This is a genomic window from Acinetobacter seifertii (assembly GCF_000368065.1).
In the GTDB taxonomy this organism is placed as follows: Bacteria; Pseudomonadota; Gammaproteobacteria; order Pseudomonadales; family Moraxellaceae; genus Acinetobacter; species Acinetobacter seifertii.
This window is the reverse complement of record NZ_KB851200.1, coordinates 2,240,851-2,298,521: the sequence shown is the minus strand read 5'-3', so window position 1 is coordinate 2,298,521 and position 57,671 is coordinate 2,240,851. Positions and strand designations below refer to the sequence as shown.

The window sequence follows — 57,671 nt, the reverse complement described above, 5'->3', positions numbered from 1 at the left end:
GATTAATGGCCAAGCTGGTGCTGATTTGTCTTTAATGCTCAATTTAAACCAAACCAGTAACGGTATATTTGATAATGGTAGCGGTGGTGTTTGTGAAAATGTTGAGTTCTGCCATATTGGATTAGCAATTAATAAGCGTTTTGTGCAAGCGGATGCGACTAAACCAAGTGGTTGGGCCGAAAATAGTGATAGTGGTAATAAACTTTGGTTGGTGTTTAAAGGCGTACAAGGAACTTTAAATATTCAAAAAATGGGTTTGGATGGTGCCGATTTAAAGTATCTTGATAAAACCAATACCGAAATTATAAAACCTGCGATTCAACTTAGTTTTAGTGCAGCACAGCCGATTTTAATCCGTAACTTTGGTTTTAACGCGTTATCTATTGAGCAAGATAACTTTACAAGCTCAACCATGACCCAAGGCTCAAGTACCAATATGTATGATTATGCATATTTCAAAAAACCAACGTATGCGGCAACTGCAAATAGTGCAAATCAGCAAGTTGCAACGGCTACACCTTCAGCCTATGACTATGGACGTGAAACAGGCTTTATGGGCTTAATGATGAACGGAAATTTGGCAATTCAAGGAAAAGTCATGGTGTTTAGCTGTGATGGTAGCCATCCCCGTTGTTAACGCTTAATGTAGATTTCAAAGGAACTGAAGTGATGAACAAAAATAAAGAAAATCACAGCTCAAAGTTTATTTTAAATACATTAGCAACCAGCATGTTGTTAGTGAGTGGGCAAGTGTTTGCTTTAGAAGCTTTAACAGATGCTGATTTGAGTGCGGTAAACGGTCAAGATGGAATCTCGATTCAAACGACTTTTAATGAAATTAATATTGATAATGCTTATTGGGATGACCATGCGGGCACACCAACAAGTGCTGATCAGGTTTTAAGAGCGCAAGCCAGTGGCGTAAAAATACAAAAAAGTAATGCGTCCACCCAAACCTTAGGAACAAACTACCGTTTAGATGTGGGAAGTAATACAGCTACAGGTAAAGCTGGCATTGATTTTTCTATGCAAAGTAGCCCATCCCTCATTACAGTAAATAGCGTTAAAGTTTGTAATAGCTCTGCTACATGCTCACCTACGCTAGGGCAGTTGGCTATACAAACAACTTCTTCTTTAAATTTAGCACTGACTACTCAAGATGGTCTATTTAGTCCAAATAGCCAGTCAAATATGACATTAGGAATAAACAACGCAAATATTTATTTAGGCCAGTTAGATGCACGCAGTCAGCTCAATCAACTGATATTAAAGAATTTTAACTTTAATTTTGTTGGTAAAGGTGTCATGTTCATCGATCCCGTTAGGGGCATTGTTTTACAAACGAATACTGGATCAAATGTAGCTGCTGTTGGGCAAACACCAAGTACGACTTATGGTTATGTAGACTTTAATCGGGTAGCAGACTCAGCTTCGGGCTTAACAGCTGGTACTTATGTAGATAGCAATGGTAAAGCGACTAATTCGGGTCTTAACATTGAAGTAATGCTTAGCTCTAATGTTGATAAAACTAATCCTTATGGACTAGATGCGACCAATACACCGCAAAATTCAAAAGGTTTAATTCGGCTAGGTGCCAGTGGACGTATGGTAAATAGTTATTTACAAGTCCGTGGTATGGATGGTTCTTCAGACACTACAACTTTAGGTACTGCAAATACTGCTTCGGGTACGAGTTCAAGTAATAGTATTTTGGGTAATACTGTAATTGCCTTCCGAATGAAAGGTGAATTTACTAAAGATAATGATTCAATGCTGGGTTCAGATGGTAAAGCCACGACTTTAGAAATTGGTGGGGCAGGTTTAAATGCTTACGGTTTCGAGTTTGGCAATTTAACAGGTCTTAATTCAGCTACGCGCGGTTATTTTGATAGCGGAAATATTTATTTAAATCTTGCTGATACAAAAACATTATTAATGCCAAATAATGCGACTTTAAACAGTATTCGTTTAGGGGCGGGTACTTTAACAACCGCCGCCGATTATCAACATAATATTCACCGCGATACGGTGACTAATCCATTTAGTTTGATTCTTGCAATGCGTGGAGCCGAGTTTCAAGCATTTTCAAGACGAGGACGTTTTACCACAAGCGCGAATGTTGCTGCTGCCAATCAATTTGCAGATAATGGTTTAAGTAACCAATGGGGCTTGGCTTTACCTTTTTATAATTTAAATGCCAATGCTGCAGTTTACGGTTTAGATGCGCCTGCAAATAGCGCTTTTTACTATACAAAAGATGCGAACGGTAAACCCATTCAAAATGTTGTAGGTACTTCTGGAACAACTTCGCGTTTAGGATTTGGTGTCGCTGTTGGAACAACAGGTCGAGATACAGGCGGTACAAAAACAACTTCAATTTTATTAATTGATGGTTCTCCAAATGCTAATAATGCAGGCAACCCTACCGACTATTACATGGGCTTACGTAATATCGATATGTTCTTAAAAGGTAATGGCAGTATTGGTTTAGAAAATGGCAGTCTCAATATTAGTTTAAGAGAGATGCTCATTGCTTTATCAACTGAAATTGCAGCGGGCTATTTACCAGGCGCTAAATATAAAACTTGTCCGGCAACAGGATCTTGTACCTCACCCATTGATAACTTTGCCAGAAATAATGACGTTTTATTTGGTCTAAAATTACGCTTAGGCGGTGATTTAAATTTATCGATAGTACCTAACAGTTCAATCGCTGATGGTAGTGCTTTAACTGTACTCGGTGATTTCACAATGCCAGCCACAGCAACTGGAAATACAGTTCAAATTAGTGACCCAATTGATGGTTCGGCAATTGGTTTTGATAATATTACCGGAAAGCTAGCGTTTAATACTGCTTTAGTGGTGGGCAAAGATACAGCAAGTGGTTTAGGTAAAGTGGGGGTAAATACCGCAGTCTACTTTAACCCTGATAAAAGTATTGACGGTGCTTTACGTGTTAAAGATATTAATTTCTATCCACCTTCAACAGGTGCAGGCGCACGTTTAGGTGAGCTTGCTATTACGGGTGGGCGTTTAAATAGTAACTTTAGCATCGTACCGAGAAATGGTGCTTTTAACTAACTAGAATAAAGTGGCGATATCGCCACTTTTTATAAAAATTTATTTTGAATGTGATTGGATTTGCATTCGTCGGGTTATATCGATAATTGTTTTGTACCCATCTATTATTCTGATAATCTGAACAAATAATAAACGTTTGTCTCTTAAGGATTAGAGCGACATGAAAAATAAAAATATAGTGTGCTGGTTATTACTTACCGGTAGTTCAAGTGTTTTTGCGATGCAGCCTTTAGATGACCAAAGTCTTTCAGCGGCGACAGGTCAAAATGGTTTAACGCTAGGCATTCAGGCTGATAAAGTTAAATTTAATCAGGTTGCATTGATTGATACCAATGGCATCGCCTCTACGTCTTACAACAGTAAAACTGGTCTTGTCATTGCAGGGAACTCTACGAATCCTGTTCCAAGCATAGAGTTTATTAAAGCAGCTGTATCGACCAATCCTTCTTTCAATATTGCTATTGATACCGATGCAGGTGCGGGTAAGCCTTTTGTAAATTTAGCTGTCACGATGGGGAGTGATGTAAATGGGATTCGACTTACACCGTTTTCAGTTTATTTGGCACCTAACACTTCAGTATCAAGCCCTGCTGATTATGCGGTGAGTAGTTATGCGCCAAAATCCATTTTTAGTTCGGGAACCACGGTAAATACAGGAGTAAAGGAGCTTGTTCGCTCTACAGGTAATCTTGATATTAACTTTGTACAAGCCAATAAACCTCGTTTAAACATTCAGTTGGGGCATGCTGCTCAGTCTGTGATGGTTAAATTTGGTGGAGCACTTCAATCTATTTGTTCTGCCGCTGTGGGTTGTCCAATTACGTTAGTGTCCGATACTACAGGTGCTTCATTTGGATTTAAATTTGCAGGAACAAATGCAGCTACAGGTTTTCTTCTTGATGGGTTTTATGCTGGGGTCGATCCAACAGGATTAACTTTTGGTAATACAGGTGCATCTAGTAAATTTGATGCATCGCTTAACAATGTCACTTTAGGAAATTTAGCAACACAAAGTACGACAACTTTTAATAATTTACCTAACGGGTCTATGGGGAGTTTTGGAGTTGCAGGCGCTTCAGTGACTGACTTTAAAATGAAAGTAAGCGGTTTTTAAAAAATAATTACTTAACTTGAAATACCAAAAGAGGGTGGCTATATCAACAGTCACCCTCTTTTATAAATTTAAAGTAATTAGCTATGTGATGAGCTGGTTCGTTCTAACTGTTGAACAATTTCATCTAAAGCTTTAATTCGTTTAACTTGGTCCCACAGTTCTTTGGCTTGAGGGTAGGCTTTGGTCATCATGCCTAACCATTGTTTATAACGACCAACCATCCCAATTTCTGTTTTTGCCTGACCATTTAAAAAACGGATTTGTAAGTCAACCAGTTGCTCCCAACTAAATAAAGCCTCATCCATATTTTTACGAATGCATTGTGTTAAATCAGGAGTCGTTACAGCACCGCGACCAATCATTAAATCTTCACAACCAGATTGCTGTTGGCAGGCCTTTGCATCTGCATTGTTCCAGATTTCGCCGTTAGCAATGACATTAATTTTTAAAGCTTCTTTAATTGGTAGAATTTTTTCCCAATAAGCTGGTGGTGTATAGCCATCTGCTTTAGTTCGCGCATGTACTGTTAACCAGCTTGCGCCGGCATCTTCAACCGCATGCGCATTTTCCATGGTGTGGTTTTCATCGAGATAACCTAAACGCATTTTTGCTGAAACAGGAATATGTGCAGGTACAGCATCACGGACAGCTTTAATCAGCATATGTACCACGTCTGGTTCATCAAGAAGTACGGAACCACCTCGGTGTCGATTTACGGTTTTGGCAGGACAACCAAAATTAAGATCGATCGCAGGAGCACCTAGTTCAACCACTTTTGCTGCATTTGCTGCCAGCATATCTGGATTGTTTCCTAAGAACTGCACATGAACAGGTGTACCTGTTGCTGTTTTACCGTCATTTTTTAACTCAGGGCAAAAACTATAATAGATATGGTCAGGCAAAATGCTGTCTGTAACACGAATAAACTCGGTTACACACCAGTCGAAATCACCAACAGATGTGAGCGTATCCCGCATGATCGGGTCAGTTAAACCTTCCATTGGAGCGAGTATGAGTTTCACAGTCTGTGCCACCTGATTAAAACAAAAACAGCGTTATACGGGATATGTATAACGCTGTCTAGTAGTGCTGAAATTTTAATTGTTTTATCGGCCTAATATCATTTCAAGTACAAATTTACTGCCAATAAAACCAATTGCTAAAAGTGCAAAGCCAATTAGCGTAAAGCGAATTGCTTTTTGTCCTCGCCATCCAAGTTTGTAATGGCCAATCAGTAATGAGCCATAAATAATCCATGAAATAATACTAAATACGGTTTTATGAGCGAGATGCTGAGCAAAGAAACTATCAACAGTTAAAAAGCCAAATGCGAGAGCGATTGTGAGTAAAATAAAACCAGTAATAATTAAGTCAAATAACAAGGATTCCATGGCCTGAATAGGCGGGAGTAAATTGACCCAAAAGCGTTTTTTTTGTTTCTTTTTGAGTTCACGATTTTGGAACCATATCAAGATCGCATGTATGGTTGCCATGAGTAAAACTGCATAGGCGGAAAGTGAAAGAATAATATGCGTATCTAGGCCTAACGAATGCTGTTCAATAAATTGATCAGGTTTACTAAAGCCAAAACCTAAAATAAGTCCAATCGCTGCTACAGGAATACCGAGTAAGTTTAAAGGTACAATTGGACGAAAAGTACTAAAAATTAAACTTAACAACAACATAAGCCATGATGTAAAGGATACTAAATTAAAAACATCATAGTTAATTCCTAATGGTGTCAGCATGGCATTACATAAAACTGTACCGTGTAATAGCAGTGCCAAGGTTGTAACAAAAGCAAATAACCATGGATTTGGTTCACGTTTTGACATTAAACGTATGAACAGATACCAGAAAGAAGTGGTATATGCGATGAGTGCCAAAATTGTGTAAACCAAGGGGAGGCTAATCATGTCAAACCTTTTTCAGGATTAATTCATCTAGATAAGATATAAATTCGCTGCGAACTAAAGTATCCTATAGCATTCTATGCATAAATTTTCTATTTCGAGAAAGATTTTTTTGCAACTAGCCATTTTAAGCGGATTTTGCAATGTTTGATACCTTAACAGAACGACTCACACAGAGTTTAAGAAATGTTACTGGCTCAGGGCAGCTGACCGAAGACAATATTAAAGATACCTTACGTGAAGTACGTATGGCTCTTCTTGAAGCCGATGTCGCGTTACCTGTAACTCGTGAATTTATCGCGAAAGTTAAGGAAGAGGCATTGGGCCAAGAAGTGATGACTCAGTTATCTCCAGGCCAGGCATTTGTAAAAATTGTTTATGACGAACTCACCAAGATGATGGGTGAGGCGAATGAAACACTAGATTTAAGTGCGAAACCTCCAGTTGTTGTATTACTTGCCGGTTTACAAGGTGCAGGTAAAACGACAACTGCTGCCAAATTGGCACGATTTTTAAAAGAGCGCCAAAAGAAAAAAGTAATGACGGTTTCTGCCGACGTTTACCGTCCAGCAGCAATCAAACAGTTAGAAACTGTGTCAGCAGAAGTCGGTGCAGGTTTTATTCCTTCAGATCCTTCTGAAAAGCCAATTGATATCGTTAATCGTGCAATTGAACAGGCAAAAATTCAGTTTGCTGATGTGTTGATTGTCGATACAGCAGGTCGTTTACATGTCGATGAAGACATGATGGACGAAATTAAAGAATTACATGCAGCAGTTAAGCCGACTGAAACTCTGTTCGTGGTTGATGCCATGACAGGTCAGGATGCTGCAAATACTGCTAAAGCATTTAACGATGCTTTGGCACTTACAGGTGTGATTCTTACTAAAACTGATGGTGATGCGCGTGGTGGTGCGGCACTTTCTGTACGTGCGATTACTGGTAAGCCAATCAAGTTCTTGGGTATGGGCGAAAAGCTTGATGCCTTAGAGCCATTCCATCCGGACCGTGTTGCTCAACGTATTTTAGGTATGGGTGACGTACTTTCTTTAGTCGAAGAAGTTGAACGTAAAATCGACAAAGAAAAAGCCGAAAAGATGGCGAAAAAATTGCAAAAAGGCGGAAGCTTCAACTTTGAAGATATGCTAATGCAATTTGAGCAAATGAAAAAAATGGGCGGCATGATGGGCTTCTTAGACAAGTTGCCTGGCATGAGCGGTGCAGGAATTCAGCAAGCAATTGAGCAAGCGAACCCTGAAAAGCAAGTCAAAAAGATGGAAGCTATTATCCAGTCAATGACTGTTAAAGAGCGCCGTAATCCTGACCTGATGAACCCAAGTCGTAAAAAACGTATTGCAGCAGGTTGTGGTATGGATGTTGCGGAAGTGAATAAACTCATTAAGCAACAAGCGCAAATGGCTAAAATGATGAAGAAATTTGCGAATCCATCTGGTATGAGCAAAATGATGCGTTCTTTAGGCAATATGCAAAAGCAATTTGGCGGCGGCGGTGGCGGAATGGGACCACTGTTTGGTAACAACGACCAAAAGAAATAAATTCATAAAATAAAAGGCGCCTAGAGCGCCTTTTATTTTGTTCTGTGTTTTAGTCTTTAGGGTAATGAGCAATATATTGTTGTAACCCTTTAAGTAAAAGATCTGTTTCAACAGTAGGTTGGTACTTCTGTAGAAATTTAGCAAAAAGAGAGGCATCACCACCAGTCAGCAGCAGCTTTTTAGGAGATTGCTGCATAATATTTTCGATGGTACTAATCAGACCTAATAAAATACCGTGGTGTACTGCATCTACAGTGTTATTGCCCGGGTTCAGATTATCAAAAGCTGAATCTGGAATTTTAATACCTTTGGTATTTTGAATGAGTGCATCGCGCTGCAAATATAAATTAGGGAGGATGTAACCACCTAAATGTTGTTTGCCCTGCGTTAAATCAATCGTAAGCGCTGTTCCACATCCAATAATGCAATAGTTTTCTTGTTCCTCTGCAACAGCAAGTACTTGTAACCAGCGGTCAATCCCGAGCTGACTAGGAACTTCATAGCCACATTGTAGGCCTGCATATTCTGAGTGAACTTTGGCAAAAACCACTGGAGTTTCAAGCCATTTTAAAATCTGCTGAATACGTTGGTTGTTCTCAGTATCGAGTACCGAAGAAATGCCAATGCGATGTAGACCTTGATGTTTAAAGTGTTGAATTAACCCAAGTAATAAATCGGCAGGAGACTGCAAATGTAGCTCGGCTGCATGTTCAATAATTTGCTGGTTTTCAGTAATCCAGTATTTTAAACGGGTGTTTCCGATATCAAGCCATAAACTTTTCATGGGGAAATACCTGATTACTGAGTTGATTGTGGTCTTAAACGACCTTGATAAAACTGCTGTGGTTCTGGAGTTTCAAGAATTACCGCACCTTCATTAGAAATTCCAACAAAACGGCCATGTATCAGTCCTTGACTATGTTCAAACTGAACTAACTGATTTAACCAAGCTGCATGATGGTTAAAACGTCCTGCCAAGTTGTAGCAACCATGATCAAACCAGCGAGCTGCATTTTGAATTGCAATATAAAGCTCTGAAATGAGTTCAAGCCGACTCATTTGCTCTAGACCTAAATCTTCTAAAGAGGTGATTGGCTGGTCACTATCAGTCACTGTTGGTGTTTTTAAATTAATCCCTACGCCAACAATAGCCTGATGTTGGGAAAGTGGTTCGACCAAAATTCCACCCCATTTCCCATGCGCACTATACAAATCATTTGGCCATTTCACTTGTAAGCTTAAAGCTTGTAAATGCGGGATTTGCAAAATATTTAAAGCAACTTCAAGTGCTAAGCGACCATCTAAGGGTGTTCGAGTTTGCACCAATGTGCTTAAATAAATGTTTCCTTCAGGTGAAATCCACTGCCGTTGATGTTGACCTCGCCCTTGAGTTTGTTGAGCACTGCAAACCAAGCCTGTTGTAATGCCTTTTTGGGCAATTTCACGAATATCATCATTGGTCGAAGTTGTGGTTGCTTTTAATAAAACCACTTCTGGAAGCTGGTTTTTTGCGCTTAAAAGTTGTTGTAGTTGGCGAGTCTCTAAATCCATGTTGAATATGAGCAGAGTGGTAAAACATTTATGGAGTTAATCATATATTTACTCATTGGCGCAATTGCTGGTTTTACTGCCGGATTGTTTGGGGTTGGTGGTGGACTAATTATTGTACCAATCCTCTATGTCGTTTTTACCCAGTTGCACTATGACCCTGCGGTAATCATGCATATTGCAGTCGGAACATCGCTTGCCACCATTATTGTGACGTCATTTAGTTCAGTTTCTGCCCATCATAAAAAAGGTGCAGTACTTTGGCCTGTTTTTCGTAATTTGGCACCTGGGCTAGTGATTGGTTCATTCTTAGGGGCGGGTATTGCCGACCTCTTATCTGGTCAGCATTTACAGCTTCTTATTGGTGTTTTTGCTGTTGTAATGGCCTATCGTATGTTTAAAGGCGCAAATGTGGTTGTTGATCCATCACGCCAACTTCCTTCAACACCTATGCAATTTATGGCAGGTGGTGGCATTGGTATTGCCTCTGCAATTTTTGGTATTGGGGGCGGTAGCTTAACTGTTCCGTATTTAAACCGTCATGGCGTAGTCATGCAAAAAGCAGTCGCGACTTCTGCCGCTTGTGGTTTACCTATTGCTGTAGCGGGTGCAATTGGCTTTATGTGGTTTGGTGCTAAAGAGCACATTTCTGTACCTAACACGATTGGTTATGTGCACATCTATGCATTTATTGGTATTAGTGTCATGAGTTTTGTGACGGCTAAACTTGGTGCTAAGGTTGCGCATGCTTTATCGCCACAAATGCTAAAAAAATGCTTTGCTTGTTTGCTCGTGGTGGTTGGAAGTTACTTTATTTATAAAGGCATTATGAATTAAAAATCGCTTTTATTCAGAAAAATATAGAAAAGAAAGCTTAGACTCACAAAGTTTAAGCTTTTTTATTTGAAGCTTTTAAAAGCCTAAAGATAGGTTTTTTTATCCGATTTAAGTATGGATTTTGGGTGGGTTGGCTTAAAATGCAATAAAATTGTCAGACAATGACATAGTTTTTAATGGATGGGATCAGTTAAAAACAAGAATGCGAAAGAAAAGCATGGATTAATGCATATAAAAAGTAGCGGGTGATTTATGAATCTCGAAGAGACAGAAAGTCTTTCTGAGCAAATTGTCAAATATATTAGCGAACAGATTATTAGCGGCGAATTGGTCGAAGGTGAACGCATACAAGAGCTTCGTATTGCGAAAGAGCTCGATGTAAGCAGGGGATCAGTTCGTGAAGCATTATTATTACTCGAACGTACGCATTTAATTGAAATTTTTCCGCGTCGCGGTGCAATTGTCTCAGAAATGTCTGCACAACAAGTGAAAGCACTGTTTGATACAAACGTGATGCTATTAGGGCATATTGTACAACGCATCAGTGAAACATGGCGTGCGCACGAAGCTGATCAATTACAGTTTTTACAAGAACAATTACTTGAGCATGTGAAAGCAGGCGATATCGAAAAATTCTACGATGCCATTTTCCAATATCTCGCTGAACAACAAGATATGGTAGGTAATCCTTACTTAATGAAATTTTATAAAGAATTACTACCTTCACTACGTCGCAGTTATTTTTTGACCTTAAATACCTCTAAGCGGGAACTACAAGAAGCGTTTGCATTATTTAAACTCGTGACTGATGCAATTTTGATCCGAAAATCACAACAAGCCGCTTTATTTATGGAAGATTTTTGTCGACACTTACGTAACCTTGTGTTGGAATCGCTGACACGAATGAAACAGATTGAATTGGCTTGGGCGAGACGCTCACGCCGTTAGTTAGGGCATTATGCGTTTAAGCAGTTTAAAACTTTCCGGCTTTAAATCTTTTGCAGATAGTACAACTTTAAATTTTAAGGCGAACCGCACAGCAGTGGTTGGTCCAAATGGTTGTGGCAAATCCAATGTTATTGATGCAATCCGCTGGGTGATGGGTGAGTCAAACGCTCGTCAACTTCGTGGTGGTAGCATGCAAGATGTTATTTTTACCGGAACATCCAAGCGCAAGCCAGTGGGTGTTGCCAGTGTGGAACTGCGTTTTGACAATACCTACGGCAAATTGGGTGGAGCTTACAATGCGTATAACGAGCTCGCTGTTCGTCGTCAGGTGACTCGTGAAGGTAAGTCTGAATATTTCTTAAATGGTACACGTTGTCGTCGCCGTGATATTACCGACATTTTCTTGGGAACGGGTTTGGGACCACGTTCTTATGCTGTGATTGAACAGGGCATGATTAACCGTTTGGTTGATGCTAAGCCTGAAGAAATGCGTATTTTCATTGAAGAAGCAGCTGGTGTTTCTCGTTATCAAGCGCGTCGCCGTGAAACCTTACAGCATCTTGAACATACTGAGCAAAACCTTTCACGTTTAGAAGATATTGCCCTTGAGTTAAAATCACAGCTTAAAACGCTAAAACGCCAGTCAGAAGCAGCTGTTCAATATAAAAACTTAGAAAGTCAGATTCGTACCCTAAAAATTGAAATTTTGTCTTTTCAGGCAGATAAAAGTGTACGCCTACAAGAAGAATATACAGTTCAAATGAATGAACTGGGTGAAACTTTTAAGTTAGTTCGCTCTGAGTTAAGTACAATTGAACATGATTTAGAATCGACCAGTGCTTTATTTCAGCGACTTATTCAGCAATCTTCACCACTACAACAAGAGTGGCAGCAAGCTGAAAAGAAACTGTCTGAACTAAAAATGACTCTAGAACAAAAACAGAGTTTATTTCAGCAAAATAGTACGACACTGGTTCAATTAGAACAGCAAAAAGCTCAGACTAAAGAGCGTTTACAACTTTCCGAGCTACAGCTTGAAACACTGAATAATCAGCTAGAAGAACAAACTGAAGCTTTAACAACGATTGAACATACCGCAGCCGAAGCAGAACAAAACTTTGCTGGTTTACAAGCACAGCAAAAACAAGCACAGCAACAGTTTGAACAAGTAAAAGCTCAAGTTGAAAAACAACAGCAGCAAAAAATGCAAATGTCTGCTCACATTGAGCAACTAGGCAAAAATGTTCAGCGCATTGAGCAGCAAAAAGAAACGCTGCAACATCAGGCAAGTCAGATTCAATCGCAAGTACACGAAGATGAACAAGGCGAGCTTGAGCAACTACAGCAGCAGCTTTGTCGTGAAATCTCAACGCTAGAAGCTGAAATTGAGCAGTATGTGCAGCATATTGAACAGTCTCAACAAGCGCATCAGGCAAATAAAAACCAGCAGCAAACACTGAAAACAGAAATACAGGTTTTATTATCTGAGCAGAAAAACTTAAGCCAGCTTGTTGCTAAACAAAGTCCAAAGCAAAACCAAGATACGCTACGTTTAATGCAGGCTTTAGAGTTAACGGAGCAGGGTAAGCCACACGCGCAGATTATTGAAAAGTTTTTAGCAAAATGGTTGCAGGCGCATATTGTTGAAACCGAACAAGTCTTTCAGGAAGGAATTGCTCGCCAGTTAAAGCCTTCAGAACAAACAAGCAAATTTAAAGGAAATTTGGCCTGTTTAAATGACTGGATTGCGTCACCGCAGCTTTCAATATTTTCCAATGTAGCAATTGCGCAAAATTTATCTGATGCTTTAAATGAGCAAAAGCAACTACAACACGGCCAGTCTGTTTTGACTTTAGATGGCTATCATGTCGGGCAGGATTGGGTAATTGCTCTTATGTATGATGACGAAAGTCAAAGTGCGCAAGGTATGCTTAGTCATCGTATTCGTCTAGATGAAATTGAACAAGTTCTTCAAAAGCAGCAACCTGAACTACAAGCATTAGATCAAATTACAGTTCAGCAAAAAGAAAAACTTGCACAGGTACAAGCTGACTTACAGCAGAAACAACAGGTTATTAAACAAAAACAAAAAGACTTGCAGCAGCTAGACGTGCAAATTGCTAAACAGCAAACTGCGGCACAAGCATTTTTACTGCAAAAACAGCAATTGAAAGATCAGTTAGCTCAGTTAGACATGCAGCTTGAAGAAGATGCAATGCAAAAAGATGATCTTGAAATTGATTTGCATGCGCTTGCGATGAAGCTAGAAACCATTTTACCTGACTATAAAACTTTGCAATTTCAGGTAGAAGAATTAACAGAGAAGCTTGAAGAACAGCAACAAGTCTTACAACAGCAACAACAAGAGCGCGAAATTTTACGTCGGAACAGCACGCAGACGACTCAACAAATCGAGTTGCTTGAAAAAGATATTTCGTTCTTGCAGAGTCAATATCAACAAATTGCAGCGCAAATGGAACAAGCGAAAAAGTTTGTTGACCCTATTCAGTTAGAGTTACCAAACCTTGAGTCGGAATTTCAACAACAGTTTGCTCAGACTGAAAAGTTACAAAAGACTTGGAATGACTGGCAGCTTGAACTCAATAGTGTGCAGGAAAAACAACAAACTCTAACGGACCAGCGTCATCAATATCAGCAAAAAGATGAGCAACTTAGAGAACAACTTGAAGCGAAACGGTTAGCATGGCAAGCGGCTAAATCTGATCGTGAGCACTATCAAGAACAGTTAAAAGAGTTAAATGCCGAACTTCAAACGGGCTTGAAAATAGATTTAACTGAGCACCAGCAAAAACTGGAAAAGGTACAAAAGCAGTTTGAAAAAATCGGTGCAGTTAATTTGGCAGCCTCACAAGAGTTTGAAGAAGTTTCTCAGCGTTTTGATGAGTTGAGCCACCAAATTCAAGATTTGGAAAATACGGTAACTCAGTTAAAAGATGCGATGAAAAGCATTGACCAAGAAACCCGTAAGCTATTTATGACAACTTTTGACCAAATTAATCATGAGTTGCAAAATCTATTTCCAAAGGTTTTTAATGGTGGTGAGGCAAGTCTGAGTCTGGAAGATGACTGGCAATCTGGGGTTAAGCTCATGGCGAGACCACCTGGAAAGAAAAATAGTTCTCTGGCCTTACTTTCTGGTGGAGAAAAAGCTTTAACGGCGTTAGCATTAGTATTTGCTATTTTCAGGTTAAACCCGGCACCGTTTTGTGTACTCGATGAAGTAGATGCACCTCTTGATGATGCGAATGTACAGAGATATTGTAATTTGGTAAAAGAGCTTTCTGAACATGTACAATTCATTTACATTACTCATAATAAGCTGGCGATGACCATGGCAACTGACTTGTTGGGTGTTACTATGCCTGAACCGGGCACATCAAAATTAGTCACTGTCAATTTAGAACAGGCAAAAGAATACGGGTTAGTTTCGGAGTCATAGAATGGAAATCAATACGATTATTGGCATCGTTGTTGCCATTATTATCATGCTAGTTGGCTTAAGAATGATTTTAAAAAAGCCGAACCACGCTGAACCCTCGCTAGACAGTGATTTGCATATTAATCCTGAAAGTAATCAACCGGTTATTCCTCGTCATGTACGAGACCAACTTGAACAGCCTGAAGCGGTCGCAGCATCAGCAAATGTGGCTGAACGAGTGGAACCAACTTTAAGCGAGCCAGTACAACTAGAAGAAAAGGAAACAAAAGAAGTAGAACAAGTTCAAATAGACCAGACACCGGCACCCGTTGCAAATACGCCAGTAGAAGAAGTCAAAGCTGAAGAAACTACTGTAAGTCCAACTGCAAGTGAAAATAGTTCAGTTGAGTTAACTGATACTGTTTCTGCTGCTCCAGAAGCTATAAGCTCATCTGAACAAAAAGTTGCAGAAGATCAGCCAAAAACTGAACCAGAATTAAGTTTAAATCCAAATATTGAAACTGCTGAAATTGCTGAATTTGAAGGTGAAAGTAATATTTTGGATGTTCATTTACATGAGCAACAACGTTATGACGACGAAAGTGCATTAGCAGTAGCAGAGCAAATTATTGCATTAAATGTTTATCCGAATCCGCGCCGTGCGTTATCGGGTGATAAAGCGCTGAAAGTACTTTTAAAATATGGCCTACGTTACGGTGAAATGTCTTGTTTCCATCGTTATGAAAATACCGATGAACCAAGTGCACTCATGTTCTCTGTACTTCGTATGACAGATAACGGTCCTGCTGGTTTCGATTTGGAAACTTTATCTGCTGAACAAGTTCAAGGCTTGGCATTTTTCCTTGCACTTCCAAACAGTAAAGCAGTTACGGGTTTTGACATGATGACCAGTATTGCAGGCCTAATTGCTCGTGAAATTGATGGTAAGGTTTATGATGAAAATAACCTCGAGTTTACGCCGCAGTTAAAAGAACACTGGCGTCATCATGTGATTGATTATCGTCCTGCACAGGCAACAGCCTAGTTTAAATTTTTTGTATAGGTTGCGATAATTGCAACATATCTAGTCGCAGCTCAGGGTGGAGAAATTTCCACCCTTTTTTATGGTGAATAATATAATGGCAATAACTTCCGTGATCGAACAGATGCGTCAGCTTATTCAACTGATTGCAAAGCATAACCATGCCTACTATGTCATGGATCAGCCGACAATCTCGGACAGTGAATACGATCATTTATTTCATCAGCTAAAAGCTTTAGAAGAGCAAAATCCTGAACTTATTCAAGCTGATTCACCAACAACGAAAGTAGGTGGACAAGCACTTTCAAAATTTGAGAGTGTGACGCATGTGGTGCCAATGCTTTCACTGGGCAACGTATTTAACCAAGAAGATTTATTTGCATTTGCACGCCGTGTAGAAGAGCGGCTACCAAACCAAAAAGTACAATACGAAGTTGAGTTGAAACTTGATGGTCTTGCGATTTCTCTATGGTATGAAAATGGAGTCCTAGTTCGTGGTGTAACGCGTGGCGATGGTGAAACGGGCGAAGACTTTACACAAAATGTAAAAACTATTCGTAACTTGCCTAAAGTTCTGCACTCTGAAAAGTACGAAATTCCACGTTTGCTCGAAGTTCGTGGCGAAGTACTCATGCCAAAGTCTGGTTTTGAAAAACTCAATGCTGACCAAGAAGCAAAAGGTGAAAAAACCTTTGCTAACCCTCGAAATGCAGCAGCAGGAAGTTTAAGACAGCTTGACCCGAATATTGCTGCTAGTCGGCCTTTAGCATTTTACGCATATGGTATTGCGCAGTGTGAGCCAAACCATAACTTAACGACCATGCATGATAGTTTGCAATGGCTAACAGAGCTTGGATTCCAAATTGCTGAGCGTCAATACTTGTGTAACTCAATTCAAGAAGTACAGCAGCGCTACGAACAAATTCAGCAAGAGCGTCCAAACCTCCAAGTTGAAATTGATGGTATGGTCGTAAAGGTTGATGACTTAAAGCAACAACAACAACTTGGTTTTTTAAGTCGTGAACCACGCTGGGCAACTGCTTATAAATTCCCTGCACAAGCTGCACTGACCACTGTTGAGCAGATTGACTGGCAAGTAGGCCGTACTGGGACTTTAACACCTGTAGCACGCTTAAACCCTGTTTTTGTGGGTGGTGTGACGGTTTCTAACGTGACTTTGCATAATATTGGTGAAATTCATCGTCTTGATGTACGCGTTGGAGATACGGTAAGTGTTTACCGTACTGGTGACGTTATTCCTAAAGTAGAAAAAGTTTGGCCAGAGTTCCGTCCTGCTGAAGCAGAGATTGTTCATTTACCTGAAAACTGTCCAGTATGTGCATCTCCTGTAGTGATGCCTGAAGGTGAGGCTCTTGCACGTTGTTCTGGTGGTTTATATTGTGCTGCACAGCGTATTGAGGCTATTCGTCACTTTGTATCGCGTAAAGCTTTGGATATTGAAGGCTTGGGAGATCGTTGGGTCGAGTCTTTATTACACCTCGATTTACTCAAAGATGTTGCTGATATTTACCATTTACATGAACACAGAGAAACGCTGTTGGGCATTGAAAAAATGGGTGAAAAGTCTGTACAGAACCTCATTGATGCAATTGAAGCTAGCAAGAAGACGACTCTAGCGCGTTTTATTTATGCCTTAGGTATTCGTGGGGTAGGTGAGACAACTGCCAGAATGTTAGCCAATACATTCCAGACGCTAGAGGCTCTTAAAGCTGCAAATATTGAAGCTTTAAAGAAAACTCCAGATGTAGGCGATATTACTGCTGAATGGATTGCTGATTTCTTCTTGGCACCGCATAACATTGAAGTACTTGATCGTTTAATTGCTGCTGGTATTCATTGGGATGCACCAACAGCACCAACACGACAACCATTAAACGGTGAAAGCTGGGTACTTACAGGTACATTAGAGCAAATGACACGTGATCAGGCGACTCAAATGCTGCAAGCATTAGGTGCACGTGTAAGTGGTAGTGTATCGAGTAAAACTAAATGTGTGGTTGCGGGTGAAAAGGCTGGTTCAAAACTAGAAAAAGCAGCGAAATTAGGTATTCCTGTCATGAATGAAACAGACTTCTTATCGCTTATGGCGGGTTATGGGCAGACTTTGAGCTAAAAGTCTTAGCGAAATAAGAACCATTGATTTTAGTTACAAATTTATAAATTGATGGTTCATGCCATTTTTAAACGCTTGTTTGAGCTTATAAATCGGACAAGCGTTTCTTTTTGCAGAGGAAATTTAAATAACTTAAACTGCAAATGCGTATGTTTCTCATTTTAATTTGATAAAAATCATAAACTTAACTATTTTTTGTTTTGCAATCATTTTTAAGTTTGCCCATAATAGACTCATACGATAGGAGATTTATTATGCGTGGCAATCCAGAAGTCATAGACTATTTAAATATGCTCATTGGCGGAGAGTTGGCTGCCCGTGATCAATATTTAATCCATTCTCGTATGTATGAAGATTGGGGTCTAAACAAGATTTATGAGCGTATTGACCATGAGATGCAAGAAGAAGCTTCTCATGCTGATGCAATTATTCGTCGTGTATTGTTTTTAGGTGCTAAACCAAACATGCACCGTGAAGATATCAATGTCGGTACAGACGTTGTATCTTGCTTAAAAGCTGATTTAGCACTTGAATATCACGTGCGTGAAAAATTAGCGACAGGTATTAAACTGTGTGAAGAAAAAGGCGACTACATTAGTCGTGATATGTTACGTCAACAATTATCAGATACCGAAGAAGACCATACTTACTGGCTTGAAAAACAGTTGCGTTTAATTGAACTGATTGGCCTACAAAATTATATTCAGTCTCAAATTTAATGATTTGAAGAACCCAGCTTAAGCTGGGTTTTTTATTCACTCGTTTTAATAAAACAAAGTCACTGCTAGACGTTAATATTGTCAAATTGAATATATTCAAAGCCTTACTATATAAGGCTTTGGCAGTTACAAAAAAGTCAGAAAAATTGTGTCAGACCCCATGTTTTTTTTATGGAATTGGATATAATTTCGCCAATAAAAACCCTTGCCTGAAACTTAATATGGCAAGGGTTTTTCTATGGGGAATCGGTTGGTATGGATCGCCAATGGCTTTATGGTGAGCTTCGCGTATATGTTATTTTCCAAGTCTGCTGTTTTAGATACAGCTTCTCTCTTAAGCACACAACGATTAGCAACTCGTCTCAGCTTTTTTAGCTTGGGCTTTGCGATATCTGCTTGGGCACCACTCATTCCTTATGCACAGCAACGTTTAAACCTAAATCATGCAAATTTTGGTCTATTGCTGCTTTGCATGGGAATCGGTTCAATGATTGCTATGCCTGCGACAGGGGCTTTAGTTAAGCGTTGGGGATGCCGTCCATTAATTGCAGTGGCAACCATACTTTTAATGGTGTTATTACCAAGTTTAACGATCTGGCATAGTCTTGTATCGATGGCTGTGGCGTTATTTATTTTTGGTACAGCAGCAGGCTGCCTCGGCGTTGCTATCAATTTGCAGGCAGTTGTGGTGGAAAAACACAGCTTACGTGCACTCATGTCTAGTTTCCACGGTATGTGCAGCCTTGGTGGTTTAATAGGTGCCATGCTTGTCACCACGCTACTAGCAATTGGCCTTTCACCACTCATGAGTACGCTGTCTGTGGTCATGATTTTACTGGTCGTTAGCTTTGTTGCTATTCCATCTGCTTTAACAACATTTGAGCAGGATGAACAAGGTGCAGCTGAAATAACTGACGCATCTAAAAAAACTTCGCGCCCAAATGGTACTATTCTCTTAATTGGGATGATGTGCTTTATTGCCTTCTTGTCAGAAGGTGCAGCAATGGACTGGGGTGGTATTTATTTGACTAGTAAATATCAGCTGAATCCTGCCTTTGCGGGGCTGGCTTATACATTCTTTGCACTTAGTATGACAAGTGGTCGTTTTGCAGGACATCTCTTGTTAAAACAATGGGGTGAGAAAACCATTGTGACCTATAGTGCAATTGTTGCCGCGCTTGCTATGGTCACTATTGTGATGGCACCTGTTTGGCAAGTTGTAGTATTGGGTTATGCACTTTTAGGTTTAGGCTGTTCTAACATTGTGCCTGTTATGTTTTCTCGTGTCGGCCGCCAGAATGATATGCCTAAAGCAGCAGCGCTTTCTATGGTTTCAACTATCGCATACACAGGGTCATTAAGTGGTCCAGCTTTAATCGGTTTAATTGGTCAGTGGACCAGTCTAACCACAGTCCTATCTGGGGTAGCTGTTTTATTAATCATGATTGCTGTACTAAATCGCTTTACGCTTGTTAAGGCAAAGTAACTTAAGCTAACTCACCAGCCGAAAAGAACATCGAGAAAAACTTCTCGATGTTCTATAAGTGTGAATTATTATAAGACATGATAAGTGGGTAGATACTTATCTTGTAATGAGAATTTAGATTTCGTGAAAGTCGGAGCATTTTCTAAATCTTTCAAGAAATTATTACGCCAATCACTCAAGTCGGTGGTTGCTAAACCTTCTATTAACTGTTCATAACGATTAATACGTTCTGCTTTAGACATCTCTAGAGCGGTTTTTAGAGTATCCATCATTGCCGCTCGATCTATTGGGTCAACAATTAAGGCCTGAGTCATTTGTTCAGCTGCACCAGCATATTTAGATAAAATTAGTACACCTGGGTTTTCTGGATCTTGAGCCGCAATATATTCTTTTGCGACCAAATTCATACCATCACGTAGTGAGCTAATCCAACAAATATCAGAATTGCGATAAATATGCATTAGGCTGTCATGTTTAACGGTGTCATAGCAGCAATCAATCGGACGCCAGTCTTCCTGTGCAAACTCTTGATTAATCAGCTCTAGCTTGGTTTTAAAGCGTTGATATAAACGTTGATAAGCAGGAATATCTGTACGTGAAGGTGTTGCAACTTGTAGATGACGTACTAGCCTATGATATTCAGGATTGGTTTCCAAGAAGGTTGCAAATGCATTGAAACGTTCAAGTAGACCTTTTGAATAATCAATACGGTCAACCCCGATAATAGTTTTTTGACGTGGAATATCTTCAAAGTTAAATACATTTGCTGTTTGAAATGCTTGTTGTGCTTGGCGCTGAATAAGTTCAGGTTGCACACCAATAGGGTAGGACTTAATCAATACCTGACGCTTTTTATAACTAATTCGGTCACTTAATATTTTTTGAGCTTCAAGTAAGCCCATGCACGTTTGCATACAGGTATTTTGATCAGCTTGAGTTTGTAGACCAACTACATCATATTGGCAAAGGTCTTGTACTAGATGTAACGCAACTGGAATTTTGCGCCAAATGTTTAAGCTTGCAAAAGGAATATGCAAAAAGAAACCGATTTTATTTTGCATTCCTAATTCGCGGCAATGACGGGCTACACTAAAAAAGTGGTAATCATGTACCCAAATAACATCATCCGGCTGAGCAATTTGTTTTAATTGTTCAGCAAATAAACGATTGACCCGTTGGTAAGTATTATATTCTTCAGCATCATATTCAATCAGATCGTCTCTATGATGCATAGCAGGCCATAAGACCTTGTTAGCAAAACCGCAGTAATACTGTGCATATTGCTGATGTGTAAGAGGGCAGGTAATGTAGTCAATTCCATGAGAATATGCCTGATCGAATTCAGGCGCTTCAGTATCGGTAATTTGTTGACCATTCCAGCCCAACCAAATACCGTTACTGTCATTTAATGCGTCTTGTACAGCTACTGCAAGGCCACCTGCTGAAGCCTTACCTGATGGCATACTTATTCGATTCGATAACACGATTAATTTAGACATATTTGTTCTCCATTCTGATCTTGACTATTTTTGACGTATAACTTTTTTATTTTTTCGAGAAAGAAAAAAAGAAAATTAGAAACGCTGTTAATATCTTTTAATCTATATTGAGCTTCTGTTTCCCCAGAACCTACTTTAATTGAAGTGCCAAATTGTTGATTAATAAATATGAAACCTGATTCATCTGTTAAGTCATCTCCTATAAATATCGGATGAATTAACGGTAAATTAAGATGATTTAATATAGTTTGAATTGCTTTGCCTTTATCTGCCTGTTTAGGTAATAATTCAACTACAAATTTTCCTCTATTTAATTTTAGTTGAGGATGAAAATATTTAACTTGTTGCATAATATAAATTGCATTATTTTCTAATTCTGGATTTTTTCGATAATGTAAAGCAATAGAATATCCTTTATCCTCAATTAATAAATCGGGATATTTTTCACAAGATTTTATAATATCTTCTTTTAATTTATTAAAATTAATATCACTTAAGTCTGGGCGAATATAAGTGTTAGAATCAAAATAAATATCTAAACCATGTAGTCCAGCTATAGGAACTTCAATAGACTGAAGCAGCTTACTAGCCGTTTCAACATCGCGACCTGTTACAGCAACCACTGGTATATTTAATTCAATAATTTTTTTTATAACTTCTAATGTAGTATTAGGAATAAAACTATGTTCAGGATGAATTTGAAATGGAGCTAATGTTCCATCAATATCTAGAAATAAACAATAATTTTTATCTGAAGGTAAGGTATTTATAATATCATTGGGTGTAACAAAATATGTATCTTTTTCTCTCCCACCAGATATTATACTTTGACTATTCATATTAACCTGCCCAATATTTTGATCATTAATTAATCTTCTATCATTAAAATGAATTAATGAGTCATTTTTTTTAATAAAAAAACATAAGTATTAACATTAATTACATTGCACAATGGATTTATGGGTGAAGTGTGGATTATGTTGTTTTTTGATTTGCTTCAATGTTTAGATAATTAAAGTTTTGTATGTTTCATATGAATAATTTAGGCTTTACTTATCAATATATTTCAGAATATTAACTACCTCTAAATGACTGATTTTACTTTGTGAAATTTAATTTTTATGTTGATTTTAAAAGATATTTAAAATTGATATTAATATATAATCTTGCAAAAGTTGGCTGTGGACAGGTATATGAAGTTACAAAATAAAATTTTATTGATTACAGGTTGGGGAGTAGGCATAGAACCTTTACAATCACTTAAATTGCACTTGGAAAAAGCTGGTTTTGAAACACAACTGATTAATATTTTTAATGTTTTAGATCGTAACTTTCAAGCACAGCTTGATTTAGTGGCTGAAGTTGATGTGGTAATAGGCTGGTCTCTAGGTGGGCAGTTAGCAACTCAACTGGTTGATATTTTTTACAAGCAAACAGGGCAAACAAAAACTTTAATTACGCTTGCTTCGAATCCTTGTTTCGTTGCTCATAATAATTGGCAAACCGCAATGCCTGCTGATGTATTTAGTCAATTTAAAGGGTCTCTTTTACAGAACCCGCAAGCCACTTTAAAGCGTTTTTATTATTTGATTACACTTGGCTCATCTCAAGCGAAACAAGATTGGTTAAACGTACAAAATATAGCAAACCCGCCGTCAAATGAACTTTTATTAGAAGGTTTGCAAATGCTTGAGCAGCTAAATGTGGTAGATAACTTGAAAAACTATTCAGGTCTACAGCTTCATCTGTTTGCTGAGCAAGACAATGTCATTCCTTGCAAAATTATCGAGAATTTTAAGGATTTCGCTACAGAAAACATAACTTATAAGTTACTAAAAGACGCTACACACGCTTTTCCGTACTTACAGGTAGAAAGAACAATTGAAGAAATCTGCCAATTTTTAACAATTCATCAGCAAAGTTAATAAGCTTTGATTGATATCGCAATTTTCTTTCATTATTAACAGGTTTAACATGTGTTCAATGAGAGATTTGAACGCTGTAAAAGGGTATAGAGGATGACCGATAATTTTGATTTGGAACATATTTGGCATCCATATACTTCAATGACCCAACCGTTACCAACATTCAAAGTTAAGCGTGCTTATGGTGCGACGATTGAACTCGATGATGGTAGAACTTTAATTGATGGCATGTCCTCTTGGTGGTGTGCAATTCACGGCTATAACCATCCTGAACTCAATCAGGCAGTGACAGATCAATTACAGAACATGTCACATATCATGTTTGGCGGGTTAACTCATGATCCTGCGATTGAGCTTGGTAAAATTCTTTTAAAAATTACACCGCCAAGTCTCGATAAAATTTTCTATGCAGATTCAGGGTCGGTTGCCGTTGAAGTTGCTTTGAAAATGGCTGTGCAGTTCTGGACAGCACAAGGCCAACCACAAAAAACAAATTTTATTACTACGCGTTCTGGTTACCACGGTGATACATGGAATGCGATGTCTGTATGTGATCCAGTTACAGGCATGCATCAAATTTTTGGTACCAGCTTACCGAACCGTTTTTTCGTGGCGGCACCACAAACCAAATTCTACGAAGAATGGAATCCTCAAGATATTGCCGAGCTAGAACAAGCTATTCAGCAAAATCATGAACATCTTGCCGCACTCATTATTGAACCAATTGTTCAAGGTGCAGGGGGCATGCGTTTTTATCATCCTGAATATTTACGTCAGGCTAAGGCGCTTTGTGAGAAATATCATCTGTTATTAATTTTTGATGAAATCGCGACTGGCTTTGGTCGTACGGGTAAGCTTTTTGCGTGGGAACATGCTCAAGTCGAACCGGATATTATGTGCCTAGGTAAAGGGTTAACAGGTGGCTATATGACGTTATCTGCGACCTTAACAACAAAACATGTTGCAGAAACCATTAGTCGTGGTGAGGCTGGGGTATTTATGCACGGTCCAACCTTTATGGCCAATCCGCTTGCTTGTGCCGTTGCCTTGAAAAGTACGCAACTTTTAATTGAGCAAGATTGGCAAGCCAATATTAAGCGAATTGAGCAAGAGCTTAACCAACATTTAGTGCCTTTAAATGAGCTGGATTATGTTGCTGATGTACGAGTGCTGGGTGCAATTGGTGTAGTAGAACTCACCTTTAATGTTGATATGAAAACTTTACAGCAACAATTTGTAGACCGTGGAATCTGGATTCGCCCTTTTGGCAAACTGGTTTATGTGATGCCACCTTATGTCATTACTCAACAAGAGCTAAGCGATTTACTTGAACAATTGGTTGAAGTTGTTAAAACATTGCAGGGAGCGCATTAAGATGTCATTGCTTGATCATTTTGCTACAGAGTTAGATGAGTTAAAACAACAAGGTAACTTTAGACAATTTACCCAAAATGTGCAGCATGGCCGTTTTATCACTATTCAAAATAAAACAATGCTCAACTTAGCTTCAAATGACTATCTTGGATTGGCGGCTGATCTTAATCTTCGCCAAGAGTTTTTAGATAGCTTACCTTTGGAGCGCAGCTATTTTAGTTCTTCATCGGCTCGTTTACTGACAGGTAACTTTGAAGAATATGAACAGTTGGAAAATAGCCTAAGCCAAGCATTCGGTGGTCGGTCGGCTCTGCTATTTAATAGTGGCTATCACATGAATATTGGTATTTTGCCAGCTGTTTCTGATAGCAAAACTTTAATTTTGGCAGATAAATTAGTCCATGCCAGCATGATTGACGGTATACGTTTATCTGGTGCGCAGTATGTGCGTTATCTCCATAATGATTTACAGCACTTAGAGCAACTTCTGCAAAAATATCATGATGATGACAAGATTGAACGAATCATTGTGGTCACAGAAAGTATTTTTAGTATGGATGGTGATGAAACGGATTTAGCCGCATTAGTCCAGCTTAAAAAACGTTTTGCTAAAACCATGCTTTATGTCGATGAGGCACACTCAATTGGTGTACGTGGTCAGCAAGGTTTGGGATGTGCTGAACAATATAATGTCATTCAAGAAATTGACTTTTTAGTAGGCACATTAGGTAAAGCATTAGCAGCAGTCGGTGGTTACATTATTTGCCATCCTATTATTAAAGATTATCTCATTAATAAAATGCGTCCGCTTATTTTTAGTACAGCTCAACCTCCGATTGTTATGGCTTGGACAAATTTTATATTACAAAAAGTATTGGTTGCTCGGCCTCAGCGTGAACACTTAGAAAATATTAGCCAATATCTTCAAAAAGCTGTTATAGAAAAGGGTTATGTAAGTCCTTCGACTAGTCATATTATTCCAGTGATGGTGGGAGAAAGTCAGGCTGCTATTGATAAGGCAAAACATGTTCAAGAATGCGGCTTTTATGCTATGCCTGTACGTCCACCAACAGTACCTAAAAATAGTTCACGTTTGCGTATTTCTTTAACGTCAATGGTCGAACAACACGAGCTTGAAGCACTGGTGAGTTTTCTGTGAGTCTGAATAAAAACTTAGTTGCCGAGCGTTTTGCTAAAGCAGGGCAAAGCTATTCAGAGCATGCGGTTGTTCAAAAACAAATTTGCCAAAATTTAACGGGCTTACTAAAGCAGTTTTGTCCAAGTACGATGTCACGTGTTTTTGAAATTGGTTGTGGTTCTGGCAATTTAACTCGTCTGCTTGTTGACGCTTTTCAATTTGAAGATTTAATTTTGAATGATCTGTACTCAGAGGTGCAGGTGCACTTCAATCATCAAGAGCATTTAAAATGGCTAATTGGAGATGTTGAAATATTAGAACTTCCTCAACAGCTCGATATGATTGTTTCAGGTTCTGCTTTGCAATGGATGCAAGATTTACCGCGTTTGCTTAAGCGTTGTAATGACGCTTTAAATGACAGTGGTTGGCTATGCTTTTCAACATTTGGCCCTAAGAACCTATTTGAAATTAAAGAGCTAACTGGACAAGGTTTAAGTTATTGGAATCTTGAAAGTTGGAACAATACCTTAACTCAGGCTGGTTTTGAAGTTTTGCATTTATCTGAATCAGAAACTCAGCTCTATTTTGATTCGCCTAAAGCTGTATTACAACATTTGAAAGCAACAGGTGTAACGGCAACCGCTCAACATCGTTGGACCAAGCAAACTTTACAGCAGTTTTATCAAGATTATGATCGGTTTAAGCAGGCCGAGGGATATGCCCTAACATACCATCCGATTTATTGTATTGCCCGGAGAGTGAAGTAAATGAGTGGTCAGATCTATTTTGTCAGTGGGATTGATACCGAAATTGGTAAAACTTACGCGACAGGTTTTTTAGCAAAATTATGGACTGAGCAAGGTAAAAAAGTAATTACCCAGAAACTCATTCAAACAGGTAATGCTGATATTTCTGAAGACATCGAGAAGCATCGTGAAATTATGGGACAAGGTTGGTTTCAGGAAGATCACGATAAGCTGACTATGCCTGAAATCTTCAGCTATCCAGCTTCACCTCATTTAGCAACACGCTTGGATAATAGAGAAATTGATTTTCAAAAAATTGAAAATGCAACTCAAACATTGGCTGAGCGATTTGAAATTGTATTGTTAGAAGGTGCAGGTGGGTTAATGGTGCCATTAACCACCAGTCTACTCACAATTGATTATGTGGCTCAGCATCAGTTCCCTGTTATTTTGGTAACATCAGGTCGTTTAGGAAGTATTAACCATACTTTACTTAGTCTTGAGGCGCTTAAGTCTCGTGGGCTGAAATTAAAGGCTCTAGTTTATAATCTAAAAGATGAATCAAAAGATCCATTAATTTCGCAAGATACTTCAAATTATTTGAAAGATTATTTAGCTATTCACTTTCCAGAAGCAGAGTGGATTGAATTGGCAAAAATGAGTTAATTCGACAACAAACTATAAAAAAACCGCTCTAATTTGAGCGGTTTTTGATTTAAAAGTTGATCTTAGAACTTTTTAAATCCACGGTTAAGACCAGTCGATTTACGCTGATTACCAGTGTTTGCTGGTGCTTCTTTTTCATCATCACGACGTTGTTGACGTAAATAGCCACCACGACGCGCTGCCATTGGCTTTTCAGTCATACGGTCAGTACGACGTTTCGCCATACCAAATAAGCCTGTACCTTGACGCGGTTTTAACTCAACAGATTTTGCTAAGTTGTCGATATCAGTTTTGTCGAGTTCCATCCAACGGCCAGTACGTAATTCACGTGGTAAAATCACAGTACCGTAGCGAGTACGTAATAAACGGCTTACTTTAAGGCCTTGTGATTCAAAAATACGGCGTACTTCACGGTTACGACCTTCTTTCACCACAACTTGATACCAGCGGTTAATACCTTCACCACCAATTTCAGAGAAAGACTCGAACTTGGCTGGGCCATCTTCAAGCTCTACACCATTCACCATGTTTTGACGTAGTTTTGGTGTTACTTCACCCATTACACGTACAGCGTATTCACGTTCAATTTCATTAGATGGGTGCATTAAGCGGTTAGCAAGTTCACCATCATTTGTAAATAATAATAAACCTGTACTGTTAATATCCAGACGACCTACCATTACCCAGCGGTCATTTGCAATTTGTGGTAAATGATCAAATACAGTTGGACGTTTTTCAGGATCATTACGTGAACAGATTTCACCTTCAGGTTTATAATAAATCAGTACACGACGACGAATTTCGTCTTCGATTTGAAACTGAACTTTACGACCATCAATGCGTAATTCATCGCCTGGTTCAATGCGTTCACCCACTTGGGCAACGCTGCCGTTTACACTCACGCGTCCTGCGGCAATAACCTCTTCCATATATCGACGGGAACCTAATCCGATTCGCGCTAATACTTTTTGCAATTTTTCACTCATGACAGCACAACCTTAGACATAATGATCAACAGTCCACCTCTTTATGATTTCGGTGCATTTGCATCGAGAGCCATAAATGCTTCCTTGGCGTTCTGTAGGGGAGGCAATTGGCCTAAAGAGGCTAGACCAAAAGCATTCAGAAATTGAGGCGTTGTAATTAGCAACGCAGGTCTTCCGGGTAAATCTCTAAAACCGGCTTCTTTAATCCAGTTCCAGTCAAATAGCGTTCTGAGAATCTGACTATTATTAGATACACCACGAATTTGTTCAATATCAGCACGCGTGACTGGTTGATGATACGCAATGACAGCCAACGTTTCTAGTAAAGATGGCGACAGTTTTGTTGGTCGCTCTGGCCAAATCTGCGCAATAATATTGCGATATTTGGATCTTACCTGAAAACGAAAGCCTTGCGCAGTTTCTATCAACTCAATAGAGCGGCCATGTTGTAAGAGGGCAAGCTGTTGTAAAAGTTGACGAAGCTGTTGTTTGTTATATTGATTATTAAAAGCTTCTTTTAAACGAGCAATCGAAACAGGTGCTTCACTGGCAAAAATAATCGCTTCAAGTTGCAATAAAACTTCGTGATGAATGTCAGCTAATGACAAATCGGTATTATTTTGTTCAAAACTCATGCCGCAGACCCTTGAATAGCCAATGGAGCTTCAACACCTGTCGCAATAATTTTAATCTTTTGTTGTCGGGTTAACTCTAACACAGCCATAAAAGTTACAACCATGCCCATACGGCCTTGTTGCGGATTCAGTAATTCTTTAAAACTTAACACGTCGCCTGACTCTAATTTCTCTTCAATATATGCAATCCGTTCTTCTAACAGTACAGGCTCTTGTGCAATTGTATGTGTTACAGGTTCTGGGCGGTTAAATACGCAAAACAAAGCATCATGTAACGCCGAAACATCATAACCTTCATAAACAGGTGCGATATGACCTAAACTTACATTGGCACTAAATGTATCACGGTCAAGAACCGGCATTTGCCCTAAACGCTCAGCAGCTTGCTTAATACGTAAATAAGTCTCAAGGCGATCAATAAGATCCTGTTTAGGATCTTTTTCAATACTAATAACTGTTGGCTTAGGTAAAAGTAAGCGAGATTTCAAATCGGCCAATAAAGCAGCCATGACCATGTAGTCGGCAGTCAGCTCAATATTTAAGGATTTCATGCTATCCATATAAGCTAAATATTGAGTTGCAATAGGGGCGATATCGAGCTGAACCAAATCGAAACCGTTTTTCTGAATCAGATAAATTAAAAAGTCGAGCGGTCCTTCAAACTGTTCAAGTAAAATCTCGAAGGCAGCTGGAGGAATATAAAGATCTTCAGGAATCGTGTCGTGCCACTCATCTAAAACACGGATGTGTGGAACGTCTTCCATGGATTGATGAAGTGATTGGTTCATTACGATTATAAGCCACGCGAATTTTCAAAAGCATGAGACTTGTTTTCAAGTCAATAAGAGCTGTAGCAGAAGAACAGCAGATAGTGCAAAACATTCTAAAGGAATTGTGACTTTTAATAAATTGCTTAACGACTAAAGTGTAAAAAAAATCCAAACTAAATAAAGAGTATTTTTTTTCTTGATAATACTTTTTTTTAACTGTTGGTAAAAAGGGGAATAAGTGCTTATTCGAAAGCACTTACGTCTCCTGCACCATGACGGATAACTTCTGGATGTTCACCCGATAAATCAACAATACTGGTGGTTGTCAAAGTTCCGAACCCACCATCAATAAATACATCAATCCGTTTAGCTAACTGATTTTCAATATCGTAAGGATCATCAAGAGGGTCTTCGTGTCCTGGTAAAATTAGTGTACTTGTCAGTAAAGGTTCACCAAGTTCTTTTAATAAAGCCTGACAAATTGGGTTACTTGGAATACGTAAACCAATCGTTTTCTTTTTAGGATGCATTAACCTGCGTGGAACTTCACTGGTTGCGGGTAAAATAAAAGTCGTAACAGCAGGTGTATTTGCCTTTAATAATCTATAAGTCGCATTATCAACTTTTGCATAAGTCGCGATATCTGATAAATCACAGCACATAATCGCGTATTGATGCTTAGGGCCTAAATCACGAATCTGAGCAATACGTTCCATGGCATTTTTATTACCAATCTGGCATCCGATTGCATAAGCAGCATCGGTAGGGTAGACCACAACATCGCCTGCACGAATACGCTCAACCGCTTGATCAATGAGGCGTTGCTGTGGATTTTCAGGATGTACATGTAAATGCAGCATATTTTAGAGACTCCATCACGCCAGTATTAAAAATAGTATTAGACTTTTCAAACTTGGGAAGCAAGTAGCTTACGTAGTTTTTTTGTCATTTAATCAAGGAGTTCACGTTTAAATTCACTTGATTGTAACGCTGCACCTGCTCGCGTACATTGGCAAATACATTCAATGAATCGCGCTGCATCAACAGGTAGTTTAGCTTCTCCAGAAAAATAGCGTTGTACTTGTGTATAAACATTATCTTTAAACTTTTTGCCATCTCCGCCATCACCTGTCAGGTTGTCGAGCGAGACTCTAAATTTTCTGCTAAAAGAATGGGAAAATAACCATTCAATCGCTTGCGGCTTAATTTCCACCTGTTCAAATAAATCTTGCTGTTCTTTAGTTCGACCATCTGGGGCGTACCAATACCCTAAATCAGGCAACAGACGACGTTTTGCGCCTGCAATTGTCCAATGGCTAATTTCATGCAGGGCACTATTGAAAAAACCATGGGCAAATTGAATTTTGGCTGGCTCATGTTCGTTTGCTGGGAAATATTCTGGTTCAAATTCTCCACGAACTAATGTCACATTATGGTGGGAAAACCAGTGATTAAAGTGTAAAATAAGCCAATCAACTTGCTCAGACTCTAATTTTGAGCTTGGCCATGGTGAGAGTTGCACCACGTCAGGTAAAAGAGTGTTTTGGTGAGTTGAATGGGTGCAAACGAGTAATGAAGTGTTAACTTCAGGTTGCGGCTGCAACAGGTGCATTGCTTAATTTACCCCGAGTTCTGTCTAAAGAAGTACAAAATTGTATCTTAATCTTTGACAGAGTACCGATGAATTTGTAGAATTGCCGCCTTAATTATGTCAGCAAATACCTTTCCGGCACAGATTGAGCCGTTTAAATGGGCTGAGCAAGGCTTTACATGGTCAGGTCAACTGCCATTGTCTCGTCTTACTCGTATTGCTCGTGAAGCTGTTGGATCAATTGATAACCAATTGATCAACATAGACTGTAAGCTATCAATGGATGCCTATCATCGCATTGTGTGGTTAGATGGTCATATGGAAACAAAAGTTCCAATGGAGTGCCAACGTTGTTTGGAACCTGTTGAAATGCCAATTGTTTCTGACTTTCATATTGCACTTGTAGATGATGAGTCACTGATAGAGCGCTTGGATGAGGATGCTGATTTCATCGTTTTAGGTGAAAGTGAGTCTTCGACAAAAGGTGATTTTGATACACCTGCTTCGATTAACTTGCTCGCATTACTAGAAGATGAACTGTTATTGTTGATGCCTTTATCTCCCAAGCATGATGCTTGTGAACATAAACATCAACCTACCATTCAGAACGTTGTCGAAGAGAAACGGGATAACCCGTTTGATGTTTTGGCAGGTTTGAAGGGTAAACTTAACTCATAATTTGTGTTATGATTATGAGATAAGACAACTGAATTTGTTCTGATCCATTTTTTCGATCTTTGTAAGGAGCCATCATGGCCGTTCAGCAAAACCGTAAAAGTCGCTCTCGCCGTGACATGCGCCGTTCACATGACGCTTTAACCGAGAATGCATTAACAGTAGACCAAGCAACTGGTGAAACTCATCGTCGTCACCACGTGACTAAAGACGGTTTCTACCGTGGTCGCCAATTATTCGCTAAAGCAGCTGATGCTGAATAATTGCATGATATGCATTAAGCGTGATGCTTAAGTATAGAAAAAATGGGAGCGAAAGCTCCCTTTTTTTGTTGTTTTTCGCAATTATAAATATACAAATTAAATGTTAAATTTCCGCTCCAGAGAAATGAGTGAAAACCCAAAAAGGATTTCTTATGTCTGCTAAACGTCTTGAACAAGTAGCTTTAGCCACAAAAACTGCATTTGTGTTTCCGGGTCAAGGTTCACAAAAAGTTGGTATGCTCGCTGAACTCGCAGAACAGTTTAGTGGAGTTGGGCAAACTTTTGCTGAAGCTTCAGACGCGCTAGGATTTGATCTTTGGCATATTGCGCAAAGTGGTGAAGGTTTAGACCAAACACAAAACACCCAACCTGTATTATTAACTGCTAGCATCGCTTTATGGCGTCTTTGGTTAGATTTGGGTGGTTTAGCACCTAAATACCTTGCTGGTCACTCTTTAGGTGAATACAGCGCTTTAGTTGCAGCGGGTTCAATGAGTTTGGCAGATGCAGTTAAATTAGTTAATTTGCGTGGAAAACTCATGCAAAGTGCTGTTCCTCAAGGGGAAGGTGCGATGGCTGCAATTCTTGGTTTGGCCGATGATAAAGTAGTTGAACTATGCCAGAGTGTAACTGCATCAGGTCAAGGTTCAGTTGAAGCTGCAAATTATAATTCACAAGGTCAGGTTGTAATTGCGGGCAGTACTGCATCTGTACAGCAAGTGATGGCATTAGCAAAAGAACAATCTGCTAAAGCAATTGCTTTACCAGTTTCTGTACCTTCGCATTGTTCATTGATGAAGCCTGCTGCAGAAAAATTTGCAGAAGCTTTGGAACAAACTGCCATTGAGCTACCTACCATTCCTGTAATACAAAATGTCAACGCGGGAATTGCTACCGATGTTGCTCAATTACGTCAGGCATTAACAGCACAATTGTACGAGTCTGTGCAATGGACACGTACCATGCAGTCTCTTCAAGACCAAGGTATTCAGTACATTGTTGAATGTGGTCCTGGTACAGTATTGAGTAATCTCGCAAAGCGTTTACCAAATATCGAAAAAGCTTTTTCTATTGATAGTAAGAGCAAAATGGAAGATGCCCTAAATGCTGTTTTAGTGGCAGAAGGAAAAATTGCATGACACAAGAACGCAAAGTTGCATTAGTAACGGGCGCGAGTCGGGGCATTGGCGCTGCAATTGCCCAGCAACTTATTCAAGACGGTTATTTTGTCGTAGGTACTGCGACTTCTGAATCTGGTGCACAAAAGCTAACAGATAGCTTTGGTGAACAAGGTGCAGGTTTGGCGCTAGACGTGCGTAATCTCGATGAGATTGAAGCAGTAGTGTCTCATATTGAACAGAATTATGGTCCTGTACTTGTTCTCGTTAACAATGCAGGTATTACGAAAGACAATTTGTTGCTTCGTATGTCTGAAGATGATTGGGATGACATTCTCAATATCCACCTTAAAGCCGTTTATCGTTTATCTAAACGCGTACTTAAGGGCATGACGAAAGCACGTTTTGGTCGAATTATTAATATCAGTTCTGTTGTTGCTCATTTTGCAAACCCAGGCCAAGCAAACTACTCTGCTGCTAAAGCAGGTATTGAAGCATTCAGCCGTAGCCTTGCAAAAGAGATGGGTAGCCGCCAAATCACTGTAAACAGTGTGGCACCAGGTTTTATTGCAACAGAAATGACAGATGCACTTAGTGAAGACATTCGCAAAAAAATGAGTGATCAAGTGGCTTTAAATCGTTTAGGTGAGCCACAAGATATCGCAAATGCGGTGAGTTTCCTTGCAAGTGATAAAGCAGGTTACATTACCGGTACGGTATTACATGTAAATGGTGGTTTATACATGGCCTAACGCCGATGTATAAACTTTTAAAAATTTTTATATTCAATTAAACTAGTGGCAAATCAAACGCCACAAGCAATGAGGAGAATTCCTGTGAGCGATATCGAACAACGCGTTAAACAAGCAGTTGCAGAACAACTTGGTCTTAAAGCTGAAGAGATTAAAAACGAAGCATCTTTCATGGATGACTTGGGTGCTGACTCTTTAGATTTAGTTGAACTTGTTATGTCTTTCGAAAATGACTTCGACATCACTATCCCTGATGAAGATTCTAACGAAATCACTACAGTTCAATCTGCAATTGACTATGTAACTAAAAAACTTGGTTAATTCGCATATTGCTGATTAAAAAGAAGGCCACCGTAAGGTGGCTTTTTTTATTTACTCAAAATCATTGATAGAGATACATATTTTTACAAGATCAACCTCAATTGATAGCAGAGGTGTCTCTTTTTTCAAGTATAACAATAAAGGTCAGTTTAATGACTTTACTATAAACAATAATATGAGGACTAAAAGATGGGTCTTTTTGATTTTGTAAAAGGTATTGGTAAGAAAAATACCGCACCAGCAGAACCACAACCAGCTCCAGCAACACCAGCAGAACCTTCTGCACAAGAAGTGGCAAATAAATTATTAGGATTAATTAAAAGTTTAGGCTTAGGAGTGGAAGGCCTATCTGTAACATATAATGGTTCAACTGATACTGCGACGCTTCATGGTCAAGTACAAAGCCAAGCAGACAAAGAAAAAATTATTCTTATTGTTGGTAACGTAGACCACGTTGCGCAAGTAGATGATCAAATGACGGTTGCTACTCCTGAGCCAGAAAGTAAATTTTATACGATAAAATCAGGTGATAATCTTTCAAAAATTGCGAAAGAATTTTATGGTGATGCCAACCAATATCAAAAAATCTTTGAAGCAAACAAACCAATGCTAAAAGATCCAGATGAGATTTTCCCTGGACAAGTTTTACGTATTCCTCAGTAATTGGAATAAATAAAAAGGCGCTTAAAACGCCTTTTTATTTGGTTGTTAAAATCGTTTTGGAATCTTTTGTCCATTAGGTACAGGCGTTTCAGCATTTTTTAAAACACCAAATAGCCATGTTTCTGCATGCTGTACTGCAATTTTTAAAGAATCACCCAAAGCTAAACGACCTGCGATAAAGCTTGCTAATGAACAACCTGAGCCGTGATATTCACCTTCAAGGCGAGGGCAATTACTACTCGCTGCAAGTTCACCATCAATATATAAATTATTTTTAATGAAGTCAGGGGTATCTTCGTGACCGCCTTTTACTAATACAGCTTGAGCACCCATTTGAAATAGCTTTTCTGTTGCTTGTTCTAAATCATCAACACCTGTTAATGCACGTAATTCGACTGTATTTGGCGTAATAAGAGTCGCTAGGGGAATCAGTTCAACAAATGCTTTAACTAAAGTTGCTTGGTCTCCTAACGAACCACCACTGTTTGCAACTAAAACAGGGTCAAGTACATATTGATAGTCAGGATGAACACGTAAAAATTCAGCAAGTGCAGCAATATTATCTGTGGTGCCAAGCATACCTGACTTAACACATTTAATGGGTAAGTCATCTACCACGGCATTTGCTTGAGCTAGTAATAGTTCTTTTGAGGTTGCTTCAAAGCCAAATACTTGTTGTGAGTTTTGAATGGTGAGGGCAGTACATGCAATTGCTGCATGGGCACCACTTTGTCCAATTGCTTCGATATCGGCTTGTAAACCTGCACCACCTGAAGGGTCTAAACCCGAGAAACAAAGTACGGTTGGACGCACGGTTATTTCCTTTTCAATTTAAATTTACGTTAGTATAAGAGAGTTTGATTAAACTCTCGACCAATTGAACTAAATACTTTACTGGGTTAATGATTGAATGGCTATAAAACATATTTTGATTGATTTAGATGGAACCTTAACAGACCCTAAAGTTGGTATCCATACTTCAATTCGCTATGCAATGGACAAGCTTGGCTATCCATTAGCTGCCGATTTAAATATTGATTGGACCATTGGCCCGCCTTTAAAACCATCACTTGCAAAATTATTGGCTACTCAAGATGATGATTTAGCTGAACAAGCTTTATTGGCTTATCGTGAGCGTTTCTCGGTCATTGGTCTGTTTGAAAATGAAGTATATCCATCTGTAGTACAAACACTGAGTGCTTTAAAAGACGAAGGATATCGTTTATTTGTTGCTACTGCTAAACCAACGATTTATGCGAAACGAATTTTAGATCATTTTGAATTAAGTCAATATTTTGTACATATTTATGGAAGTGAATTGACAGGTGAGCGGACCAATAAAGCTGAGCTTATTCATTATATTCTTGAGCATGAGCAATTAAATCCTGAAGAGTGTTTAATGGTAGGTGACCGTCAATATGATGTTTTAGGTGCGCGTCACAATGGTATTGAGGCGGTAGCTGTGACTTATGGTTATGGAACAGCAGAAGAACTTGCTCAAGTACAGCCAAAAGCGATGATTAATCAGTTCTCTGAACTTTTGGACTATATTGAAGAACTGGCAGCACAAAAGAAAGTTTCTTAAATATAAATAAGTTTTAATTTATAGGTTTGGCTTTGATCTAAAGCCAAACCTTTTTTATTTAAATACCGTGTTGTTGACGGTATTGAACAAGTTCTTCAATCGTAATCACGGTTAAGTGATGAGTTTGTGCATATGCTAAAACTTGAATGCCTGATGCCATAGTGCCATCTGGATTAGTCAATTCACATAACACGCCAGCAGGTTTGAGACCAGCTAATCTGGCTAGATCAATAGTCCCCTCAGTATGACCACGTCGAGTAAGTACGCCACCATTACGTGCACGTAATGGGAAAACGTGACCAGGACGGTTTAAGTCACTTGCAACAGCACCATCTTTAATAGCAGTTTTAATCGTTGTTACACGGTCTTTAGCAGAAACACCAGTTGTAACGCCTTGAGCAGCTTCAATGGTCACTGTAAATGCAGTATGAAACTGACTTGAGTTTTGAGAAACCATTGGAGGGAGTTCAAGGTGATCTGCTAATTCTTCTGTCAGACATAAACATACAATACCTGAGCCATCACGAATCATACGTGCCATGGTCTCAACAGTTAGCGTTTCAGCTGCAACAATTAAATCTGCTTCATTTTCACGGTCAAAGTCATCCATAACCAAGACAGGTTTGCCTTGACGGATATCTTCTAATGCTTGTTGAATGCGTTGTTCAGCAGGAGAGAGGGCTGAGAAAAAAAGTTCTGGTTGAATTAAGCTAGACATAATGAAACGCTCTCGTAAAAATACGGTTGAACATTTCAGGACTGATGTAAAAACAGGCTGGCACTGAAATAAAACGGATTTATCCCAGTTCGTCGTCTTCTTTCATCCGGACTATACCGTCGGCTTTGGAATTTCACCAAATCTGCTCAAATTACATAATTTAAGCTCGTGGGCTTGTTAATTTATATATGAAAATTAACTTTACCACCGGTGGGGAATTACACCCCGCCCTGAAGCGATGGGTTTTATTATAGCGCGCTTGAAGAAATTGGCTAGATGCTTTTGTAGAATGCTAAGTCTCATTATGAATAAGTATTTTTAGAAATCGAAATAGGTTTTTTAACAAGAGCTTACTTGTTGGTTTTAAAAGTGAATGCTATGTTTTTTATAGAAAATTATAAATAAAACAGGTTTTTTTATGCAGATTAGAGACTATTATCCCTTTAGGAATACTTTATTTATTCAGCATCTCCATATTTTTAGTTATCTATTTATGGCGGTAAGTATTCTGTATTTGATTGCTGCTAACTGGTTGATGCTTCCTGATAGCATTCAACTCAGCATTCCACCTGTTATATTACTTGTCACCGCTTGGGTGAGCGTAACAGATACCTTAAGCGAGGGAGTTCGGCAGACCTTACATGGTATTTGTGGTTTGATGGTCGGTTTGAGTTTGGCTGTAATAGGACAAGTTTATCAAACAGGTGCAGACAGTTATTTATTGTTCTTGATTTGGACTTTGCTTTTATTACCTTGGTTATATCGACCCAATATTGGTATTTTTACTTTAGTTTGCATTACCAGCCAACTTACACTTTTTTTATTTTTTCGACAGACTTTTTGGGCAGAAAAATTTCCTTATTTATATCTATTCACTCTAAATTTATTAAGCCTTATCGAGTTTTGGATCTGTATAAAGAAGTATCGTGCATTACGTTTTGTTTTTATCGCTTGGTTTACTGTCATTTCAATCATTGGAATGATTCAATACTTATCGAATACAAATATTCCTTATCTGATCTCGGCTTTCTTTTTAGGAATAATCGCTTTTTATTATTTCTTCAAAAAAAATGATCAATTATGTGCCAGTTTAATGGCTGCTGTTCTTGGCGTGACTGCAACAATATGGCTTGTAGATGGGATTAATCATTTATTTAAAGATTCTAATGAGTTCATTTTTTTACTGATTGCGGGTATTATTTTTACTTGGTTTGCACTTATTAGTTATTTCTTAATAAGAATTTTTCGCCAAAGCCGTTTTTATGTCATTCCTTTAGCAATTGGTGCTTGGCTTGCTGGTTTAGCACTTGCAGCATTTACACTCGTATTTTGGGAGACTATTTCTTTAATTATTGGCATCATCTTTGTTGCTATAGCTATAACTTTACTAACAAAATCTCAAAATTATTTCATTCGGCAATTTGCATATTGTTTATTTATTAGTGGCCAAACTGCTTTTTTATTCCATCTTGGATCTGAAACAAATCAAATTTTATGGGTGTTGATTGCCCAAATTTTTATTCTATGTATTAGTTATTTTCTTAAGCCTCATTGGTTCTTTATTTTAATTCAAATGCTCGCAACTTATGGAATAGCATTTTTCTATCTATTGCAACTAGACCATTCAATATGGTCAGTAAACTCTGTTCAAACTTATTTTAATTTAAATTTACTTAACTATTTGATCTTTAGCTTAGTACTGCTGATAGGGAGTAAAGCAATTGTATCGTATGAGCGGAGTATTTTCTTAAGTGTGCTGGCCGTTGTGTTGGTGAGCTCATTCTTTGATAATTTTATAGGGCTTGAATTGATTAATTCAGTTGATCAACCATTTTGGTTTTTCTATGTCTTACCAAGTCTATGGTTATTGTTATTTAGTTTTTTCTATCTATATAGGCAGCTTCAAACTATAACTTTTTTTGCTTTTCTCTTTTTTGGAATATTGCTTATTGCACTTGGCTATTTTGAAGTGTTCATTCTATTTGTAATTTTGACATGGGCCTTAAAAACTAAAGATCGCATTGTTTATGGTGTTACGCTCTTTGTATTCGCCTTTGTGTTTTGGCAACTTTATTACAGTTTGCAATTAAGTTTTCTAGCTAAAAGTGCATCAATCTTGGTGTCAGGAATTATATTGTTGGCTTTATATGGGTTGCTCTTACAAGAAGCTAAGAACAACTTTGTTGAGGGAGAAAATTAATGAAAAAGTATTTCTCTCTTATTCTTGCAATAGTCACTGTATTAGTTTTTACGGGTTTGATTGCGAAAAATGAATGGCATCTACATCAGAGTAAAAGTATTTTTATTAAGCTTAAGCCAGTTGACCCTCGCTCTATTTTACAAGGCGACTACATGGCGCTGGCGTATGAATTAAATTTACAATCTCTTAAATCACCATCAGGAAGCGAAGGTGATGCTTTAGATCAAGTGATTTTTAATCATGCCAATATTCCAGCAAAAGTTATTTTAGATTCACAAAATCGAGTAATTCGTACAATTTTATACACTAATAATTCATCTGCTGGGCAAAGCTTAATTTTAAAAAATCCTGAAAATCGTTTGCAGGCTTTGTACCCAGCTTCTAGAAGCTTCTTATTTGCCGAAGGTCTAGCTCATTGCTATGAAAAAGCAAAATACGCTGAATTTAAGGTAAATATAAAGGGTGAGGCAATTCTGTTTGATTTGCGAGGAGAAGAGCTACAATCTTTAAATTGTAAGCAGCAGCAAAGTTGGTGGAAGGGTGCGTTTAAGAGTTTATAGACACTATAAAAAAAAGCCCGTATTACAGGCTTTCTTGTTTTTTTAATCTTTAATTAGGCAACTTGTACAGGAATGCAGTTCGCTGTGTGGTTGACTGTATTATTTGGATTTGCATAGACCAAACGTGGTTTGTGAGCATTTGCTTCAGCTTCTGTGAAGTCACCAAACGTAGCAATAATAACTAAATCACCAACATCTGCTTGGTGAGCAGCACCACCGTTTACTGAAATAATGCCAGAGTTGTCTTCACCACGGATCGCGTAAGTTGTGAAGCGCTTGCCATTAGTTACGTTCCAAACGTGGATTTCTTCGTATTCACGAATACCAGCTAAATCCATCAATACGCCATCAATTGCACAAGAACCTTCATAGTGAAGTTCAGCATGGGTTACAACTGCACGGTGAATTTTGCATTTTAATAAACGAGATAGCATGGCTAGCGTCTCCTGAGTAGACCTAAGAAGATCTTATAGTGAAATCTTTTGCCTTTGCCGTTCTGGCAAGGTGGCTGATGCGCATTTTGCTCCTAAAAAAGCAAGATAGCAAGCTTGATTGTTCAACAATTTAAGCTGGTTTATACGCATTAATTTGGTTCATAGCTTGTGATACCTGTCCTTGAACAAGTAACTTCACTTTAGAGAGAGCATGATCAATTGCTCCGTCCATTAAGCTTTGTTCACTGCTTGGCGCTTTTCCAAGTACATGCCCAGAAACTCTTTCTTTTGAACCTGGATGTCCAATACCAATTCGTAAACGATGAAAGTTTGGACCAATATGTGGGACAATATCACGTAAACCGTTATGACCACCGTGCCCACCGCCTGTTTTAAGACGAATTACACCAGGATTCATATCAAGTTCATCATGAGCAATCAGAATTGCTTCAGGAGCAATTTGATAGAATTTTGAGAAAGGAACAACACTTTGACCGGAACGGTTCATATACGTCGTTGGTAGAAGTAAGCGAACATCATGCCCCTCTATATTACCACGACCACTGATTCCGTGAAATTTTGGATCATTTTTTAATGTAATGCCATATTTATCTGCAAGCTGTTCAACGAACCAAAAACCTGCATTATGGCGGGTTTGGGCATATTCTGAACCAGGATTGCCCAAACCAACAATTAGCGAAATATTTGACACTAATTTACGCCTTTAAACACTTATGCGCGTTTGAAGTCAGCGTGCATAGGAGTGTTTTTAGATGGGTGACGTTGTAACGCTTGGATTTTAACGTTTTCAACTTTGTCGCCCACTTTGATTTCTACAACTTCTTCAAAGAAAGCATTGCTTTCTAAAGCTTTTACAAGCTCACGAAGTTCTAAAGTTACACTTACAGGCTCAGCGTTACCGCCGTAGATGATAGCTGGAACTAAAGATTCGCGACGAAGGCGGCGGCTCGCACCTTTCCCTTGTTTGTCTTCAGCACGCGCTTGAGCGTTGAATACGAAGTTTGCCATGAGATAAATCCTCATTAAAGATTAAATAAACTAAACTTGCGACCAGTTTAGTGATAGAAAACCCCAGCCAAAGCCAGGGTTAAGAAAAGCTGCAATATTATAAACTATCGAACATCGCGCTGATAGATTCTTCGTTATTAATACGACGAATCGTTTCAGCAACCATGCTAGCAACAGAAACTTGGCGAATTTTACCTAAGTTCAATGCTTCTTCAGAAAGAGGAATTGTGTCAGTTACAACTAACTCATCAATGACTGAGTTACGTAAGTTCTCAATTGCTTTACCTGAAAGTACAGGGTGAGTTGCATAAGCAACAACACGACGTGCACCAAATTGTTTAAGCGCATCAGCTGCTTTACACAATGTACCAGCAGTATCAACCATGTCATCTACAATAACGCAATCACGATTTTTTACGTCACCAATCAAGTGCATAACTTGCGACTCATTGGCTTTTTGACGACGTTTGTCGATGATTGCTAAATCGATATCACCCATCTGTTTGGCAACAGCACGAGCACGTACTACACCACCAACGTCAGGAGAAACCACCATAAGGTTATCATGCTGTTGTTGACGTAAGTCAGCAAGCAAAGCAGGAGTACCATAGATGTTGTCGACTGGAATATCGAAGAAACCTTGGATTTGGTCAGCATGTAAGTCAATCATTACGACACGATCAATACCAACAGTGGTAAGCATGTCTGCAACAACTTTAGCTGTAATCGGCACACGTGCAGAACGTGGACGACGGTCTTGGCGAGCATAACCAAAATAAGGGATAACAGCGGTAATACGACCAGCACTTGCACGACGCAAAGCATCTGCCATAACCAAGATTTCCATAAGGTTATCATTGGTAGGGGCACAAGTAGGCTGAACGATAAATACGTCTTTACCACGAACATTTTCAGTAATTTCTACTGAAATTTCTCCATCAGAAAAGTGACCGACTGATGCAGCACCTAGAGGGATATGTAAGTGACTTACGACTTTTTGAGCGAACTGTGGATGAGCATTTCCACTAAAAACGACAAGATTGGGCATGAAGCACCCTTGGCGGTTGGTATGTAATGAAGTAGATGGCAGGGGCGGCTGGATTCGAACCAACGGATGCCGAGATCAAAACCCGGTGCCTTACCACTTGGCGACGCCCCTAATGCGGCAGAACTTTAATATTTTTGCAATGCAATGTCAAGGATAATCAACAAAAAGCAAGGCAATTAAGTCTGTCTTTAAAATAAGAAGAATGGCAGGGGCGGCTGGATTCGAACCAACGGATGCCGAGATCAAAACCCGGTGCCTTACCACTTGGCGACGCCCCTAAATTTGATGATATATAATGGCAGGGGCGGCTGGATTCGAACCAACGGATGCCGAGATCAAAACCCGGTGCCTTACCACTTGGCGACGCCCCTAATATAATCATCATTACAGGTGAAATTGGCAGGGGCGGCTGGATTCGAACCAACGGATGCCGAGATCAAAACCCGGTGCCTTACCACTTGGCGACGCCCCTAACTTGTAACCTTAAAATGATTAAGAGGAGATTCTTTTAAACTATTTACCACATAAGCTTTACATGGTGAATGCTTAAGAATGTCATCAATATTCATTTCATTTGTTACTTCAGTAAAAACACAAGCACCTGTACCTGTAAGCTTTGCTTGACCAAACTGATCAAGATATTGCATTGCTTCTTCAACTTCAGGGTATAACTTTCTAGCCAAAGGCTCAAAGTTATTTCCAAAATTAGAAGGTTCTAACTGATAGGCGCAAAATTTAGTGGTCTTAGAGTCTCTTGTCAATGTTTTTTGTGAAAAAAGCAATTGAGTGCTGATAAAACAATCAGGTTTTAAAATAATGAACTGTTTTTGATCTAAGTCTATGAATGATAAATGTTCACCTATGCCTTCAGCCCATGCATTTTTACCATAAATAAAAATAGGAACATCGGCACCGAGCTTTACGCCATAGTCAGCAAGTTCATCCTGACTTAGTCCACATTGCCATAATTGATTTAAAACAATGAGGGTTGTAGCTGCATTAGAGGAACCTCCGCCTAAACCTGCGCCCATTGGAATATTTTTCTCAATTTTGATGTGTAGACCAGAGAGTTTTTTTGCATGCGGTTTAAGTATTTGAGCAGCTTTATAAATCAGATTTTGTTCAAGTTGGACCTCTCCTAAACCCTCAATCTGGATTTCATCTTTATCAATAAGAGAAAAAGTCATCCAGTCATATAAATCAATGAGTTGGAAAATGGTTTGTAATTCATGGTAACCATTTTCACGACGTCCTGTGATATGTAAAAACAGGTTGAGCTTAGCTGGAGAGGGAACTCGAATCATAGATTTAAATAATTAGATTTAACGGTTTTGGATGACCATTGTAATACGGTTTTCTTTATCTTCAGCAAGTGCCTGCTTCAAAACCAGTTTATTTGGCAAAGTTTGTTCGCCATCATAACTAAAATTGACTGTCCAACCATCTTCGATGATTTGGCTCACACGATTTGCATTATCTTTGCTAATTTGGGCATTTAAAGTTGCTGGCTTTGCTAAAATCCAACTGGTTAAATGAGTAATGGGTGCTTGCCAACCTGTAGCACGTTCTAAAAGTTCTTCAGATGATGTGGCTGTAATCACGCCAGTTTTAGCACTGTTTAAAGTAACTTCACCTGGTTTACCCTGAATTTGTGTCTTTCCGACACCTAAAATGCCACTTAATTCGATATCAAAATTATCTTGCTGCTGAACCCATGTGAAGAATGCACTACCACTTTGCTGTGGGGTGCGTACTCCAATTTTACCTTGTAAGTTGAAATGTTTTTCATCTTGCACTTGGTGGGAAATTGCGGGTTTGGGCTGAGTAAAATGCTGACAACCGGTTAAAAATAACACACTTGATCCACAGATCGCTGTGCACAGTTGGGCAAATTTGCTCATATATTTAACTCTTTTTTGCTGATGTAGGTAAAATTAACGCATCAAGCTGGTGTAATTGTGGATCATTCGCGTGCTTTTGTTTCAGTTGTTGTAACACAGTACTAAATTCAGTTAATGATCCTTGCATATACAGTGCCTTAGCGTAACGAATCCCAATACTTATGTTATGACTAAGCTCGTAAGCTTTGCCTAAAGCTTCCGCTGCGCCCTCATAATCATTTTGTAAAAATGCGATATAGCCCAGTGTATCCAAAATCGAAGCTTGTTCTGGTGCATATTCCAATGCTTGTTCAGCATATTGTCGTGCTTCTTTTAATCTACGGTTTTGTAAAGCCAGCGTATATGCATAAGCATTCAGATAGGTCGGACTATTTGGTTCTAACTGTAATAATTGCTTAAGTGTTTTATCAAGTTTATCGCGGTCGGTATAAGGGTCTAATAATAAAACTTCTGCATAGATGAGTTCAGGATCATCCGGTAAGTTTTTGATTGCTTCATCTAATAAATTTAATGCAGCTTTTTTATTGCCCATTTTCTTTAAAATTTCGGCTTGTGCCTGATAGAGAAAGCTTGCATGCTGTGGATAATTAACTCGTTCTTGAGTTAAAAACCGTAATGCATCATGTAAATTTTCTTGTTTATCATAGATCGCAATTAGATTTCGTCTTGAAACAATGTAAAGGCTACCATCAACTAAACGGTAATAAGCTTTGGCAGTTTCATAGTGCTGTTTTCGCTCAGCATTAATAGCTAAGTAGTAATATGCTTCGTTTTGATATTTTGCAGAGTTGCGTAAATCAACTAAATATTGTTCAGCTTTATCATATTGCTTGAGGTCAATACTGGTTAGACCTGCAATAAATAATGCTTCTTCAGCCCGAGGATTACTCTCAATAATTTTTTCTAATTTTTCAAGAGCAAGTTGAGGCTGATTAATCTGAATGAGATAACGGACCTCAGCTAAGCGAATATCTAGATTTTTCTTATATTTACGGCTTGATTTTGCATACCATTTTAAAGCACCTTCTTGATCATTTAGAGCAATCAATAGGTTCGCTTTCATCAAGATAAAGCTGGTTACTTTTGGACGACGGCGTAGCGCACGGTTAATGGTATTTAGAGCAGGTTCTAATTGACCATTTTGTGCTTCTAGATTAGCAATAAGCGCTAAAATAGAAGGATTTTCCTTTTCTGCACTTGAACGTAAAGCCGTTAATAAAACATCTCGGTCTTGTGCATTTTCGGGTGCAATACTCGCCAGAATTTGTTCAAGATCGGCAGTTGGATCAATTTTTAAAATCTTATCTAAAGTTTCGGCAGCAAGCTGGTATTCATGTGTTTTTAATGCAATATGCGATAAATAAAATAAAGCAGGAACATCTTTGGGTTCTTGAACCACCCAATGTGTTGCAACATTTAATGCGGCTTGTAGATCGTTATATTCAAGAGCGACATCTAGTGCACGCTGTTTAATAGTTGTTGAGTTGCTTCTAATCGCAAGCACAGTGTAGTTGTGCAGTGCTGTAGGAATATCGTCGTAAGCTAAAGCAAACTCTGCGACCATACTCTGTTGTAGAGCCTGATCAAATGAATGCACTGTATAGGTCTCTTGCAACGGACGTGCATAGACATATGAGGACATGCTACCTAACAATAAGAATGTGGTAGAATACTGTCTTATCGAAGCACCGTTAAAATTAATACGGCTATTCATTTGACGCAATTTTTATTGATCCAAAGTAATGCTTTTTATGACACCGATGTTGCACAATAGCATAAATTTAGCGAAATGATGATCTGATATGTCTTTCTTTGCATTGGGTGTCAACCATCAAACAGCTTCTGTAGAACTCCGCGAGCAAATTGCTTTCAATGCAGAGCGATTAAGTAATTTGCTTGCCGAGCAACGTTATCACGAGTCTTTAAAAGACTTAGTGGTTGTCTCGACCTGTAACCGTACAGAAGTCTACGCCATGGCGGAAGATGCCGAAAGCCTTCTGAAATGGTTAGCCGACGCCAATAATATTGATGTAAAGCATTTAATTCATCATGTTTATCGTTACGAAAATGCTCAAGCCATCACACATTTAATGCGTGTCGCAAGTGGTTTAGATTCCCTCATGTTGGGTGAGCCACAAATTTTAGGGCAGGTGAAAAGTGCTCTAGCATTGTCTAAAGAAGCGCAGACGGTTTCTCCTGAATTAAATAGCGTGTTTGAATATGCTTTCTACGCAGCTAAACGTGTTCGGTCAGAAACGGCTGTAGGTAGTCATGCAGTTTCAATGGGTTATGCGGTTGCACAATTAGCTTTACAAGTCTTTAGTAAACCTGAAAAGCTCACAGTGATGGTGGTTGCGGCAGGCGAAATGAATAGTCTGGTGGCCAAGCACTTAGCAGAAATGGGTGTTGCCAAGATTATTATTTGTAATCGCAGTCGTGAACGTGCTGACCAGTTAGCACAAGAAATTACACATCAAGTTGAAGTTGAGATTATTGATTTTTCAGCTTTATCAGAAAATCTATATCGTGCTGATGTTGTTTCAAGTTGTACAGGCAGTTTGCATCAAGTGATTGCTTATGCGGATGTCAAAAGTGCATTGAAAAAACGTCGTTATCAGCAAATGTTGATGGTGGATTTAGCAGTACCGCGTGATATTGACCCTAAAGTTGAGTCACTTGATGGAGTCTATTTATACGGAGTTGATGACTTACAAAGCGTAATTGATGAAAACTTGGCTCAACGTCGTCAGGCGGCTGTTGAAGCTGAAGTCATGGTGAATCAATTAGCAACTCAATTGATTACGCATCAAAAAGTCAAAGAAGCGGGAGGTACAATCCATGCTTATCGTCAACACAGTGAGGAAATTAGTCAGCAAGAGCTTACTCATGCCTTGAATACTTTGCACAATGGTGTCAATCCAGAACAAGTGCTCAAAGAATTTGCTTACCGCTTGACACAAAAGTTAATGCATCCAACCTCTATGTTGTTACGTGAAGCTGCTAAAGCAGAAAGTCCTGATTACTTTGAGTGGTTACAACAGCATTTACAGGATGTATTTGACCATGAGCGAAAGCCTAAAAACTAAGAGAGCAGTCTTAAGCTAATTTGTTTGGTGAGCTCATTGAGTTGTTGTCTTAAGTTTCTTGACTCAACTAATGAAATTTTAGATTTCAGTTTTTGACGTAAATATCTTTCTTGTAAACCCAATGCATATTCTTTAGCAAGTTTATCTGCTACTTCAGGTGCCTGAGTTAATGCCTGAATATTGGTTCTTTGCATAATATCTGCAACTTCATGGCAATAAGTGCTACATGCACCTAAAACATAATACGTCGCTAGCTCTTGGTCATCAGGCAATTCATCAAATATACGGTTTAAAATGGCTAATATTTTAGCTAATAATTCATCTTGCGGAATATAGGCACGTAATCCTTCAAAATGAATATAAAGGAAAGGGTGGTGCATCAAAATTGCAACAGCAAAGTCTTCATCTTTTGTTTGGATATTAAATGACAACGATGCATCATGACTAACTTGTGGGGTAAAGCGCTTGCCTAAACCTAATTTTTCACGGAAAGATTGTGTTAATAGGTAACGGAAAGATCCTTGTTTTGGTAATAATTCGGTGAGTTCTCTTAACTCACCCATGACAAGACTCTTACCTTCAGGCGTACTGATATTATGCTGACCAGTAAGATGAGCGAAAACAAAGTCAGAGAGCAGGGGAGCTTGATCTAATAGCTTTTGGAAGTTTTCGAGCCCTTCACGTCGGATTAGAGAGTCTGGATCGTGATCATTAGGCAGTACAAAGAATTTAAGCTCACGACCGTCGTTGAGTAATGGTAATGCAATTTCTAAAGTTCGACGTGCTGCTTTTTGACCAGCAGCATCACCATCAAAGGCAATCGTAATTCTATTATTTTGTTTAAATAAAATATTAAGATGTTCTGTATTACTCGCCGTTCCTAAAGTCGCGACAGCACCCGTGATGCCATATTGCTGTAATGCAATGACATCCATATATCCTTCTACCATTAACCAGTCATTAGATTTTAATTTTCGACCTTCATATAGACCATAAAGCAGTTGGTTTTTATGGAAAACTTCTGAATCTGGTGAGTTAATGTATTTGGGTTTAATTTCATCATTGAGCGCACGACCACCAAATCCAACGACACGACCTTTCGGGTCTCGAATTGGAAAAATAACGCGATCACGTAAAAGGTCAAAGTCACGGCCATTATCACTTGAACGGATGAGTCCGAGTTGCTTTAGACCTTCAATATCGTAAGGAAAAGCTTTTTCTAAATGCTGCCAATCTTCAGGAGCATAACCTAAACGCCAAAACTGAATAGTCTGATCAGTTAAACCACGCTGCTTAAAGTATTTCTTCGCTTTTTGACTTGTAGGTAGTTGGTGCTCGTAAAATTGAGCAACATTTTCCAAAAGGTCGTATAAATTACCTTCTTGTACAGGTTCATCAAAACTAAATGGCTGTTCGAACTGTGCAAAAGGATCATCAAAATATACTGGTTCAAGCGTATTGTATTGATCATCTATAGGTGCTTGAGTATTTGGTTCTACAACTGCTTTTGCTGGAACTGGTGGCTTGGTAACTTGGCGTGTATAAGACAGTTTTTTATTATCAGTATTGTCTTTGGGTAATTCGATACCCGCATTACTCGATAACTCCTTCATCACATCGATAAAGTTTCGGTTATCAATATCCATTAAGAAGCGAATGGCATTACCGTTTGCTTGGCAGCCGAAACAGTGATAGTACTGTTTATCGCGATAAACATGGAATGATGGAGTTTTCTCTTGATGAAAAGGGCAACAACCAGAATATGTTCGTCCGGTCTTTTTCAATTTCACACGTTGACCGATCAGATCGACAATATCTGTGCGATCTAGAATCTGATCAATCGTATGCTGTGGAATTGCCATAATTCAGATAACCGTGTTTAAACTAATGATGCGATAGGTCAGATTATTCTGACATGATGAAACGAGATATGCCCGATAAATATTTTACTATTTTATAAAAACAAACAGGCAAGTCATATCACTTGCCTGTTTGTTGGTTATTTTTAAGCTGTTATTGCTTATTGAGCAGCGTCGCCAGCTTCAGTCGAAGATGCTGCTGGTGCAGTTGTTGCACCTTCTGCTGCTTTTTCTGGTTTATCAAGTAAACCGAAGCTTAAACGGTTAGTCCAACTGCGTTCAGTTTTTGGAGGCTCAACTGGTGCTTGAGTTGTTTCTTGAGTTTCTTCTTTACCTGAACTCCCCATTAAGCCAAAGCTTACACGGTTAAGTAGACTGCGTTTTGGTTCAACTGGAGTAGCTGTTTCTGCCGCTACAGATTTAGATTCGCGACCAAGAATACCCAAGGTAGCACGGTTAATCCAGTTGCCTTCTTTACGCGCAGCGCGCATATTTACCGTGCCATTTTTATTAACAAGGCTAGGATAGTTAAGTTTTAGAACTTCGATGTATTGTTGTGAAGTTGCTTTATCACCCAGTTGGTCATAGCTATATGCCAAAGTTGCTAGGGCTTCTGGCACTTGAGGTGTTTGTGGGTAGTGTTCAATTACCCATTGCGAACGCTCAGCCGCTGCAACCCATGCTTTACGTTTAACGTTAAAGCGAGCAGTATTCATTTCACTTTCAGCAAGCTCTTGACCAATAAACTTCATACGCTGTGCTGCATCGACAGAATATTGGCTGCTTGGGAAGCGGCGAATCAGGTCAACGAAGTTTTGATAAGCAACTTTTAAATAACTGATGTCACGATGAGATTGTTGCAAAGATGTGTAACGCAACAAGCTATCATAGTTCAGTTCCATGTTAGATACGCCACGAACGTAGTAAGCATAATCTACATTTGGATGTTGAGGATTTAAACGAATAAAGCGTTCAGCTAAAGCAATCGCGCCTTCATAATCTTTTTGTTTAAATTTTGAATAGAGAAGTTCAAGTTGTGCTTGTTGTGCGTATTGTCCAGTTGGATAATAGGTATCAATCGCTTCTAAAGATTTAGCAGCGTCAAGATATTGCCCACGATCAAGAGATTTTTGAGCTTTGTCAAAATACGCTTGTTCACTAGATTGAGGCCCAGTATCGACCACTTCTTTTTTACTTGGATTGCTGCTACAGCCCACAAATGCAGACGCTAAACCTAAAGATAGGGCAAGCATCGTAATTTTATAACGTGGTAGCGACATAAAAACTCCTCTGTTATGTTGGGCAATGAGCTACAATTGCGCTATTAAACCACTTTTATCTCAATGATCAAATGACTTCAGCACAATCTTCAAACACAAACTTCTCTGAAACTGACTTCAATTTACTTGAAGATTCTGAGGATGCAGATAACCATACTTCTGATACAACTGCAACACGTTTATCGTTGCAAGTTCAGTTGGATGAAAGCTACTTAGGGCAACGTATCGACCAAGTTGCAGCTATGGTGTGGAGTGAGTTCTCCCGCGAAAAACTGAAACAATGGATGAAGGAAGGTCATCTGTTGGTAAATGGTAACATCGTAAAACCTAAATATCGTTGTGAGGGCATTGAAACCCTAACTTTAAATGTTGAGTTAGAAGCACAGACGACCAGTCAGCCTGAAAATATCCCACTTGATATTGTTTATGAAGATGAAGATATTTTAGTTATTAATAAACCAGTCGGTATGGTAGTACATCCTGGAGCGGGTAATAGTTCAGGAACATTAGTGAATGCATTGCTTTACCATTTCCCAAAACTGGCAGAGCTTTCACGTGCTGGTTTAGTACATCGTATTGATAAAGATACGAGTGGTTTATTGGTTGTTGCGAAAACGCTAGAAGCCCAATTTTCTTTAAGTAAGCAGTTGGCAAATAAATCGGTTTACCGTTTATATGACTTAGTTGTTTATGGAAATATCATTGCTGGCGGTACGATTGATGAGCCGATTAAACGTCATCCGGTAGACCGTGTGAAAATGGCGATTTTACCGGGCGGACGCGATGCAGTGACTCACTACAATGTAAAAGAACGTTTTAAAGACTTCACTCGTGTGCAAGCGCGTCTAGAAACAGGACGAACACATCAGATTCGTGTGCACTTTAGCTACATTGGTTATGGCTTGATTGGTGATCAGGTTTATATGAACCGTGTACGTGTGCCTGCTGGTGCATCTGAATTACTCATTGAAACTTTACGTGGTTTTAAACGTCAAGCATTACATGCAGCTAAATTAGGTTTAAAACATCCGCGTACTGGTGAAGAAATGCAATTTGAAGCGCCGTGGCCTGAAGATTTTACTCAGTTAGTAAATGTGTTACGTTCAGAAAACGCAGCCTACTAAGGAACTGAATTATGGAATTTGTTCAAGGTTTACCACAAGGTGTTTTTGTAGGGCAGACGCGTATTCAACATCCTTTGGCATTGCCAACGGACCAAACTGAATTAACGGGTTTTAATCTTGCTTTGCATGTTAAAGATGATGCTGGACGCGTTCAGCAGCATCGAATGATGCTTTTAGATGAGTTTGCTCAGTTTGGCGTTAAGAAAATGACATGGATGACCCAAACACATAGCACAATTTGTCATACGGTAAATGAACAAATTCCCTTTACGGCATTAATAGGTGATGGCTTGGTTACTCAAACCAAAGGCCATGCATTAATGATGATGACCGCCGATTGTTTACCTGTGGTACTTGGCAATGCAGAGGGCACTGAGGTCGCTAACTTACATGCAGGATGGCGTGGCTTAGCAGGTGGCATTATTGAAAATACAGTTACTGCTATGCAAAATCCTCCAACTTGGGCATGGTTAGGTGCTGCGATTAGTCAACCCTGCTTTGAAATTGGAAAGGAAGTTAAAACTGCTTTTTGTAGTAAGTATCCTGAATTGGAAACAGCTTTTGTTGATGGAGCGGCACCAGATAAATTTCATGCAGATTTATATGCGATTGCTCGCTTTATTTTGCAAAGACTCGGCGTGAAACAAGTTTTAGGTGGAGACCAGTGCTCGTATCAACAGCAAGATGAGTATTTCTCTTACCGCCGTGATGCTAAAACGGGTCGTATGGCAACTTTTGTATTTATGTAGTTTATAAAAATCAAAATTCACTTTAAGAAGTGTGATTGTTGTGATATCAATCTCTTATGTTATTTAGACGTTTAAATAATATAGGAGATTTTTTTATTTTTGGATTTTTAATATTGACTCAAATAATCCGTTTAAAAGCTAATTTTTGATATTCACAGATCGTGGTTTAGCAAGTTTTAATAAAATGCTAAAATACAAAAAATCGCTCAAATTATTAAACTTATGTCTTTGCCTGAAAAACATCTCTCAATTGTCTATCACAGCCCTTATGGCCACACTGCAAAGGTAGCTTCTGCTATTGCTGCTGGAGCGGAAGTGATGGGTGTTAAAGTACATATGATGAATATTGAGCACATTGACTGGGATGTTTTAGACGCTTCACAGGGAATTATTTTTGGCTCGCCAACCTATATGGGTAGTGTAACTGCTGATTTTAAAAAGTTTATGGATAGCACATCCAAACGCTGGAAAAATCGGTTATGGCAAGGCAAGTTGGCTGCTGGTTTTGCAAATTCGGGTGGTTTGAGTGGTGATAAGCTGGCAGTTTTGCAGCAGCTTAATATTTTTGCTATGCAGCACGGCATGCTTTGGTCTGGTTTGCCTTTAATGACAACTGGTCATACTGAAACTGATTTAAACCGTTTATCAAGTTGTTTGGGCTTAATGACACAGTCAGATAATGCACCTGTTGAGATTACCCCGCCACAAGGTGATTTAGATACTGCTAAATGGTTTGGTGAATATATCGCTGGTCTTTTATATAGATTAAATTAAGTAAATCATGCGATATAAAAAAAGCCTCTAAAAGAGGCTTTTTTACTAAATTACTTATGAAATATACGGGCTTTATCACGCTGCCAGTCACGGTCTTTTTCAGTCGCACGTTTATCGTGAAGCTGTTTACCTTTCACAAGCGCAATTTCCAGCTTAACTAAATGACCTTTCCAGTAACAGGCCAAAGGAACGCATGAGTAACCTTTTTGGTTAACTGCACCCATGAGGTGTTCAAGCTGACGTCGAGAGAGCAATAACTTACGAGTACGTGTTGCTTCAGGAACAACATGGGTCGAAGCCGATAATAAAGGCTGAATTTGTGAGCCAAGTAAAAATGCTTCGCCATTTTTGAAAATGACATAACTTTCTGTCAAAGTCATACGCCCAGCACGTAAGGATTTCACTTCCCAACCTTGAAGTGACATGCCTGCTTCAAATTTTTCTTCGATAAAATAATCATGACGGGCACGTTTGTTTTGTGCAATCGTTCCGCCATTATGTTTCTTTACTACTGTTGCTTTCGCCATAATTCAAACTTCCACAATTACCTCTATTGTGCCGTAAACTGATGCCAAGGTGAAGTTTTTTCCCACATATCAATATTTCGCCTCATGTATAACTTTTGCTAAAATAGGCGCACAATACAATTAGAGTACTAGCGGATGTCTAAAACGCGTGTAATTTATCCTGGAACATTTGACCCTATCACAAATGGGCACGTTGATTTAGTTACTAGAGCATCAAGAATGTTTGATGAGGTCGTAGTAGCTATTGCAATTGGACATCATAAGAACCCTTTGTTCAGTCTAGAAGAGAGAGTTGCACTGGCACAATCATCATTAGGTCATCTATCAAATGTTGAGTTTGTAGGTTTTGATGGCTTACTGGTTAATTTTTTCAAAGAACAAAAGGCTACAGCGGTACTTCGTGGTTTAAGAGCAGTTTCTGATTTTGAATATGAGTTTCAATTGGCTAATATGAATCGCCAGTTGGACCCACATTTTGAAGCAGTGTTCTTAACACCTTCTGAACAGTATTCTTTTATTTCTTCGACGTTGATTCGAGAAATTGCACGCTTAAGAGGTGATGTAACCAAGTTTGTTCCACAAGCTGTGGTTGAAGCTTTTGAACGTAAACATCAACAAGGTTGGTAAAGTGTCGTTATATATCACCGATGAGTGCATAAACTGTGATGTTTGTGAACCAGTTTGCCCAAATGAAGCTATTTTTATGGGTGAAGTGATTTATGAAATTCATCCAGATTTATGTACAGAGTGCGTTGGTCACCATGACCAGCCACAGTGTCAATTATTTTGTCCAGTAGACTGTATTCCTAAAGATCCGCAGCATGAGGAAACGGAAGAACAGCTATTAGACAAATATAAAAGATTAATTGCTCAAAAAAGCACAAGCAATTAGTGAATAAATTTGTTAATATGCGCCCCTGAAGTGAGCTGGATGGTCGCTGCTGTGGAGGTCTTCGTGACTGAAGCAGGAGAGGAAAGTCCGGGCTTCATAGGGCAGGGTGCCAGGTAACGCCTGGGCGGTGAAAGCCGACGGAAAGTGCAGCAGAGAGTAGACCGCCTCATTCGTGAGGTAAGGGTGAAAGGGTGCGGTAAGAGCGCACCGCGTGTCTGGTAACAGTTCACGGCATGGCAAACCCCACCAGAAGCAAGACCAAATAGGAATCCTAGGTGCGGCCCGTACTGGATTCGGGTAGGTCGCTTGAGCGTATGAGTGATTGTACGCCTAGAGGAATGACCATCCTCGACAGAACCCGGCTTATAGGCTCACTTCACCTCATTTTATTTAAAATTTTTCTTGACGCGCGGTAAAGAAGCTAAGATAATGCGCGCACAGTTTACGGCTATGTAGCTCAGTTGGTTAGAGCACCGCACTCATAATGCGGGGGTCACAAGTTCAAGTCTCGTCATAGCCACCATTTTACAGACCACGCTCCTGCGTGGTCTTTTTTTATGCTCATTTTTTGATTAAACACAGTTTGTAAAGACCGACTTTATAGTTCCGGCATTGTTTGTCCAAGCCAATTTCTTCATGTTCTTATAACACTTAACAAGGATGTTGAAGACATGAAAAGGTCATTATTATTTTTAGGAATTTTGAGTTTATCTGCGGGTGTACAAGTCTCTGCGGCTGATTTGAGCTGGGGTGATCCAACTTTAGATTCGGGTCAGTTTAAAGTGTCTGGTGCGGTACGTTCCCGTTATTTACATAAGGACTATGTGGTTGGGACGAATGAGGGTTCTCAAAATGATGACTGGCGACTCACAGATATTAAATTCGTTTTGGCTTATGAAAATCCAGATTGGATTGCAGGTCTAGATGCCCGTTGTTACCAATATAATCGCCTATGTGATGCAATTTTCCTAAAAAAAGCATGGGCAGGCTATAAGCTATCTGACCAGCAAAGAATTACGGTAGGTTTACAGCCTGTTGATTTTGGCTTTGGCGAATTTTGGGGAAGTAGTTATTACGAGACGCTTTTAAATACCGTTGGTTTAGAAGATATTGATAATTTAGGTATTAAATATAAATTTGCAGATGACAAATACAATTTGACCTTAGGTTTCTATCCAACAGATGGAGGAAATTATAAGGGAACGTCAAAGGATTCAAGCCGTTACAGTGGTAATTTTGTTGAGGCAGACGATTTGTCTAATGGTACCAATATTGAAGAAAAAAATATGTGGATTGGCCGAGCATCTAGAAAATTTGAAATTGATAAGACTCAAAATTTTTCGACTGAGCTAGGTGGGTCAGCTTGGTATTCTGATTTAGAAAATAAAAGAACAAATATAGATGGACACCGTAAATCATGGAATATTTTTGCTCAAACCCAATATCAAGCATGGCAATGGATGTTCTTGGCAGGCAAGCAAGATGTGACCAATGGGGATGATTTATTTCCAAATAGTTCAACCATTGGTGCATTTGATTATCCATATCAAGTCGCCAATAAAGGTAAGTATTTAGTCAATGAAATTAATTACACCTTTGCTCAGCCATTTCATCAACTTACCAACATTAAGCCTTATATTTCTCATAGTCGCTTTTTCAAAGATGAGGATGGCTATAAAGACTCTGAGCGTTTAATTGCAGGGGTTTATTTTAATTACAAAGCCATTGGTATTCAGGGTGAATATATTATGAGTAAAAATGATCCAATGGTAGGAGGTGGGGCAAATGGCCTTGCACAAGGCAGCAGTAATGACTGGGATAAAATGTTTTATCTTTCAATTGGATATTATTTCTAATATTTAAAAGCGAACGATTGCCCTAAGTGAATAGCCTCACTTAGGGCTTTTTTTATAGAAAGACTTTTTCAGGCGGCGGTTCTCGTTTGACGGCTGGTGAAATCAGTTGTCCACGATTTAGGTTTTGCACATGTTGCAAGCGATTAAGTAATTCATTTTGAATAAACAAAATGCAAGTTTGTAATTTAGATGAGCTTTTGAGTCGTGATGGATAAACTGCCCAGACGTCTGCATCTTGCCAGTACTCAGGCAAAATATGCTGAAGTTGGCCAGTAATCAATTCGTCTGCAACATCCCAAATTGATCGGAAAATAATACCGTGACCTTCTATAGCAAGTTGATGAATAATTTCACCGTTATTAGAAACAAAACGTGGTTTGATATGCACGGAGACATCTTCAGAAGCATGTCTAAATTTCCATAATACAGATGATTGATCACGCTCACTAATCGTTAAACAATCATGTGTTTGCAAATCTTCAATACTGTCTGGTACGCCGTGTTTAAGTAAATAACTAGGCGCTGCACATAAAATTCGAAAATTAGAAGCTAACTTCTTCGCAATCATGTTTGGCGCAATTTCATTACCAATTCTGATGTCTAAATCAATACTGTGTTGAATCAGGTCTTTGGTATTGTCGATGGTGTCAAAATGTATTTGAAGCTTTGAATAAAGCATCATTAATTTAGACAGAATAGGTGCGATATGTTTTCTGCCAAAACCAAAGCTACTAATAATATCCATACGACCCGTAGGTGTACTAAGTGGGTTATTGACCAGTTCACAAACTTCATCAAATTCTTCAAGAATATTTGAAACTCTCTCAAGAATAAGTTTGCCATCTTCCGTCAAGCTAACGTGACGTGTACTGCGATGAAAAAGTTTGCAGCTTAATGTGTTTTCTAAAATATTAATTCGCTTGCTAATAAAAGCTGGCGATGTCCCGAGTTCCTCAGCAGATTCGACAAAACTTTTGAGTTTGGCGACTGTACAAAAAACCTTTAAATCCGATAGGTTAGGTAGATTATTCACGATCCGTGTCCATTGGAGTGATAGTTCCGTTATTGATCATTTTTGCTTAAAACATCATGTTTAAGCCATACAAGGAT

The 57,671-nt window shown here is 39.0% G+C and carries 56 protein-coding genes, 5 tRNA genes, 1 other RNA gene and 1 riboswitch (1 of these 63 running past the window's edge); of the genes, 34 read left to right on the top strand and 28 right to left on the bottom strand.

The window, feature by feature from the left end:
- The 3 genes from F985_RS18305 to F985_RS18295 form a co-directional block, all read left to right on the top strand.
- Positions 1-637 carry the 3' portion of a DUF6160 family protein gene (locus tag F985_RS18305; protein WP_004703439.1) on the top strand. 89 nt of this gene lie to the left of the window's left edge, so only the last 637 of its 726 coding nucleotides appear in the window; the start codon falls outside the window, past its left edge; the stop codon is at positions 635-637.
- Between the two features lie 32 nt (positions 638-669).
- Positions 670-3,081 carry a DUF6160 family protein gene (locus tag F985_RS18300; protein WP_004703438.1) on the top strand — a complete coding sequence of 804 codons (2,412 nt, stop codon included), beginning with the start codon at positions 670-672 and terminating at the stop codon, positions 3,079-3,081.
- Positions 3,082-3,241: 160 nt separating this feature from the next.
- Positions 3,242-4,195 (top strand): DUF6160 family protein, encoded by a 954-nt coding sequence (locus tag F985_RS18295; RefSeq protein WP_004703436.1) that lies wholly within the window; start codon positions 3,242-3,244, stop codon positions 4,193-4,195.
- Positions 4,196-4,272: 77 nt separating this feature from the next.
- On the opposite strand, the gene F985_RS18290 is transcribed toward F985_RS18295, so the two are convergent.
- Both F985_RS18290 and F985_RS18285 read right to left on the bottom strand, forming a co-directional pair.
- A complete protein-coding gene (locus F985_RS18290; protein WP_004703434.1) occupies positions 4,273-5,217 on the bottom strand; it encodes a tRNA-dihydrouridine synthase in 945 nt (314 codons plus the stop codon).
- Between the two features lie 84 nt (positions 5,218-5,301).
- Positions 5,302-6,111: a cytochrome C assembly family protein gene (locus F985_RS18285; protein WP_004703432.1), complete on the bottom strand. Its 810-nt coding sequence runs from the start codon at positions 6,109-6,111 to the stop codon at positions 5,302-5,304.
- A gap of 140 nt (positions 6,112-6,251) precedes the next feature.
- On the opposite strand from F985_RS18285, the gene ffh reads away from it, so the two are divergent.
- Positions 6,252-7,664, top strand: coding sequence for a signal recognition particle protein (ffh, locus tag F985_RS18280; RefSeq protein WP_004703430.1), 1,413 nt, complete (start codon positions 6,252-6,254; stop codon positions 7,662-7,664).
- Positions 7,665-7,713: 49 nt separating this feature from the next.
- Here ffh and F985_RS18275 read toward each other — a convergent pair whose 3' ends face one another.
- Together F985_RS18275 and F985_RS18270 are read right to left on the bottom strand one after the other, a co-directional pair.
- Positions 7,714-8,448, bottom strand: a complete 735-nt coding sequence (locus tag F985_RS18275; protein ID WP_004703428.1) for a pantothenate kinase — start codon at positions 8,446-8,448, stop codon at positions 7,714-7,716.
- A 14-nt stretch (positions 8,449-8,462) separates the two neighbouring features.
- Entirely contained in the window at positions 8,463-9,215 is a 753-nt protein-coding gene (locus F985_RS18270; RefSeq protein ID WP_004703426.1) for a biotin--[acetyl-CoA-carboxylase] ligase, read from the bottom strand.
- A gap of 30 nt (positions 9,216-9,245) precedes the next feature.
- Here F985_RS18270 and F985_RS18265 point away from each other — a divergent pair, with 30 nt between their 5' ends.
- From F985_RS18265 to F985_RS18235, 7 genes are all read left to right on the top strand, one after another.
- Positions 9,246-10,049, top strand: coding sequence for a sulfite exporter TauE/SafE family protein (locus tag F985_RS18265; protein WP_004703424.1), 804 nt, complete (start codon positions 9,246-9,248; stop codon positions 10,047-10,049).
- A 252-nt stretch (positions 10,050-10,301) separates the two neighbouring features.
- On the top strand, positions 10,302-10,997 hold the full coding sequence (locus tag F985_RS18260; protein ID WP_004703422.1) for a GntR family transcriptional regulator: 696 nt from the start codon (positions 10,302-10,304) through the stop codon (positions 10,995-10,997).
- 10 nt (positions 10,998-11,007) lie between these two features.
- Complete coding sequence (smc, locus tag F985_RS18255; RefSeq protein WP_004703420.1) at positions 11,008-14,457, top strand: chromosome segregation protein SMC; 3,450 nt, start codon at positions 11,008-11,010, stop codon at positions 14,455-14,457.
- 1 nt (position 14,458) lies between these two features.
- Positions 14,459-15,481, top strand: coding sequence for a cell division protein ZipA C-terminal FtsZ-binding domain-containing protein (locus tag F985_RS18250; protein ID WP_004703418.1), 1,023 nt, complete (start codon positions 14,459-14,461; stop codon positions 15,479-15,481).
- Positions 15,482-15,575: 94 nt separating this feature from the next.
- Complete coding sequence (ligA, locus tag F985_RS18245; RefSeq protein WP_004703416.1) at positions 15,576-17,612, top strand: NAD-dependent DNA ligase LigA; 2,037 nt, start codon at positions 15,576-15,578, stop codon at positions 17,610-17,612.
- Positions 17,613-17,866: 254 nt separating this feature from the next.
- Complete coding sequence (gene ftn / locus F985_RS18240) at positions 17,867-18,331, top strand: heteropolymeric bacterioferritin subunit Ftn (protein WP_001214863.1); 465 nt, start codon at positions 17,867-17,869, stop codon at positions 18,329-18,331.
- A 292-nt stretch (positions 18,332-18,623) separates the two neighbouring features.
- Positions 18,624-19,817, top strand: coding sequence for an MFS transporter (locus tag F985_RS18235; RefSeq protein WP_081401392.1), 1,194 nt, complete (start codon positions 18,624-18,626; stop codon positions 19,815-19,817).
- A 68-nt stretch (positions 19,818-19,885) separates the two neighbouring features.
- On the opposite strand, the gene F985_RS18230 is transcribed toward F985_RS18235, so the two are convergent.
- Positions 19,886-21,316: an alpha,alpha-trehalose-phosphate synthase (UDP-forming) gene (locus F985_RS18230; protein WP_004703412.1), complete on the bottom strand. Its 1,431-nt coding sequence runs from the start codon at positions 21,314-21,316 to the stop codon at positions 19,886-19,888.
- The gene (gene otsB / locus F985_RS18225) at positions 21,304-22,155 is read right to left on the bottom strand and encodes a trehalose-phosphatase (RefSeq protein WP_004703411.1); all 852 of its coding nucleotides are present in this window, start codon (positions 22,153-22,155) and stop codon (positions 21,304-21,306) included. Before otsB ends, F985_RS18230 begins: the two co-directional genes overlap by 13 nt.
- A gap of 354 nt (positions 22,156-22,509) precedes the next feature.
- On the opposite strand from otsB, the gene F985_RS18220 reads away from it, so the two are divergent.
- The 5 genes from F985_RS18220 (at position 22,510) to bioD (ending at position 27,165) form a co-directional block, all read left to right on the top strand.
- On the top strand, positions 22,510-23,241 hold the full coding sequence (locus F985_RS18220) for an alpha/beta hydrolase family protein (RefSeq protein ID WP_004703409.1): 732 nt from the start codon (positions 22,510-22,512) through the stop codon (positions 23,239-23,241).
- A 93-nt stretch (positions 23,242-23,334) separates the two neighbouring features.
- Positions 23,335-24,615: an adenosylmethionine--8-amino-7-oxononanoate transaminase gene (bioA, locus tag F985_RS18215; RefSeq protein WP_004703408.1), complete on the top strand. Its 1,281-nt coding sequence runs from the start codon at positions 23,335-23,337 to the stop codon at positions 24,613-24,615.
- Position 24,616: 1 nt separating this feature from the next.
- Entirely contained in the window at positions 24,617-25,774 is a 1,158-nt protein-coding gene (locus tag F985_RS18210; protein WP_004703407.1) for an 8-amino-7-oxononanoate synthase, read from the top strand.
- Positions 25,771-26,520, top strand: a complete 750-nt coding sequence (bioC, locus tag F985_RS18205; RefSeq protein ID WP_004703406.1) for a malonyl-ACP O-methyltransferase BioC — start codon at positions 25,771-25,773, stop codon at positions 26,518-26,520. Before F985_RS18210 ends, bioC begins: the two co-directional genes overlap by 4 nt.
- Positions 26,521-27,165 carry a dethiobiotin synthase gene (bioD, locus tag F985_RS18200; protein ID WP_004703405.1) on the top strand — a complete coding sequence of 215 codons (645 nt, stop codon included), beginning with the start codon at positions 26,521-26,523 and terminating at the stop codon, positions 27,163-27,165.
- A gap of 62 nt (positions 27,166-27,227) precedes the next feature.
- On the opposite strand, the gene rluB is transcribed toward bioD, so the two are convergent.
- From rluB to F985_RS18175, 5 genes are all read right to left on the bottom strand, one after another.
- Positions 27,228-28,151: a 23S rRNA pseudouridine(2605) synthase RluB gene (rluB, locus tag F985_RS18195; protein ID WP_004703404.1), complete on the bottom strand. Its 924-nt coding sequence runs from the start codon at positions 28,149-28,151 to the stop codon at positions 27,228-27,230.
- Positions 28,152-28,192: 41 nt separating this feature from the next.
- Positions 28,193-28,786, bottom strand: coding sequence for an SMC-Scp complex subunit ScpB (gene scpB / locus F985_RS18190; protein WP_004703403.1), 594 nt, complete (start codon positions 28,784-28,786; stop codon positions 28,193-28,195).
- The gene (locus tag F985_RS18185) at positions 28,783-29,574 is read right to left on the bottom strand and encodes a segregation and condensation protein A (protein WP_031944538.1); all 792 of its coding nucleotides are present in this window, start codon (positions 29,572-29,574) and stop codon (positions 28,783-28,785) included. The genes scpB and F985_RS18185 overlap by 4 nt, the downstream gene beginning before the upstream one ends.
- 224 nt (positions 29,575-29,798) lie before the next feature.
- Entirely contained in the window at positions 29,799-30,416 is a 618-nt protein-coding gene (locus F985_RS18180; RefSeq protein WP_004703401.1) for an L-threonylcarbamoyladenylate synthase, read from the bottom strand.
- Positions 30,417-30,505: 89 nt separating this feature from the next.
- Entirely contained in the window at positions 30,506-31,168 is a 663-nt protein-coding gene (locus tag F985_RS18175) for an elongation factor P hydroxylase (RefSeq protein ID WP_004703399.1), read from the bottom strand.
- Between the two features lie 96 nt (positions 31,169-31,264).
- Between F985_RS18175 and F985_RS18170 the strand changes: the two genes are divergently transcribed.
- The 6 genes from F985_RS18170 (at position 31,265) to lysM (ending at position 34,939) form a co-directional block, all read left to right on the top strand.
- Positions 31,265-31,825 carry a YceD family protein gene (locus tag F985_RS18170; RefSeq protein ID WP_004703397.1) on the top strand — a complete coding sequence of 187 codons (561 nt, stop codon included), beginning with the start codon at positions 31,265-31,267 and terminating at the stop codon, positions 31,823-31,825.
- Positions 31,826-31,899: 74 nt separating this feature from the next.
- Positions 31,900-32,085, top strand: a complete 186-nt coding sequence (rpmF, locus tag F985_RS18165) for a 50S ribosomal protein L32 (protein ID WP_000290730.1) — start codon at positions 31,900-31,902, stop codon at positions 32,083-32,085.
- A 152-nt stretch (positions 32,086-32,237) separates the two neighbouring features.
- Entirely contained in the window at positions 32,238-33,224 is a 987-nt protein-coding gene (gene fabD, locus F985_RS18160; RefSeq protein WP_004703394.1) for an ACP S-malonyltransferase, read from the top strand.
- Positions 33,221-33,955: a 3-oxoacyl-ACP reductase FabG gene (gene fabG / locus F985_RS18155; protein ID WP_000191300.1), complete on the top strand. Its 735-nt coding sequence runs from the start codon at positions 33,221-33,223 to the stop codon at positions 33,953-33,955. Before fabD ends, fabG begins: the two co-directional genes overlap by 4 nt.
- Positions 33,956-34,039: 84 nt before the next feature.
- A complete protein-coding gene (gene acpP / locus F985_RS18150) occupies positions 34,040-34,276 on the top strand; it encodes an acyl carrier protein (RefSeq protein ID WP_001279871.1) in 237 nt (78 codons plus the stop codon).
- A gap of 189 nt (positions 34,277-34,465) precedes the next feature.
- Positions 34,466-34,939, top strand: a complete 474-nt coding sequence (lysM, locus tag F985_RS18145) for a peptidoglycan-binding protein LysM (RefSeq protein ID WP_004703391.1) — start codon at positions 34,466-34,468, stop codon at positions 34,937-34,939.
- 45 nt (positions 34,940-34,984) lie between these two features.
- Here the strand turns inward: lysM and F985_RS18140 are convergent, their stop codons facing one another.
- Positions 34,985-35,752, bottom strand: a complete 768-nt coding sequence (locus F985_RS18140; RefSeq protein WP_004703390.1) for a hydroxymethylpyrimidine/phosphomethylpyrimidine kinase — start codon at positions 35,750-35,752, stop codon at positions 34,985-34,987.
- A 97-nt stretch (positions 35,753-35,849) separates the two neighbouring features.
- Here F985_RS18140 and F985_RS18135 point away from each other — a divergent pair, with 97 nt between their 5' ends.
- Entirely contained in the window at positions 35,850-36,524 is a 675-nt protein-coding gene (locus tag F985_RS18135; protein ID WP_004703388.1) for an HAD-IA family hydrolase, read from the top strand.
- A 58-nt stretch (positions 36,525-36,582) separates the two neighbouring features.
- On the opposite strand, the gene ribB is transcribed toward F985_RS18135, so the two are convergent.
- Positions 36,583-37,242: a 3,4-dihydroxy-2-butanone-4-phosphate synthase gene (ribB, locus tag F985_RS18130; RefSeq protein ID WP_000096537.1), complete on the bottom strand. Its 660-nt coding sequence runs from the start codon at positions 37,240-37,242 to the stop codon at positions 36,583-36,585.
- Positions 37,243-37,332: 90 nt separating this feature from the next.
- Positions 37,333-37,483: riboswitch (FMN riboswitch) on the bottom strand.
- Positions 37,484-37,660: 177 nt separating this feature from the next.
- On the opposite strand from ribB, the gene F985_RS18125 reads away from it, so the two are divergent.
- Positions 37,661-39,442: a DUF2157 domain-containing protein gene (locus F985_RS18125; protein WP_004703385.1), complete on the top strand. Its 1,782-nt coding sequence runs from the start codon at positions 37,661-37,663 to the stop codon at positions 39,440-39,442.
- Entirely contained in the window at positions 39,442-40,002 is a 561-nt protein-coding gene (locus F985_RS18120; RefSeq protein WP_004703383.1) for a GDYXXLXY domain-containing protein, read from the top strand. The genes F985_RS18125 and F985_RS18120 overlap by 1 nt, the downstream gene beginning before the upstream one ends.
- Before the next feature lie 53 nt (positions 40,003-40,055).
- On the opposite strand, the gene panD is transcribed toward F985_RS18120, so the two are convergent.
- The 11 genes from panD to F985_RS18065 form a co-directional block, all read right to left on the bottom strand.
- Positions 40,056-40,436, bottom strand: coding sequence for an aspartate 1-decarboxylase (gene panD / locus F985_RS18115; RefSeq protein WP_004703382.1), 381 nt, complete (start codon positions 40,434-40,436; stop codon positions 40,056-40,058).
- Positions 40,437-40,566: 130 nt separating this feature from the next.
- Positions 40,567-41,148, bottom strand: a complete 582-nt coding sequence (gene pth, locus F985_RS18110) for an aminoacyl-tRNA hydrolase (protein ID WP_002050315.1) — start codon at positions 41,146-41,148, stop codon at positions 40,567-40,569.
- Positions 41,149-41,168: 20 nt separating this feature from the next.
- Complete coding sequence (gene rplY / locus F985_RS18105; RefSeq protein WP_002050375.1) at positions 41,169-41,465, bottom strand: 50S ribosomal protein L25; 297 nt, start codon at positions 41,463-41,465, stop codon at positions 41,169-41,171.
- Positions 41,466-41,562: 97 nt separating this feature from the next.
- Positions 41,563-42,513, bottom strand: a complete 951-nt coding sequence (locus F985_RS18100; RefSeq protein WP_004703381.1) for a ribose-phosphate pyrophosphokinase — start codon at positions 42,511-42,513, stop codon at positions 41,563-41,565.
- A gap of 36 nt (positions 42,514-42,549) precedes the next feature.
- Positions 42,550-42,624: transfer RNA gene (locus tag F985_RS18095), tRNA-Gln, on the bottom strand.
- Between the two features lie 92 nt (positions 42,625-42,716).
- A tRNA-Gln gene (locus tag F985_RS18090) sits at positions 42,717-42,791 on the bottom strand.
- 18 nt (positions 42,792-42,809) lie between these two features.
- A tRNA-Gln gene (locus F985_RS18085) sits at positions 42,810-42,884 on the bottom strand.
- A 26-nt stretch (positions 42,885-42,910) separates the two neighbouring features.
- Positions 42,911-42,985: transfer RNA gene (locus F985_RS18080), tRNA-Gln, on the bottom strand.
- Positions 42,984-43,817: a 4-(cytidine 5'-diphospho)-2-C-methyl-D-erythritol kinase gene (gene ispE, locus F985_RS18075; RefSeq protein ID WP_004703380.1), complete on the bottom strand. Its 834-nt coding sequence runs from the start codon at positions 43,815-43,817 to the stop codon at positions 42,984-42,986. The genes F985_RS18080 and ispE overlap by 2 nt, the downstream gene beginning before the upstream one ends.
- Before the next feature lie 18 nt (positions 43,818-43,835).
- Positions 43,836-44,414, bottom strand: a complete 579-nt coding sequence (gene lolB, locus F985_RS18070) for a lipoprotein insertase outer membrane protein LolB (RefSeq protein ID WP_004703379.1) — start codon at positions 44,412-44,414, stop codon at positions 43,836-43,838.
- A 4-nt stretch (positions 44,415-44,418) separates the two neighbouring features.
- Complete coding sequence (locus F985_RS18065) at positions 44,419-46,128, bottom strand: tetratricopeptide repeat protein (RefSeq protein WP_004703378.1); 1,710 nt, start codon at positions 46,126-46,128, stop codon at positions 44,419-44,421.
- 88 nt (positions 46,129-46,216) lie between these two features.
- On the opposite strand from F985_RS18065, the gene hemA reads away from it, so the two are divergent.
- Complete coding sequence (hemA, locus tag F985_RS18060) at positions 46,217-47,500, top strand: glutamyl-tRNA reductase (protein ID WP_004703377.1); 1,284 nt, start codon at positions 46,217-46,219, stop codon at positions 47,498-47,500.
- On the opposite strand, the gene F985_RS18055 is transcribed toward hemA, so the two are convergent.
- Both F985_RS18055 and F985_RS18050 read right to left on the bottom strand, forming a co-directional pair.
- Positions 47,497-49,362, bottom strand: a complete 1,866-nt coding sequence (locus F985_RS18055) for a DNA primase (protein WP_004703375.1) — start codon at positions 49,360-49,362, stop codon at positions 47,497-47,499. The genes hemA and F985_RS18055 overlap by 4 nt on opposite strands.
- Before the next feature lie 158 nt (positions 49,363-49,520).
- Positions 49,521-50,639, bottom strand: coding sequence for an outer membrane protein assembly factor BamD (locus tag F985_RS18050; protein ID WP_004703373.1), 1,119 nt, complete (start codon positions 50,637-50,639; stop codon positions 49,521-49,523).
- A 71-nt stretch (positions 50,640-50,710) separates the two neighbouring features.
- Here F985_RS18050 and rluD point away from each other — a divergent pair, with 71 nt between their 5' ends.
- The 3 genes from rluD (at position 50,711) to F985_RS18035 (ending at position 53,286) form a co-directional block, all read left to right on the top strand.
- A complete protein-coding gene (gene rluD / locus F985_RS18045; RefSeq protein WP_004703372.1) occupies positions 50,711-51,763 on the top strand; it encodes a 23S rRNA pseudouridine(1911/1915/1917) synthase RluD in 1,053 nt (350 codons plus the stop codon).
- Between the two features lie 11 nt (positions 51,764-51,774).
- Entirely contained in the window at positions 51,775-52,512 is a 738-nt protein-coding gene (pgeF, locus tag F985_RS18040; protein WP_004703371.1) for a peptidoglycan editing factor PgeF, read from the top strand.
- A gap of 222 nt (positions 52,513-52,734) precedes the next feature.
- Complete coding sequence (locus F985_RS18035; protein ID WP_004703370.1) at positions 52,735-53,286, top strand: flavodoxin family protein; 552 nt, start codon at positions 52,735-52,737, stop codon at positions 53,284-53,286.
- Positions 53,287-53,336: 50 nt separating this feature from the next.
- Here the strand turns inward: F985_RS18035 and smpB are convergent, their stop codons facing one another.
- The gene (gene smpB, locus F985_RS18030) at positions 53,337-53,813 is read right to left on the bottom strand and encodes an SsrA-binding protein SmpB (protein ID WP_004641603.1); all 477 of its coding nucleotides are present in this window, start codon (positions 53,811-53,813) and stop codon (positions 53,337-53,339) included.
- A 135-nt stretch (positions 53,814-53,948) separates the two neighbouring features.
- Between smpB and coaD the strand changes: the two genes are divergently transcribed.
- From coaD to F985_RS18010, 5 genes are all read left to right on the top strand, one after another.
- Complete coding sequence (coaD, locus tag F985_RS18025; RefSeq protein ID WP_004703369.1) at positions 53,949-54,440, top strand: pantetheine-phosphate adenylyltransferase; 492 nt, start codon at positions 53,949-53,951, stop codon at positions 54,438-54,440.
- 1 nt (position 54,441) lies between these two features.
- The gene (locus F985_RS18020; RefSeq protein ID WP_004703368.1) at positions 54,442-54,705 is read left to right on the top strand and encodes a YfhL family 4Fe-4S dicluster ferredoxin; all 264 of its coding nucleotides are present in this window, start codon (positions 54,442-54,444) and stop codon (positions 54,703-54,705) included.
- 27 nt (positions 54,706-54,732) lie between these two features.
- Positions 54,733-55,087, top strand: an RNA gene (rnpB, locus tag F985_RS19255) — RNase P RNA component class A.
- A gap of 64 nt (positions 55,088-55,151) precedes the next feature.
- A tRNA-Met gene (locus tag F985_RS18015) sits at positions 55,152-55,228 on the top strand.
- A gap of 148 nt (positions 55,229-55,376) precedes the next feature.
- Positions 55,377-56,561, top strand: a complete 1,185-nt coding sequence (locus tag F985_RS18010; RefSeq protein WP_004703367.1) for a porin — start codon at positions 55,377-55,379, stop codon at positions 56,559-56,561.
- Between the two features lie 52 nt (positions 56,562-56,613).
- Here F985_RS18010 and F985_RS18005 read toward each other — a convergent pair whose 3' ends face one another.
- Positions 56,614-57,594: a LysR family transcriptional regulator gene (locus F985_RS18005; protein ID WP_004703365.1), complete on the bottom strand. Its 981-nt coding sequence runs from the start codon at positions 57,592-57,594 to the stop codon at positions 56,614-56,616.
- Positions 57,595-57,671: the final 77 nt, after the last annotated feature.

Excerpts from the sequence above, each read along its gene's own strand:
- F985_RS18300 (WP_004703438.1), top strand. The coding sequence starts at position 670 with ATGAACAAAAATAAAGAAAATCACAGCTCAAAGTTTATTTTAAATACA.
- F985_RS18295 (WP_004703436.1), top strand. The coding sequence starts at position 3,242 with ATGAAAAATAAAAATATAGTGTGCTGGTTATTACTTACCGGTAGTTCA.
- F985_RS18285 (WP_004703432.1), bottom strand. The coding sequence starts at position 6,111 with ATGATTAGCCTCCCCTTGGTTTACACAATTTTGGCACTCATCGCATAT.
- ffh (WP_004703430.1), top strand. The coding sequence starts at position 6,252 with ATGTTTGATACCTTAACAGAACGACTCACACAGAGTTTAAGAAATGTT.
- F985_RS18275 (WP_004703428.1), bottom strand. The coding sequence starts at position 8,448 with ATGAAAAGTTTATGGCTTGATATCGGAAACACCCGTTTAAAATACTGG.
- F985_RS18270 (WP_004703426.1), bottom strand. The coding sequence starts at position 9,215 with ATGGATTTAGAGACTCGCCAACTACAACAACTTTTAAGCGCAAAAAAC.
- F985_RS18265 (WP_004703424.1), top strand. The coding sequence starts at position 9,246 with ATGGAGTTAATCATATATTTACTCATTGGCGCAATTGCTGGTTTTACT.
- F985_RS18260 (WP_004703422.1), top strand. The coding sequence starts at position 10,302 with ATGAATCTCGAAGAGACAGAAAGTCTTTCTGAGCAAATTGTCAAATAT.
- smc (WP_004703420.1), top strand. The coding sequence starts at position 11,008 with ATGCGTTTAAGCAGTTTAAAACTTTCCGGCTTTAAATCTTTTGCAGAT.
- F985_RS18250 (WP_004703418.1), top strand. The coding sequence starts at position 14,459 with ATGGAAATCAATACGATTATTGGCATCGTTGTTGCCATTATTATCATG.
- ligA (WP_004703416.1), top strand. The coding sequence starts at position 15,576 with ATGGCAATAACTTCCGTGATCGAACAGATGCGTCAGCTTATTCAACTG.
- ftn (WP_001214863.1), top strand. The coding sequence starts at position 17,867 with ATGCGTGGCAATCCAGAAGTCATAGACTATTTAAATATGCTCATTGGC.
- F985_RS18235 (WP_081401392.1), top strand. The coding sequence starts at position 18,624 with ATGTTATTTTCCAAGTCTGCTGTTTTAGATACAGCTTCTCTCTTAAGC.
- F985_RS18230 (WP_004703412.1), bottom strand. The coding sequence starts at position 21,316 with ATGTCTAAATTAATCGTGTTATCGAATCGAATAAGTATGCCATCAGGT.
- otsB (WP_004703411.1), bottom strand. The coding sequence starts at position 22,155 with ATGAATAGTCAAAGTATAATATCTGGTGGGAGAGAAAAAGATACATAT.
- F985_RS18220 (WP_004703409.1), top strand. The coding sequence starts at position 22,510 with ATGAAGTTACAAAATAAAATTTTATTGATTACAGGTTGGGGAGTAGGC.
- bioA (WP_004703408.1), top strand. The coding sequence starts at position 23,335 with ATGACCGATAATTTTGATTTGGAACATATTTGGCATCCATATACTTCA.
- F985_RS18210 (WP_004703407.1), top strand. The coding sequence starts at position 24,617 with ATGTCATTGCTTGATCATTTTGCTACAGAGTTAGATGAGTTAAAACAA.
- bioD (WP_004703405.1), top strand. The coding sequence starts at position 26,521 with ATGAGTGGTCAGATCTATTTTGTCAGTGGGATTGATACCGAAATTGGT.
- rluB (WP_004703404.1), bottom strand. The coding sequence starts at position 28,151 with ATGAGTGAAAAATTGCAAAAAGTATTAGCGCGAATCGGATTAGGTTCC.
- scpB (WP_004703403.1), bottom strand. The coding sequence starts at position 28,786 with ATGAGTTTTGAACAAAATAATACCGATTTGTCATTAGCTGACATTCAT.
- F985_RS18185 (WP_031944538.1), bottom strand. The coding sequence starts at position 29,574 with ATGAACCAATCACTTCATCAATCCATGGAAGACGTTCCACACATCCGT.
- F985_RS18180 (WP_004703401.1), bottom strand. The coding sequence starts at position 30,416 with ATGCTGCATTTACATGTACATCCTGAAAATCCACAGCAACGCCTCATT.
- F985_RS18175 (WP_004703399.1), bottom strand. The coding sequence starts at position 31,168 with ATGCACCTGTTGCAGCCGCAACCTGAAGTTAACACTTCATTACTCGTT.
- F985_RS18170 (WP_004703397.1), top strand. The coding sequence starts at position 31,265 with ATGTCAGCAAATACCTTTCCGGCACAGATTGAGCCGTTTAAATGGGCT.
- rpmF (WP_000290730.1), top strand. The coding sequence starts at position 31,900 with ATGGCCGTTCAGCAAAACCGTAAAAGTCGCTCTCGCCGTGACATGCGC.
- fabD (WP_004703394.1), top strand. The coding sequence starts at position 32,238 with ATGTCTGCTAAACGTCTTGAACAAGTAGCTTTAGCCACAAAAACTGCA.
- fabG (WP_000191300.1), top strand. The coding sequence starts at position 33,221 with ATGACACAAGAACGCAAAGTTGCATTAGTAACGGGCGCGAGTCGGGGC.
- lysM (WP_004703391.1), top strand. The coding sequence starts at position 34,466 with ATGGGTCTTTTTGATTTTGTAAAAGGTATTGGTAAGAAAAATACCGCA.
- F985_RS18135 (WP_004703388.1), top strand. The coding sequence starts at position 35,850 with ATGGCTATAAAACATATTTTGATTGATTTAGATGGAACCTTAACAGAC.
- ribB (WP_000096537.1), bottom strand. The coding sequence starts at position 37,242 with ATGTCTAGCTTAATTCAACCAGAACTTTTTTTCTCAGCCCTCTCTCCT.
- F985_RS18125 (WP_004703385.1), top strand. The coding sequence starts at position 37,661 with ATGCAGATTAGAGACTATTATCCCTTTAGGAATACTTTATTTATTCAG.
- F985_RS18120 (WP_004703383.1), top strand. The coding sequence starts at position 39,442 with ATGAAAAAGTATTTCTCTCTTATTCTTGCAATAGTCACTGTATTAGTT.
- panD (WP_004703382.1), bottom strand. The coding sequence starts at position 40,436 with ATGCTATCTCGTTTATTAAAATGCAAAATTCACCGTGCAGTTGTAACC.
- rplY (WP_002050375.1), bottom strand. The coding sequence starts at position 41,465 with ATGGCAAACTTCGTATTCAACGCTCAAGCGCGTGCTGAAGACAAACAA.
- F985_RS18100 (WP_004703381.1), bottom strand. The coding sequence starts at position 42,513 with ATGCCCAATCTTGTCGTTTTTAGTGGAAATGCTCATCCACAGTTCGCT.
- ispE (WP_004703380.1), bottom strand. The coding sequence starts at position 43,817 with ATGATTCGAGTTCCCTCTCCAGCTAAGCTCAACCTGTTTTTACATATC.
- lolB (WP_004703379.1), bottom strand. The coding sequence starts at position 44,414 with ATGAGCAAATTTGCCCAACTGTGCACAGCGATCTGTGGATCAAGTGTG.
- F985_RS18065 (WP_004703378.1), bottom strand. The coding sequence starts at position 46,128 with ATGAATAGCCGTATTAATTTTAACGGTGCTTCGATAAGACAGTATTCT.
- hemA (WP_004703377.1), top strand. The coding sequence starts at position 46,217 with ATGTCTTTCTTTGCATTGGGTGTCAACCATCAAACAGCTTCTGTAGAA.
- F985_RS18055 (WP_004703375.1), bottom strand. The coding sequence starts at position 49,362 with ATGGCAATTCCACAGCATACGATTGATCAGATTCTAGATCGCACAGAT.
- F985_RS18050 (WP_004703373.1), bottom strand. The coding sequence starts at position 50,639 with ATGTCGCTACCACGTTATAAAATTACGATGCTTGCCCTATCTTTAGGT.
- rluD (WP_004703372.1), top strand. The coding sequence starts at position 50,711 with ATGACTTCAGCACAATCTTCAAACACAAACTTCTCTGAAACTGACTTC.
- pgeF (WP_004703371.1), top strand. The coding sequence starts at position 51,775 with ATGGAATTTGTTCAAGGTTTACCACAAGGTGTTTTTGTAGGGCAGACG.
- F985_RS18035 (WP_004703370.1), top strand. The coding sequence starts at position 52,735 with ATGTCTTTGCCTGAAAAACATCTCTCAATTGTCTATCACAGCCCTTAT.
- smpB (WP_004641603.1), bottom strand. The coding sequence starts at position 53,813 with ATGGCGAAAGCAACAGTAGTAAAGAAACATAATGGCGGAACGATTGCA.
- coaD (WP_004703369.1), top strand. The coding sequence starts at position 53,949 with ATGTCTAAAACGCGTGTAATTTATCCTGGAACATTTGACCCTATCACA.
- F985_RS18010 (WP_004703367.1), top strand. The coding sequence starts at position 55,377 with ATGAAAAGGTCATTATTATTTTTAGGAATTTTGAGTTTATCTGCGGGT.